The 57,671-nt window shown below is 55.7% G+C and carries 48 protein-coding genes, 2 tRNA genes and 1 pseudogene (2 of these 51 only partly in view); 18 read left to right on the forward strand and 33 right to left on the reverse strand.

What is annotated here, in order from left to right; genetic code table 11:
* The 4 genes from ABY734_RS10890 to ABY734_RS10905 all read left to right on the forward strand — a co-directional run.
* Positions 1–155, forward strand: the 3' end of a protein-coding gene (locus ABY734_RS10890) for an AraC family transcriptional regulator ligand-binding domain-containing protein (RefSeq protein ID WP_372779145.1). Its footprint begins 835 nt before the window's first position; only the last 155 of its 990 coding nucleotides appear in the window; its start codon lies off the left edge, out of view; the stop codon is at positions 153–155.
* 58 nt (positions 156–213) lie between these two features.
* Entirely contained in the window at positions 214–849 is a 636-nt protein-coding gene (locus ABY734_RS10895; protein WP_372779147.1) for a flavin reductase family protein, read from the forward strand.
* 73 nt (positions 850–922) lie between these two features.
* Positions 923–2,089 carry an acyl-CoA dehydrogenase family protein gene (locus tag ABY734_RS10900; RefSeq protein ID WP_372779149.1) on the forward strand — a complete coding sequence of 389 codons (1,167 nt, stop codon included), beginning with the start codon at positions 923–925 and terminating at the stop codon, positions 2,087–2,089.
* Positions 2,076–2,852 carry an alpha/beta hydrolase gene (locus ABY734_RS10905; RefSeq protein WP_372779151.1) on the forward strand — a complete coding sequence of 259 codons (777 nt, stop codon included), beginning with the start codon at positions 2,076–2,078 and terminating at the stop codon, positions 2,850–2,852. The genes ABY734_RS10900 and ABY734_RS10905 overlap by 14 nt, the downstream gene beginning before the upstream one ends.
* Here ABY734_RS10905 and ABY734_RS10910 read toward each other — a convergent pair whose 3' ends face one another.
* The 7 genes from ABY734_RS10910 to ABY734_RS10940 all read right to left on the reverse strand — a co-directional run bounded on the left by ABY734_RS10910 (position 2,853) and on the right by ABY734_RS10940 (position 11,740).
* Positions 2,853–3,761 (reverse strand): TIGR01777 family oxidoreductase, encoded by a 909-nt coding sequence (locus tag ABY734_RS10910; protein WP_372779152.1) that lies wholly within the window; start codon positions 3,759–3,761, stop codon positions 2,853–2,855. It lies immediately after the preceding gene.
* 168 nt (positions 3,762–3,929) lie between these two features.
* Positions 3,930–4,592 carry a DUF2894 domain-containing protein gene (locus ABY734_RS10915; protein WP_372779154.1) on the reverse strand — a complete coding sequence of 221 codons (663 nt, stop codon included), beginning with the start codon at positions 4,590–4,592 and terminating at the stop codon, positions 3,930–3,932.
* A complete protein-coding gene (locus ABY734_RS10920) occupies positions 4,585–5,223 on the reverse strand; it encodes an OmpA family protein (RefSeq protein WP_372779156.1) in 639 nt (212 codons plus the stop codon). Before ABY734_RS10920 ends, ABY734_RS10915 begins: the two co-directional genes overlap by 8 nt.
* Positions 5,223–7,313 carry a DUF802 domain-containing protein gene (locus ABY734_RS10925; protein WP_372779158.1) on the reverse strand — a complete coding sequence of 697 codons (2,091 nt, stop codon included), beginning with the start codon at positions 7,311–7,313 and terminating at the stop codon, positions 5,223–5,225. Before ABY734_RS10925 ends, ABY734_RS10920 begins: the two co-directional genes overlap by 1 nt.
* Complete coding sequence (locus ABY734_RS10930; protein ID WP_372779159.1) at positions 7,310–8,065, reverse strand: DUF3348 family protein; 756 nt, start codon at positions 8,063–8,065, stop codon at positions 7,310–7,312. The genes ABY734_RS10925 and ABY734_RS10930 overlap by 4 nt, the downstream gene beginning before the upstream one ends.
* A 198-nt stretch (positions 8,066–8,263) precedes the next feature.
* Entirely contained in the window at positions 8,264–10,597 is a 2,334-nt protein-coding gene (locus ABY734_RS10935) for a TonB-dependent receptor (protein ID WP_372779160.1), read from the reverse strand.
* Positions 10,598–10,660: 63 nt separating this feature from the next.
* Entirely contained in the window at positions 10,661–11,740 is a 1,080-nt protein-coding gene (locus ABY734_RS10940) for a DUF3089 domain-containing protein (protein WP_372779162.1), read from the reverse strand.
* Between the two features lie 230 nt (positions 11,741–11,970).
* Between ABY734_RS10940 and ABY734_RS10945 the strand changes: the two genes are divergently transcribed.
* The gene (locus ABY734_RS10945; RefSeq protein ID WP_372779164.1) at positions 11,971–14,340 is read left to right on the forward strand and encodes a TonB-dependent receptor; all 2,370 of its coding nucleotides are present in this window, start codon (positions 11,971–11,973) and stop codon (positions 14,338–14,340) included.
* Position 14,341: 1 nt separating this feature from the next.
* On the opposite strand, the gene ABY734_RS10950 is transcribed toward ABY734_RS10945, so the two are convergent.
* From ABY734_RS10950 to ABY734_RS10960, 3 genes are all read right to left on the reverse strand, one after another.
* A complete protein-coding gene (locus ABY734_RS10950) occupies positions 14,342–14,779 on the reverse strand; it encodes a DUF2784 domain-containing protein (protein ID WP_372779166.1) in 438 nt (145 codons plus the stop codon).
* Between the two features lie 17 nt (positions 14,780–14,796).
* Positions 14,797–15,333, reverse strand: a complete 537-nt coding sequence (locus tag ABY734_RS10955; RefSeq protein WP_372779168.1) for a cytochrome b — start codon at positions 15,331–15,333, stop codon at positions 14,797–14,799.
* An 86-nt stretch (positions 15,334–15,419) separates the two neighbouring features.
* Positions 15,420–16,553, reverse strand: coding sequence for a zinc-binding dehydrogenase (locus ABY734_RS10960; RefSeq protein ID WP_372779170.1), 1,134 nt, complete (start codon positions 16,551–16,553; stop codon positions 15,420–15,422).
* A gap of 200 nt (positions 16,554–16,753) precedes the next feature.
* Here ABY734_RS10960 and ABY734_RS10965 point away from each other — a divergent pair, with 200 nt between their 5' ends.
* Together ABY734_RS10965 and katG are read left to right on the forward strand one after the other, a co-directional pair.
* The gene (locus ABY734_RS10965) at positions 16,754–19,129 is read left to right on the forward strand and encodes a PEP/pyruvate-binding domain-containing protein (protein ID WP_372779171.1); all 2,376 of its coding nucleotides are present in this window, start codon (positions 16,754–16,756) and stop codon (positions 19,127–19,129) included.
* A 201-nt stretch (positions 19,130–19,330) separates the two neighbouring features.
* Positions 19,331–21,559 (forward strand): catalase/peroxidase HPI, encoded by a 2,229-nt coding sequence (katG, locus tag ABY734_RS10970; protein WP_372779173.1) that lies wholly within the window; start codon positions 19,331–19,333, stop codon positions 21,557–21,559.
* 131 nt (positions 21,560–21,690) lie between these two features.
* Here katG and ABY734_RS10975 read toward each other — a convergent pair whose 3' ends face one another.
* The 9 genes from ABY734_RS10975 to ABY734_RS11015 form a co-directional block, all read right to left on the reverse strand.
* Positions 21,691–22,347 carry an exopolysaccharide biosynthesis protein gene (locus tag ABY734_RS10975; RefSeq protein ID WP_372779174.1) on the reverse strand — a complete coding sequence of 219 codons (657 nt, stop codon included), beginning with the start codon at positions 22,345–22,347 and terminating at the stop codon, positions 21,691–21,693.
* A 107-nt stretch (positions 22,348–22,454) separates the two neighbouring features.
* Positions 22,455–23,858: a YihY/virulence factor BrkB family protein gene (locus tag ABY734_RS10980; protein ID WP_372779176.1), complete on the reverse strand. Its 1,404-nt coding sequence runs from the start codon at positions 23,856–23,858 to the stop codon at positions 22,455–22,457.
* A gap of 124 nt (positions 23,859–23,982) precedes the next feature.
* A complete protein-coding gene (locus ABY734_RS10985) occupies positions 23,983–24,411 on the reverse strand; it encodes a YqaA family protein (RefSeq protein WP_372779178.1) in 429 nt (142 codons plus the stop codon).
* Positions 24,408–25,091 (reverse strand): gamma-glutamyl-gamma-aminobutyrate hydrolase family protein, encoded by a 684-nt coding sequence (locus ABY734_RS10990; protein ID WP_372779180.1) that lies wholly within the window; start codon positions 25,089–25,091, stop codon positions 24,408–24,410. Before ABY734_RS10990 ends, ABY734_RS10985 begins: the two co-directional genes overlap by 4 nt.
* A 10-nt stretch (positions 25,092–25,101) precedes the next feature.
* Positions 25,102–26,121 (reverse strand): amidoligase family protein, encoded by a 1,020-nt coding sequence (locus tag ABY734_RS10995; protein ID WP_372779182.1) that lies wholly within the window; start codon positions 26,119–26,121, stop codon positions 25,102–25,104.
* On the reverse strand, positions 26,122–27,186 hold the full coding sequence (locus tag ABY734_RS11000; protein WP_372779183.1) for an AI-2E family transporter: 1,065 nt from the start codon (positions 27,184–27,186) through the stop codon (positions 26,122–26,124).
* The gene (locus ABY734_RS11005; protein WP_372779185.1) at positions 27,179–27,658 is read right to left on the reverse strand and encodes an MgtC/SapB family protein; all 480 of its coding nucleotides are present in this window, start codon (positions 27,656–27,658) and stop codon (positions 27,179–27,181) included. Before ABY734_RS11005 ends, ABY734_RS11000 begins: the two co-directional genes overlap by 8 nt.
* Positions 27,659–27,682: 24 nt before the next feature.
* Positions 27,683–27,871, reverse strand: a complete 189-nt coding sequence (locus tag ABY734_RS11010; RefSeq protein ID WP_372779187.1) for a PLD nuclease N-terminal domain-containing protein — start codon at positions 27,869–27,871, stop codon at positions 27,683–27,685.
* A gap of 212 nt (positions 27,872–28,083) precedes the next feature.
* The gene (locus ABY734_RS11015; RefSeq protein WP_372779189.1) at positions 28,084–28,998 is read right to left on the reverse strand and encodes a bile acid:sodium symporter family protein; all 915 of its coding nucleotides are present in this window, start codon (positions 28,996–28,998) and stop codon (positions 28,084–28,086) included.
* Positions 28,999–29,156: 158 nt separating this feature from the next.
* Between ABY734_RS11015 and ABY734_RS11020 the strand changes: the two genes are divergently transcribed.
* From ABY734_RS11020 to ABY734_RS11030, 3 genes are all read left to right on the forward strand, one after another.
* Entirely contained in the window at positions 29,157–30,290 is a 1,134-nt protein-coding gene (locus ABY734_RS11020; protein WP_372779191.1) for an aromatic ring-hydroxylating dioxygenase subunit alpha, read from the forward strand.
* A gap of 309 nt (positions 30,291–30,599) precedes the next feature.
* Positions 30,600–33,578, forward strand: coding sequence for a response regulator (locus ABY734_RS11025; RefSeq protein ID WP_372779192.1), 2,979 nt, complete (start codon positions 30,600–30,602; stop codon positions 33,576–33,578).
* Positions 33,579–34,119: 541 nt separating this feature from the next.
* Positions 34,120–35,367, forward strand: a complete 1,248-nt coding sequence (locus tag ABY734_RS11030) for an acetyl-CoA carboxylase biotin carboxylase subunit family protein (protein ID WP_372779245.1) — start codon at positions 34,120–34,122, stop codon at positions 35,365–35,367.
* A 63-nt stretch (positions 35,368–35,430) separates the two neighbouring features.
* On the opposite strand, the gene ABY734_RS11035 is transcribed toward ABY734_RS11030, so the two are convergent.
* Entirely contained in the window at positions 35,431–36,390 is a 960-nt protein-coding gene (locus ABY734_RS11035) for a patatin-like phospholipase family protein (RefSeq protein WP_372779194.1), read from the reverse strand.
* Positions 36,391–36,532: 142 nt separating this feature from the next.
* Positions 36,533–36,597 (reverse strand) — tRNA-OTHER (locus ABY734_RS11040).
* 902 nt (positions 36,598–37,499) lie between these two features.
* Here ABY734_RS11040 and ABY734_RS11045 point away from each other — a divergent pair.
* Positions 37,500–38,165, forward strand: a pseudogene (locus tag ABY734_RS11045) (MobA/MobL family protein); the annotation flags it as partial.
* Between the two features lie 124 nt (positions 38,166–38,289).
* Entirely contained in the window at positions 38,290–38,916 is a 627-nt protein-coding gene (locus ABY734_RS11050; protein WP_372779247.1) for a hypothetical protein, read from the forward strand.
* A 114-nt stretch (positions 38,917–39,030) separates the two neighbouring features.
* Here ABY734_RS11050 and ABY734_RS11055 read toward each other — a convergent pair whose 3' ends face one another.
* Entirely contained in the window at positions 39,031–41,805 is a 2,775-nt protein-coding gene (locus ABY734_RS11055; RefSeq protein WP_372779195.1) for a class I SAM-dependent DNA methyltransferase, read from the reverse strand.
* A 661-nt stretch (positions 41,806–42,466) separates the two neighbouring features.
* On the opposite strand from ABY734_RS11055, the gene ABY734_RS11060 reads away from it, so the two are divergent.
* Both ABY734_RS11060 and ABY734_RS11065 read left to right on the forward strand, forming a co-directional pair.
* Positions 42,467–42,691, forward strand: a complete 225-nt coding sequence (locus ABY734_RS11060; protein WP_372779196.1) for a DUF4224 domain-containing protein — start codon at positions 42,467–42,469, stop codon at positions 42,689–42,691.
* 2 nt (positions 42,692–42,693) lie between these two features.
* Positions 42,694–43,731 (forward strand): tyrosine-type recombinase/integrase, encoded by a 1,038-nt coding sequence (locus ABY734_RS11065; protein WP_372779197.1) that lies wholly within the window; start codon positions 42,694–42,696, stop codon positions 43,729–43,731.
* 70 nt (positions 43,732–43,801) lie between these two features.
* On the opposite strand, the gene ABY734_RS11070 is transcribed toward ABY734_RS11065, so the two are convergent.
* From ABY734_RS11070 to ABY734_RS11085, 4 genes are all read right to left on the reverse strand, one after another.
* Positions 43,802–43,877 (reverse strand) — tRNA-Phe (locus ABY734_RS11070).
* 83 nt (positions 43,878–43,960) lie between these two features.
* Positions 43,961–44,233, reverse strand: coding sequence for an oxidative damage protection protein (locus tag ABY734_RS11075; protein WP_372779198.1), 273 nt, complete (start codon positions 44,231–44,233; stop codon positions 43,961–43,963).
* Positions 44,234–44,237: 4 nt separating this feature from the next.
* Positions 44,238–45,290 carry an A/G-specific adenine glycosylase gene (gene mutY, locus ABY734_RS11080; protein WP_372779200.1) on the reverse strand — a complete coding sequence of 351 codons (1,053 nt, stop codon included), beginning with the start codon at positions 45,288–45,290 and terminating at the stop codon, positions 44,238–44,240.
* A complete protein-coding gene (locus tag ABY734_RS11085; protein WP_372779202.1) occupies positions 45,278–45,640 on the reverse strand; it encodes an acetyl-CoA sensor PanZ family protein in 363 nt (120 codons plus the stop codon). Before ABY734_RS11085 ends, mutY begins: the two co-directional genes overlap by 13 nt.
* A gap of 109 nt (positions 45,641–45,749) precedes the next feature.
* On the opposite strand from ABY734_RS11085, the gene hisB reads away from it, so the two are divergent.
* The 4 genes from hisB to hisF are packed head-to-tail and all read left to right on the forward strand — an operon-like array spanning position 45,750 to position 48,574.
* A complete protein-coding gene (gene hisB / locus ABY734_RS11090) occupies positions 45,750–46,343 on the forward strand; it encodes an imidazoleglycerol-phosphate dehydratase HisB (RefSeq protein ID WP_372779203.1) in 594 nt (197 codons plus the stop codon).
* A gap of 13 nt (positions 46,344–46,356) precedes the next feature.
* Positions 46,357–47,010 carry an imidazole glycerol phosphate synthase subunit HisH gene (hisH, locus tag ABY734_RS11095; protein ID WP_372779205.1) on the forward strand — a complete coding sequence of 218 codons (654 nt, stop codon included), beginning with the start codon at positions 46,357–46,359 and terminating at the stop codon, positions 47,008–47,010.
* A gap of 43 nt (positions 47,011–47,053) precedes the next feature.
* Positions 47,054–47,782: a 1-(5-phosphoribosyl)-5-[(5-phosphoribosylamino)methylideneamino]imidazole-4-carboxamide isomerase gene (hisA, locus tag ABY734_RS11100; protein ID WP_372779207.1), complete on the forward strand. Its 729-nt coding sequence runs from the start codon at positions 47,054–47,056 to the stop codon at positions 47,780–47,782.
* A gap of 15 nt (positions 47,783–47,797) precedes the next feature.
* Positions 47,798–48,574, forward strand: coding sequence for an imidazole glycerol phosphate synthase subunit HisF (hisF, locus tag ABY734_RS11105; RefSeq protein ID WP_372779209.1), 777 nt, complete (start codon positions 47,798–47,800; stop codon positions 48,572–48,574).
* Positions 48,575–48,599: 25 nt separating this feature from the next.
* Here the strand turns inward: hisF and ABY734_RS11110 are convergent, their stop codons facing one another.
* From ABY734_RS11110 to ABY734_RS11140, 7 genes are all read right to left on the reverse strand, one after another.
* Entirely contained in the window at positions 48,600–50,816 is a 2,217-nt protein-coding gene (locus ABY734_RS11110; protein WP_372779211.1) for a molybdopterin-dependent oxidoreductase, read from the reverse strand.
* A gap of 108 nt (positions 50,817–50,924) precedes the next feature.
* Positions 50,925–51,326, reverse strand: a complete 402-nt coding sequence (locus tag ABY734_RS11115) for a gamma-butyrobetaine hydroxylase-like domain-containing protein (protein WP_372779213.1) — start codon at positions 51,324–51,326, stop codon at positions 50,925–50,927.
* A gap of 11 nt (positions 51,327–51,337) precedes the next feature.
* Positions 51,338–52,654 (reverse strand): ATP-dependent protease ATPase subunit HslU, encoded by a 1,317-nt coding sequence (gene hslU / locus ABY734_RS11120; protein WP_372779215.1) that lies wholly within the window; start codon positions 52,652–52,654, stop codon positions 51,338–51,340.
* Between the two features lie 110 nt (positions 52,655–52,764).
* Entirely contained in the window at positions 52,765–53,304 is a 540-nt protein-coding gene (gene hslV, locus ABY734_RS11125; protein WP_372779217.1) for an ATP-dependent protease subunit HslV, read from the reverse strand.
* A 104-nt stretch (positions 53,305–53,408) separates the two neighbouring features.
* The gene (locus tag ABY734_RS11130; RefSeq protein WP_372779219.1) at positions 53,409–53,957 is read right to left on the reverse strand and encodes an SPOR domain-containing protein; all 549 of its coding nucleotides are present in this window, start codon (positions 53,955–53,957) and stop codon (positions 53,409–53,411) included.
* On the reverse strand, positions 53,958–55,640 hold the full coding sequence (gene argS, locus ABY734_RS11135; RefSeq protein WP_372779220.1) for an arginine--tRNA ligase: 1,683 nt from the start codon (positions 55,638–55,640) through the stop codon (positions 53,958–53,960).
* A 126-nt stretch (positions 55,641–55,766) separates the two neighbouring features.
* Positions 55,767–57,671, reverse strand: the 3' portion of a protein-coding gene (locus tag ABY734_RS11140) for a primosomal protein N' (protein WP_372779222.1). The gene runs 273 nt beyond the window's last position; the window shows 1,905 of its 2,178 coding nt (coding positions 274–2,178); the start codon falls outside the window, past its right edge; its stop codon occupies positions 55,767–55,769.

Genomic DNA, 57,671 nt, shown 5'->3' on the forward strand with positions numbered 1-57,671 from the left:
AATTCTTGCGCGCAGGTGAAACGGTCAGCCGTACTGCTGAAGCATTGGGATTTTCTGATGAGAGCGCCTTTGTAAAAGCGTTTAAGCGTTGGGCGGGAACCACGCCTGCCCAATATCGACTTAGTTACGATGCGCAGCAGGCGGGCGAAGACTAAGGCATCTGCCCGGTCGTTTTTTGCGTAGACGCTACTTCACGAATTTTTGGGTGTATTTATGCTGGTTGATGCAGAGCAGATCGCCAATTGGGAGTCGCGCTATCGCGCTGCTTTCGTCAATTCTCTTACCGGGTACAAATCCGCCAACCTGGTGGGCACGCGCGACTTGGAAGGCCGCGAAAATCTGGCGATCATGAGTTCGGCGGTGCATCTGGGATCTCACCCGCCGCTGATCATGTTGATCGTGCGGCCCGACGAGTCACCACGCCATACTCTAGAAAACATTCTCGCCAGCGAAGTCTATACTCTCAATCATGTGACCCCGGCGATAGTGCCCGCGGCGCATCAGACTGCTGCACGCTACCCCAGAGATGTGTCAGAGTTTTCTGCCTGCGGTTTGACGCCGGGCTACCAACCCGGCTTTGCGGCGCCCTATGTCCGCGAAGCGGCGGTCAGTATGGGGCTCTATTTGCGCGAGCACAGAGAGCTGTCCATCAACGGAACCCATATGGTGATTGGTGAGGTGGTATGGGCAGCGCTGCCCGATGCGGCGCTGCGTGAGGATGGATCACTGGCGCTTGAGGCGACGCAAACCGTCGCGCTCTCGGGGCTGGATACCTATCACACCACGCAGACCCTGAAGCGCATGGCCTATGCCAAGCCCGACAAGCCGCCGAGCGAAGTTGAGGGCTGAATTGGCGACCGTGGCGAATCTGTTTTGGTGTCTACAACGTAAATGTCTTCATATGAAAGACAAGGATTAAGCCATGAACACAGAGATTCAGGCGCGGGCAGACGGCCTGCTGGACAAGGTTCATACACTGCTCCCCCGTATTCGCGAGCGCACCGAGGAGTGCAAGGCGGGGCGCCGGGTTCCCGCAGAGACCGTTTCCGAATTACAGGATGCCGGCTTCTTTCTGGCCCTGCAGCCTGCCCGCTATGGCGGTCTGGAGCTGATGCCGCAGCATTTCTTTAGGGCACAGATGATGTTGGCCGAGGCCTGTATGTCCACCGCCTGGGCCTGCGGCATCGTCGCGGTTCACGCCTATCAACTGGCGCTGATGGATGATCGCGCCCAACAGGATGTCTGGGGTGATTCAATTCATACCCGCGTGTCCTCAAGCTACGCCCCGATGGGTAAAGTCGAAAAGGTCGAGGGCGGGTTTCGTTTCAGTGGTCGCTGGGGTTGGTCCAGTGGTTGCGATCACTGCAGCTGGGTGCTGCTGGGCGGGATTGTGCCCGATGAAGGCTACCGGACTTTTCTGATTCCCCGCGAGGACTACGACATTGAAGATACCTGGCAGGTGATGGGCCTGCAGGGTACGGGCAGTAACGATATCGTGGTGAAAGATGCGTTTGTGCCCGACTATCGCACCCACAAGCAGATGGATGGTTTTCTCGGCACCAACCCCGGCAAGGCGGTGAACCCGCAGGTGCAATTCCAGTTCCCCTGGGCCCAGCTCTTTATTCGCACCGTATCGTCGCCGGCTATCGGCGCCTGCCGGGCGGCCTTGCGACTTGCGATCAAGGGCGCCAATGGCAAGGCCAGCAATGATCCCACCAAACTGGCCGGTGACACTGCAACACTGGAACGTCTGGCTCAGGCAGATTGCACCATCGACGAGCTCGAAGCGCTGCTGTATCGCAACTTTGATCATATGCAGGCTCGTCTTGAGCGAAACGAATCCATTCCGCTGTCCGAGCGTGCACGTTACCGCTTGCAGGCAGGTCAGGTGATCGAGCGATGCATGTGTGTAGTCGATAGCCTGTTTTCGTCGGCGGGTGGCCGGTCGGTGTTTCTCGACAGTGAGATTCAGCAACGGTTTATGGATATTCATACGGCGCGCGCCCACGTGGCCAACAACCCGACACCCTTCCTGCGCAACCACGGTGGCCTATTGTTGGGGCTAGAGAACAGCGATGTCTTTATCTGAACGCCCCCGCGAGGGACGGCCGAGTGCTTACGCCATAGCCTCTGAACCATTGCGCGCCTCGCTGGAAGTCGCAGCGCTGCCCTGGAAATTGCCACGTGCGCTTCGTGCTTTGCCACGCGGCGACGGTCATCCGGTATTGACCTTGCCGGGCTACGGCGGTGCCGATGGATCGATGGCGGTCATGCGGGCGGCGTTGAAGCGACAGGGTTATTGCAGTCACGGCCTCGAATTGGGGCGCAATCTGGATCGCGGTGAGGACCGCATTCAATCGGTAGATGACGCGCTGCGCTTCCGCCGGAAAATGGTGGGGCTGATCGAGCAGCGTCTTGAACAACTCCATGAGCAGTATCAGCAGCCGGTGAGTCTGGTGGGCTGGTCGCTTGGTGGCGTGTATGCCATTGATGTGGCCCAGTCGATGCCTGACAAAGTGCGTCAGGTGATTACCCTCGGTTCACCCTTTGGCGATCCGCGCGGTACCACACTGTTTAATGTCATGCGTCGGATCAGCGGCAGTCAGGTCCCGCTAGAGGGGCAGGATTATGCGGGCTGGTGTGCGGGAGCCGAATGGCGGACGCCGTCGGTGCCAGTCACCGTCATTTACAGCGAACGCGACGGGATCGTGTCCACCTCCATAGCCCGGCTTCAAAACGACAAAGCAATCCGCTACCGCAAGGTTAACGCCAGTCATATCGGGTTTTCTCACAACACCCGTGCGATCACCCTGGTTGCTGAGGTATTAGCCACTGAGTGCGCAGCGCAGTAGCTATTCTGGTTGCGCGAGAATTTCTGACAGGGCATCGTCGATGGTAGGAAAACGAAACTGAAAGTCCTCCTGCAGTGCCGCTTCCGGAATCACAAACTGGCCGGTGGTCAGTAGTGCAGAGACTTCCCCCAGTATCAGTCGCAGGGCCAGAGGCGGCATGGGAATAATCGCAGGTCGATGCAGCGTCCTGCCGAGCGCCTTGGCAAAATCCCGATTACTGACTGGTTGCGGTGCGGTGGCATTGATAACCTCGGCCTTGATCTCGCCGCGCAGGCAAGCCAGGAAAAGGGCAACCAGATCGTCGATGTGAATCCAGCTGAAGCCCTGTTTGCCGAAGCCAATCGGGCCTCCGAGACCCAGCTGGAAGGGCGGTAGCAGGTTGTTAAGTGCGCCGCCCCGGCCAAGCACAACACCAATGCGCAGGCATTGCACAGTGGTGGCGTCCTCAGCCTGTCGCGCGCAGGCTTCCCAGTCCCGGCAAAGATGCGCTGCGAAATCCTCTCCCGGCGGTGCACTTTCATTGAGAGCGGGCGAATCGCTGGCCCCGTAGTAGCCAATGGCTGACGCCGAAAGCAAACGCTTGATATTCGAGTTGGCCCTAATGCCATCAACCAGTTGGTTGGTGAGCTGCAGCCGGCTTTCCCGCAGGCGTTGTTTCTGTTTATCCGTCCAGCGTCGGGCAAAGAGGTTTTCGCCTGCGAGATTGATGATGGCTTCGAACGGCCAGGGCTGATCGGGCGGTGGTAGCGCCTCTATATAACGTAAGGCTTCGCTGTCCTTGTATTTTTTGCGCTTTTTACGCGTCAGTATTGTGACGCGGTAGCCCTGATCAATCAGGGCGCTTGTCAGGTGGCTGCCGACAAAACCGGTGCCCCCGGTAAGCAGTATCTGTGGTCCAGAATCCGACACTTCGTCACCTCTTTATTGGCTCAGTCTACTGCGTTTTTCTGCGCTTTTACGCACACGTTCAATTATCTCACTATAGTACGCAAAGCAGGGGCTGTCCCGATTCGATTCATGGTGCGGTGGCTGTGCTGTGCCCTGGTTGGGCTGGCGAGGGATATATAGGATGCGCGCTTATTTGCGGCTTTTGTTGCGCCCGGTCTTCTTCTTTTTCTTTTCCCGGTTGTGCTGCAGCACATTGAGTGCGTCCATATAGCTGACGAGCCGATCGAGATAGGCGGGAGAAACCGCCTGAATTTCGTTCAGGATTTTTACGGCGAGCATATGAGGGTTCAGGGGTCCGGGGTTTTCCGGTTTCTGCTCCAGCGCAATGCGCACTTTTCGGTGTTTTGCGTTCATTAGCTTGAACTGTTGAAACTTGCTTGCAGCGCGCAAACCGTCCGCTTCGTTTGTTGTTTCCTGCATCTGACAGACAGCCATTTCAGGCTCGCCAAAGAGCTTCCTGTTCTGTTCCTGCAGTTGCCTATCCAGTTTGCTGAGTGGTGCGGCTTGGGGCTGTGAGCTGTTGCTGCGCAGCGTTTTGATTAGCTGGCTCAGCGGCGAAGGCTTTTGCTCTTCAGCGGCTCGCTGTGCCGGCGGCTTGCTCGGCAGGGCTTGCTGCAGGCATTTATCCACTTTGTGATAGAGCCTCTGGGCGACTGCTTCGCGCTCGCCTTCCGCACGCGCCAGCAGGTTTTCAGCGAGCAGCAGAGATAGCGGCGGGCTTGAGGTGTCAGCCTGCTCTCGCCACTGAGCGAGTTTTTCTTTCAGTTGCGCGGGGTCGGGTTGGTCAGTCATTGTCTTCGCGATTGCCTGCGCGCGGTACCGGGGCCATTTCCACGCGCCGATTGCGGGCGCGGCCCTCGGCATCGGCGTTGGAGGCGACCGGTTGCTGGGCGCCGAAGGCGGCGGCAAACACCAGTTCGGCGGGCATGCCGGCGTCGATCAGGGCGCGGGTGACGGTCAGCGCCCGCTGTGCGGACAGCTCCCAGTTGTCATTGAAATTAAGATTGCCCTCCTGAATCGGCAGGTCATCGGTAAAACCGCTGACCATCAGGATCTGGTCGTGCTCACTCAGGTAAAACTGCAGGGGTTGGAGCAGGCTTTCCAGCAGGGCACGACCTTCGTCCTGCAATTCAGCGGAATTGAGTTCAAACAGAACGCTGCCGCTGATGCCGATGCGGCCCTGTTCAAAAGTAATACGACCTTGGGACAGTGGTGCGGCAAGGGCTTGTTCCAGAGCCTGACGCCGGGATTGTTCCGCTTCGCGCTTGGCGACTTCCTGCTTGAGAGACTGCGAAAGTTCCAGTTGAAAGCCCAGCGCCCATACCAGCAGCAAGACAAACACGCCGACCAGACCGGTCATCAGGTCGCCGAATACGGCCCAGATGGGGGGCTCCTGCTCGAGACTGTTGTCGAGATCCGCCATTAAGCGTCACCGTTGTTTGCGGTAGTTTCAGACTGCAGCCTGGCTAGCAGTTCCTGATGGGTCAGCAGGTTGTGGTCGATGATTTCACGGGCCTGATTCAGGTAGTACTCCATTTGCTCGTCGCTGCGCTGTCCGGTAGAGGCCAATACCTCTTCCATTTTTTCCAGTCGCGACATGAGATTGCCGTTTGCTTCGCCAAACTGCTGAACCGCAGCCGTGAAGACCTCGCCGAGGGCGGTGAGTTCTGCTGTGCTGGCCGAGAAGTGCGCAATCTGCTCGCTGAGAGCCTCGCTTTCACTGGCAACTTTCTGTTCGAAGGCTTCGGCGACGCTGCCGAGTTTTTCGTTCGAGCCTTCCAACATGGATTGCACCGCTTCGCGCTGCAAGCGGGCGTTTTCTTCGAGGCTGGCGGAAAGGCTCTCCAGCTTGCTGAGAGTATCGCGGCGCTCTTCGAGCAGACTGTTGTCGCGCTCGATATTTTTACTGATTTCGCCGCGCAATTGGGCAATCACTTCGGCCGCCGCACGGGGCGCCTCCGAGGCGGTTTCGATCAGCTGGGACATGGGCGTTTCCAGTGCGGCGCCCAACTTGGCCAGTTGTTGTGCGCTGCTTTCCTGCAGGGCTGCCAATTGAGCGGCGGCGGCTTCTCCGCGCTGCTTTTCTTCGTCGCGCAGTTTCTGCAGTTGTTCGCTGGCACTGTTGATCAGGGCCTGCAGGTGCTGCGAGGCCTGTTGCTGCCACTGGTCGTCGCGTTCCTGTTGCGCCTGGAGCAGCGCGCTGCTTTGCTCCAGCAGCTGATTGATCTTTTCCTGATAGGCGTTGCTGTTGTCGCGAGCTTTGTCTGCCAGCTCAGTGCTGGCCTGCGCCAGCCGGTGCGCGCTGCTTTCAATCTGGGTTTGCCAGTGCTGCAAACGATCCTGCTCGGCCTGCTGGCTCTTTTCGAGCCAGTCGCTGTTGGTGTTTTGCAGGCCTTTGAACAGCGCTTCGCTGCTTTGGGTGAACTGAGCCTGTGCCTGTTGAATCTGCTGGTTGATCTGCTCGATCAGCTCATTGCTGCCCTGCTGGTGTTGCTGCAGGATTTGCTGCCAGTGTTCCTGCTGCGCCCCGGTAGATTTCTCAAGCTCACCGCTGATGGCAGAAAGCTGCTGGGCGACGGCGTTCGCGACCTGTTCCTGTGTTGCTTTGCTTTCCCGGCCAAGCGTTTGAATGAAATCCTGCAGAATAGGCTGGGCACTTTCCGCGGCGAGTTTGCCGGTGTCGCGAAAGCCGGCACTCAGGGCATCGCTGACATTCTGATTCAGCTCGCGCTGCTGCGCCGACAGGCTGTCCTGCAGCGCTTTGTGGCTGTCGGAGAGCTTATCCGCCAGTTGTTGAAAGCGGGCATCGAATTGCTCGGCCAGCTGGCCTAGCTGGGCGGCGGCTGCAGGCAGGGCGGTGGCCTGGGCCTGCAGTACTTCGTAGGTTTGGCGGCGCTGATAGCTCAGTGAATGGCTTTTGAAAGCATCGGCCATTTCTGAGTCAAGTTGGCGCGAGGCCAGCAGTCGCTCGCGGCGGCTGAGGGTGGAGATCAACCCAAGCATGGCCGAGGCAGTAACACCGGCGACGGAGGTGGCAAAGGCCAGGCTCAGGCCCTCGATGGGGGCAGCCAGCCCTTCGCGCACGGCTTCCAGCTCGCTGCTGCCCTGCAAGGCGCCCACAGCACCCTGAAGGGTTTCCACCATGCCGAGAAAGGTTCCCAGCAGACCAAGCATGACCAGCAAGCCGACCAGATAGGGGGTCAGCAGCGGTGCGGGCAAGCCTGTGGCTTCGCCGTAAATCCGCTGGCGCACTGAAAAGCGCAGCGAGGGCGGCAGGGGGCGCAGCCATTCGCTGAGGTCAGTCACCGGGTGTTCGGCGCTATTGAGGGCGTGCTGCAGCTTGCCGGTTTCGCTCTGGTAGCGCAGCAGCTCGACAAAGCCGGTGGTATAGGCGGCGGCGATCAATACGCTGACCAGCAGGGCCAGCATACTGCTGGTAACAAAGCTGGAGCCCATCCACAGCACCACGACGGCGCCGAGGGAAAAGAGAATAATGGAAACGGTTCGTGTCATGACTTGTCCTGTGTTTCCAGGGCATCCAGCAGGGCGCGGGCGGGCAGCAGGCGAAGGTCAAGTTCCGCCAGCAGCATTTGCTGCATGTCCTGTTGAAAACCGTGAATCCAGCCACCTTCGGTCGTCCAGGCGGCGGGGTCGGTAAGTTGCTCGGCATCGGCCGAATCTAGAAAAGCTTGTCTGTGGGTTGAGAAATGCTCACCCAGCAGGCGAGTCACGCCGCCCAGCACATGGCGACCGTATTCGCCAAAGGTGTCGTCGACAATCCGATCCAGAGCCGCGAGCCGGGAGCGCGGTGGCCCGTCCAGGGCCAGCGAACCGCGCAGGGACTTGCGCAGTTTGCTGACTCGGTGATCCATCTCGCTCTGGTGAAGCGAATAAAAGCGCAGGTAGGGTTTTACGCCTTCCGCCGGGTCATCCAGCGTTGCTCGGTTGGTCGCGGGCACCATAAAAGGCACGTTGGTTTCGCCGGGCTCAAAGCTGCGCAGGATAAAGCGGATCATACCACCACGGGCGTTGAGAAACTGTCGCTGCGGGCGTTCCAGCGACACATTGTCGCCGAGTTTTACCTTGTCCAGAGACATCAGTGCTCTGGCCAGCGAGATCGAGTCTGACAGATTGATCTGATCGCCGAGACGTTCGGCTAAGTTGTAGTTTGGCGTTGGACCGCCTTCCAGCAGCTTCAGGCTGGTCAGCGTATGCAGGAGTGCGGGCTGGCTTTTGCTGTCGGGGGCGGCTGAGGCCTGGCTCATAAAAGTCCGGATCTTCGGGAAACTGGTGGGCGAAAGTGCCTGAACGGCGGCCCGGTTCGCTTTTTTTGGTGGGTCATTATCGCCATTTTGACGGTGGCATCAAGTTGGCGGCAGCCCGCGCTCTACAGGGATTTGCGGTGCTGACTCGTGCTTGAAATTTTGTTTTGCGAAAACAGGAGCTTAGCTGCCCTTAGCCCGCTACCAGTTGGCTTCAACCACCAGCCCGACCGTGCGCGGCGGCTGCGGCGCAATCAGCGAATAGTTGCCGGGGTCGGGTTGGGAGAAATGGTGGGTAAAGATATCGTCGTGATTTTCCAGATTCTCGACGAAAACTCCGACCTGGTAGGTGTCAGCCGGGCTGTTCCAGTTCAGGCGGATATCGGTTTTGTGGTGCGCATCGACCGTATCGATGGGATTGTCGTAGGGGCGGCGCTGATAGTCGTCTGACCAGCTGAACTTGAGCAGCCCGGTCAGTCGGCCCCAGGCGTCCAGTGGGTAGGTGTAGCGCAGCAGGGCGCCGAAGGTAAATTCGGGGGCATCGCTCATGCGGGCGCCTTCGAAATTGTGGGGTTGGTCTGCGTCGCAGCCGGGCTGGGTGGCCTGGTTTTCCAGCTCATCGTCGCGGCCGCAGAATTCCTCAAATTTTGCATCCAGCCAGCCGAAGGAGAAATGTGCGAGAAAGTTGGGCAGTGGCGCCCATTGCAGCTCGGCTTCAAGCCCGCGAATGGAGGCGGCGCCAGCGTTGTTTAATTCAATGCCAGTGACCACGATTTTCGAGACCTGCAGGTCTTCGTAGGAGTAATCAAAGGCCGACAGGTTAAGTGTCAATGAGCGGTTGTCGAATAGGGCGGTTTTCCAACCGATCTCGATCATATTGAGAAATTCCGGGTCGACCTGATTCAGTGCCCCGCTGGTCAGTATCTGGGCCGTGCCGGGCTTGTAGCCGGTAGCATATTTGCCGTAGACCATGCCCTCTTCGCTGTAGAACCATTTGCCGCCAATCTCGCCGGTGCGAGCGGTGGATTCACCTGGCGCGTCAAAGGACTGGTCGGACACCACAAAGGGTGGGTTGGGTTGGCCGGTCTGGGCGTCTTGGGCTGAGGCGGTGTCGCGCTCGACCAACAGGCGGTATTCATCGCGGTTGTAACGGATTCCGGCGAACAATTCGATTTCCGGCAGGGTGGATACCCTATCCCGCAGATTGGCGCGGACATTGAAAAACGCCGCTTCGTTTTTCGTGTTCTGGTTCAGGTCTTTGGTAACGACATAGGCGTCGAAGATGCGATCTGCCAGACCGCCGGGCAAATTGATGGGCGAAAAAAACAGCTGTCCCAGATTCTGTTGGGTGCGGGCGACGACGAAACGATCCTGATGGTCGTCATCCCGGTACCAGAACAATCCGAATATCCAGTCAATGCCACTGCCGTTCTGCGAGGTAAAGCGCAGTTCTGCGTTGCGGCCTACGCCGCTGAAATAATTGTCAGTTTCAACGATTTGAACTTCAGTGCCGTCAAGGTCGTTGTAGCGGTGTTCGCGCCTCCGCTCGACGCCTCCAATAAAGTCGATATCAATACTGCCCAGTAGCCACAGGTCTTCAAGGCTCCAGGTAAGGTCGGTTACGATGCGGCTGCTTTTGTCGTCGGCCGGGCCGAAATCCTGATACTGCTGGGAACGCACTTTGAGCAAATCGAGCGGCATGGGTTTGACGCCAAAACTTTCGTAGCGCTCGCTCTGACGGGTGGAAATGGAAGGGCTGGCGACCATATGCGCGTTGGTGGTTTTGTTGTACTTGATGGCGTGCAGGGCAAGGCGCAGGTTTTCGCTGACATATCCCTCAATGATGCCGCGGTACAAATATTGAGAAAAACTTTCAGGCTCTTCGTCGCCAGAGGCCAGTTCGTTATCGAGGTAGCCGGTGCGTTCTTCATAAAGGGCGGCAAAGCGAGTATTAATGCCTTCAGCAACTGGCGCGTTGATAAAACTGCGCACCCGACGGTTGTCGTAGGGCGCTATCTGTAAGTCGCCACCCATTTCCCAGTGGTCAACCGGTCGCTGCCATTTCACATCAACCGCGCCGGCGGTAGCGTTTCTGCCATAGACCGTACCGGAGGGGCCGCGAATGACTTCAATGGTCTGAACGTCGTAAAAGGGTTCGGTCGAGTCTACGAAGAAACCGTTGATGTGGTAGGCCACCGGTGAGGTGCCACCGAAGGCTTTGCCTATGCCGCGAATGCTGATGTCGTTGCCTTCGCGATCGTTGCGCGCTACCAGGCCGGGGGTGATATCGGCCAGCTGGGTAAAGCCATCGATGTTGTTTGATTTGATCAGCTCGTTGGAAAAGGCGGAAACGGCAGCCGAAACTTCCTGAATGGATTCGGTGCGTTTGCTGGCGGTAACAAAGACCTCTTCAATCATGGCGGCGGGTTTCCCCTCGCCAGGCTGTTCCTGTGCTTGTTCCTGGGCTTGGGCCAGGGTCGTAAGTGAAAAGGCTGTCAGCAGGCTGGCAGCAACGCGGCAGTGTGATGTTGTCATCCGGGAGTGCTCGATTTTATAGTTATTTGCGGAATAGTATGTTTCGCAGTGCTGCCAAGTCAATCAAGGAGGGACGCTGTCTGACAGGTAGGCTTTGCTGCGCTCTTCAAGGTTGGCGCGTAGATTCATCCAGAATAAATTGTAGTCGTAGGCGTGGTAGCCCTTGCCCGGAAACAGCGCGAGACCGTAGCCGCGGGCCTCGGGTTCATCAATCCAGAGAATACCGTCTTCGCAGTGAGCCCCGGTCTGCCCAGAATGGGGGGCATCAAGAAAATAGGGCCCGGTAAGTGGCAGTGAGCCGAGGTTGTATTCCTTGCCTATGCGCTCCCCGTCGCGGCGCCAGGACAGTGGGTTCACACAGACCGGCTCGCCCTTGTTCTGCCAGTGGCTGCCATCACCACCTTTCGCCACCGCATTCCAGCTTATATAACAGCCGGTTGCGGTGGGCGAGTCGCATACCGGCAGCAGGTGCTGCAGCGAGGCTTCTACCACCGTATTGCCAATCAGGTAACCCGCCACCAGGCGACGCGCATCGAGAGGTCTCTGGGTAAACAGGTATTGCAGCAATGGTACGGCGTGGGTCGTGCCCTGACTGTGGCTGCCAATCAAAAAGGGGCGGCCGCGATTGTAGTGAGCCAGGAAATAATCAAAGGCGCGGCGCACGTCGCTGAATGCCAATTGCCGCGCTTTTTCAAGATCGGCCTGAGACGTCGGCTTCATCTGTGCGCCTTGTGACATTTGCCGGTAGCGCGGGGCATAGACTTTGCCAATGCCGTTATAGACCGCAGCTTGCTGCGGCAACATGCCAAAGTCGGTAATCAATCGGGCATGCCAACTTGAGGTGCTGCTGTTCCAGTTGCCTCCCAGCAAGTAGCTGGTGGGGTGGATATAGAAAATATCGATCGGTGCCGTGGCCTGACGGTCTTTGAGCCCTGCGCCCTTGGGGACCAGGTCAGCGTTATCTTTTCGCTCCGGCAGTGCCGCCCAGTTTTGTGGATCGCGATAATCCGGCGTCGGTGGGCTTTGGGCTATGTCGAATGGACTGGAGGGGTAGAGTAAGCCATCAAACACATTCAGCGCGCTGGCGGGAGCGGCGTTACTCAGTAACAGTAGGCCGATAACAACAATAGGGATAACGCGCATAAGGAGCCTGCTTTGGTTTTTTAATAGACACTACCACATTTTTTCAGTGGTGCATTCTATTCACGTAACCCGGTGCCGGCCTGTGTTGCGGGTTCCGTTCCGTTAGCCCTCTGTTGTGCGCTCTGACCTGTTTTTCCGGCTTTTTATGGTTTTGTCTGAGCGCTGAATAGGGTAGCCTGAGTTTCGCAGCTGTAAGTAATAACGATAACAATATAGAGGCGGGGCTATTTGTGGCTAAAAACTTCTGGTGCGTAAAGCGCTGTTTGGTTTTTCCGGTAATTGCGGCCAGCATTGTGATTTCCGGACACGGTTGGGCGGCAGAAACGCGGGTTATTGAAGAGGTTCTGGTTACCGCCAACAAGCGACTCGAAAGTTCGCAAGATGTACCGCTGTCGATATCGGTGGTGAATGGCGATTTTGTGCGCGAGTCGGGTATCACCGATGTGGGTGAAATCACCCGCTATATTCCTAACGTTAATTTTGATGCTTCGCTGGCGCTCTACACGACGGTTACCATTCGCGGATTTGGCACGCCCCCGCTTGGGGTTGGTTTTGAGCCCTCTATTGGTCTGGTGATTGACGATGTGCCGTTTGGGCGCTCCACCTTTACTCAGGATGCAGTGTTTGATCTGGAGCGGCTGGAAGTGCTGCGCGGTTCGCAAGGCACCCTGTTCGGAAAGAATACACTGGGTGGGGTCTTTAACTTTCACACGGCTTCGCCCACGGATTCTCCCGAGGGTTACATCAGTTACAACAGGGTCGAAGATGTCACCACCGAGAGCGTGGAGCTCGCGGTTTCGGGGCCCTTGATCGGCGACAATCTGCTGGGCCGCATCGCCTACCGCTACAGCGACGGCGACACGCTGGAATACAACAGCACCCGTGACGAACAGCAGACCCAGCGCGATGAAGGGCTGCGGGTAAAACTGTTGTGGGATATCAGCGATACGCTGACGGGCAAGGTTAATCTGCTGCGTGCCGAGTCTATCACCAAGGGTTATACCCAATCGCTCTTCATTGCCAGTGAGCGTAGTTTGCGGGTCTTTCGCGAATACGATCCGGAGACAGAAGCCGATCCCTATGATCAGAATACCTCCACCGACGGTTTAACCCTGTCTGACCGGGAAACGGCGGCAGCCTCGCTGCAATTGCTGTGGCAGACACCAACCTTTTTGGGTTTGCAAAACACGCAACTGACATCGATTCTGGCCTGGTCTCAGGTCAAAACCCCCTACGCTCTGGACGTGGATTACTCGCCGGTGAATCTGGTGGTGTTTAACGGGCCACCGCGGGGCAATCCCTATTCTTCGCGCTCGGTCGAATTTCGCTTTGATGCCACAGCGCCGTCCTTTTTCGGTTTTGGCGATGAGGTGGATTTTGTGGTGGGCCTGTTTGGTCAGCGCTCAAAAGTGAATGTTTTCCAGGATATTGATGTTGACCTCAATGGTCTGTTTGCCTTTGCCCGCGCTGGTGCCATTGTTCAAAATCAACAGCTTCCTTTCGATCCGTTCCTGCTTGGCCTGCCGGTGGATTCCAGTGGTTTGATTATCGCCGGCGAGCGCGAGCGATTTATTTCCGGAACCTCGGCAGAAACGGTGTCCTATGCCGTTTTTTCCCAGCTGAACTGGGCGGCCACCGAGCGGCTGAGTGTGACTCTAGGTTTGCGTTATGGCGAGGACGAGTCAACCGGACGATCATTTTCTGCGGTCGCCGAAGGCAACAGTTTTTCGGCGGGCTCTCTGCAGCAGGAAAGCTTTAACGCGCCGGATCTCGAACGCAGCGAATCCAATGTGTCGCCCAAGCTGGCGCTGAACTACGAAGTGCTGCCCGACATCAATGTTTATGCGACAGCGGTGAAAGGCTTTAAGGCGGGCGGTTTTGATTTCGCGCCGCTAAACCCGAACTCACTTGAGTACGGTGCAGAGTCTGCGGTGACCTACGAAGTTGGTTTGAAATCGCGCCTGCTGGGCGGCTCGCTGGTGTTGAACATGGCCGCCTTTGATTCGGAAGTGGAAGATCTGCAGATACGTACCTTTAATGGCGTTACGCTGGTAACGGACAATGCGCCGGAATCGGAGAGCCGTGGCGCGGAGCTGGATTTCTTCTGGCTGCCGCCGCTGCAGGGTTTGAGTATCGCTGGCAGCGTCGGTTATCTGGATGCGATTTATAAAGAATTTCCCGATGGCCCCCCGATTTTTACCTCGGGTCAGGATGAGGGTCAGGACCTTGCCGGTAAGCCGCTGCCATACGCCTCGGAATGGAATGCAACCTTGTCGCCGCGCTATGAGTTCGCGTTTTTCGGTATTGATAGTCTTCGCGCCAGCGTCCGCCTCAATGTGAGTTACAACAACGGCCGGTTTCTGGATTCGGACATCGACCCAAACACATATCAGGAAGGTACAACGCGCATCGATGCAGGCTTCGGTCTGCGCTCGGAAACTGGCGGCTGGTCAATAAATTTTAACGCCAAAAATCTGACCCGAGAAAAGGATTCACTGCTGATTCTCGACCAGCCATTGCTGCCTGGCAATTACACCATGACGCCCTACCCGGACCAGACCATCTATCAGCTTGGCCTGCGCTGGGATATGGGAAGGTGAGCTATTTAATCCGAGGTGCCTTAAAAGGGCGCGGCCTGACCCAAAACCAACTCCACAACACCAGCAGGCCAAAGCCTGAGTAAAGGCTGATAAATACCCAGGGCGGTGCGCGGTAGTACAGCAGCTGCTCCAGCCAGTGGGCGATAAAACTGCCCGCGTATACGGCGTCGCCGGCTTTTTCGCGCAGCGCCATTTCCCAGCTGGTTAGCGGGCAAAGGACACCGAGCCAGGCCTGTGCGACCACGATACCAATGACGCCTAGGTGTCCCCAGCGAAACCAGGGGTTGCGCACCCAGTGCCAGTCACGCCACTTGCCGAGCACAATAAAGCTCTGCCCCAGAACAATAAATGCCACTACCAGCACATGAATCAGTAGCAGAGTGTCAGCGGCGATGGCATAGAAAACGTCCATACGGTTATGCGTTATCACCATCGCCATATTGCGGCGCGACGCCCTTAGGGCAGCATGCGTTTCAGAGTGTCGTCTTTATCTATCAACGTGTGCCAGAGCGTACCGGCAATATGCAGCAGGATCAGTGTCGCAAAGGCGGGCGCTGCGACGTGCTTGTGCACTTCCAGCACCTGTTTGGCCAGTTCTTCATTTTCGGCAATAAAGGGTGGGATGGTAATAAAGCCATAGAGCACCACATCGTAGCCGCTCAGCAGCGTTGCGCTGACACCGGCAATGGGCATGGCAATGACCAGGATTGCCATGCCCCAATGAGTTATACGGGCCAGCATAATCTGCCAGGGGGCGCCGCTGCGTTGTGGTCGGCCCTGTTTTGCCAGCACGATCAGCCAGGCGATCATCAGCACCATCGCACTGATACCTACGCTTAAGTGAGTGCGCATCCACCAGAGTTTTTCCGGGTCGCCGCGTTCGTAGGTTTCAGCAATATTGACGGCGACAAAAGCCGCAATCACAAAAGCAAAAAGCAGCCAGTGTAAAAGCTTGCTGGCACCACTCCACTCACGGGATTGTTCTACTGACATGGCGAGCCCTCGACGGCAGTAAGGTTTAAATTGCGTTAGCGCTTGCCAATAACGCTAGCGCAAAGCCGTCGAGGGTGCAAAGGGTGCTACAAGGAAGGATTAATCAGGAACTTTTTGCCGGTAGCCTGTTTGCTGTACTCAGCGACAATGTCTGCCTGCAGCGCATCGGTCAGAGAGATCTCATCGCTGTAATGGCTGGCAAAGGTGGTGGTCAGTTCGTTGGCCACGCGCTTTTGCAGCTCCTGGGTTTTTTCCGGCCCCACTTTCTGGATGAAGGGCGTCAGTAGCCAGGCATTGATGCCCCAGCTGAAGCCGAAGTTGCGATTGATTACGGTAGGGGACATGTCCAGGCTGCCGTAAATATAAAGCTGCTTAAAGATGTTTGAACCGTAGGGGCCGGGCAGCTCAGTATCTTTCAACGCCGCCTTTTCCATGCAGGTAAGAATGCGGCTGCCTAGATCACCACCGCCGGTGGCGTCAAAGGCGACGTAGGCTTCCGTGGCTTCAATGGCGGCGGTGAGGTCGCGCATGAAATTATCGTCGCTGGAATTGAGCACGTATTTAGCACCCTGTGATTTCAGCAGTTCAACCTGTTCGGGTTTGCGCACGATATTGACCAGATCAATGCCGTCGTTCAGGCAAATGCGGTTCAGCATCTGGCCCAGGTTGGATGCGGCGGCGGTGTGCACAATCGCCTTGAAGCCCTCCGCGCGCATGGTTTCAACAAAGCCCAGCGCGGTCAGCGGGTTGACAAAGGAAGAGGCGGCTTCGCGAGCGGTGGTGCCTTCGTTCAGGGGCATGCACTGCATCACATTGACCTTGCGGTACTGGCAGTAAAGCGCGCCATCCATCACTGCAACGGTTTTTCCGAGCAGGGCCTGTGCGGCTTTGCTGGAACCGGCTTTAACCACGGTGCCAGCGCCTTCGTTTCCTGCCGGCAGTGGCTTGCCGATGCGCGGTTTTACCCGGCTTTCTACGCCGGCTTTGAGTTTGGCGCTGTACACAGTGTCAGCGCCGCTGCCGCTGGTCTTGCCGGTTGTGACATCGGCAGGAAAGATCAGGGTTGCCTGGTCTGAGGGGTTGATGGGGGTGGCTTCAATACGCACTACCACTTCGTCATCACCCGGCTCCGGAACAGGCGCTTCTTTCAGGATCAGTTGCAGGTGACCGTCGTCGGTGACCAGTGAGCGAAGGTTAAGTCCGGTATCTGGGCTTTGCATGCATTTCTCCGTCTAGTTGGCGCTATTGAATCAGCGAGACGTAGGGTATCACTACCTTGTGGCCTGCGCAGGCGAACCAACGCAGAAGGAGGGCCGCCTTTGTGCGTTTACGCAGGGAGGTGCCTTAACAAAATATAAGAAACTAATGGCTGTTAGTCCTTACACTGGGCAGCACGTGATTTATGAGCATCAGGTTTTCTATGGACAACAATAAAATCCTTACCCTGCCCCAGATTACCGATCAGGACGTAGGCGGCAAGGCCTCTGGCCTGGCGGCGTTGGAACGACTAGGGCTGAATGTGCCGCCAGCGTTTGTGATAGTCGGCGCCAGCGAGTCGCAGATGCCCTTCGATCTGGAAGCCCAGTATCAGGCGCTTGGCGGTGGCCCGGTTGCCGTGCGCTCTTCAGCCCTGGGTGAGGACGGTGAGGACAGCTCGTTCGCCGGTCAGTATGAAACCATACTGGATGTGGAGGGGATGGATGCTCTGAAGGATGCCATTGCCCAGTGTGTGCGTTCTCTGGCCAGTGAGCGCGCCACCGCCTATCAGGCGGCGCAGGCTGCACCGCTTGAGGTTTCCATGTGTGTGGTGGTGCAGCGCATGGTCAAGGCCAGATCTGCCGGCGTGTTATTTACCGCAGACCCGGTGACAGGCCGTCACGACCGCTTGGTTATTGATGCTGTGGAGGGCTTGGGCGAGGCGCTGGTCAGCGGTGAGCAGACCCCGGATCACTATGTGCTGGATACCGGCAATCAGCTGGTTCAGCAGGAGTTGGTAGGCGAGAGTCCGATTCTGGCCGAGCCTGAGATCAAGGCGCTGGCGGAAGGTGCTCGTGACGCTGCCGCCAAGATGGATAGCTTGCTCGATATGGAGTGGGCTATTGATGAGAGCGGTGAGCTGTTCTGGTTGCAAGCGCGTCCTATCACAACCCTCGGTTCTGACCTGAACGAGCTGGATACCCCGATTCCTGATGATCATGTGATTACCCGCTGCAATGTGGGAGAAATGATGCCAGGCGCTGTTTGTCCGCTGACCTTCTCGGTACAGGGGCGGGCAATAGAACACGGCATGCAGCACATGCACACGCAATACGGTAATCGCCCGGCGATTACCAACGAGTGGACTCAGATTAACCTGTTCTATGGCCACATGTTTATCAACATGACCGGCGGCATGGAATCCTCACGCTTTGTTTCCATTAATACCGCCGATTCGATGGGGCAGAGCCTCTGCGGTCGCCCTGTGCCCGAGCTCAAAACACCAGACAACCTGGCCCCGGTGTGGCGACGTTGGTACGGCACCTACAAATTTGTACGCTACGTTTTTCGCGCCCAAAAGGAGCTGACCGAGTTCGAAAACCGTTTCCGCCACGCCTACATTCCTTACACCGACAGCAGTGTGTCGATGTTTGAGGAAATCGATCGCTACATGCCCTGGATTTGTGAGACCAACGAAGTGCACCTGCGCTCATCGGCCCTCTCCGGTGTGATGGAGGGCGTGGTGCAGGGCATGGTGACCGGAGGCAGTCAGCCTGCCGACGGAGATCAGCAGGCCGAAGCCGCGCGACTGCTGGCTGGCGCGAGTGACGTGGAAAGTGCGGTGATGGTAGACCGGCTCGACAATGTGCTCGATGCCATTGCTGAGCACCCGGATGCTGTGAGCGCCTTTCAGAAAGTAGAAGCCGCCGCTGCTCTGGATTGGCTGCAGAGTGAGCGTGCCGGTGCGGCTGCGCTGCGGTTTCGAGATTTTCTGGCCCTACACGGCCATCGTTCCATTCGCGAGCTCTGCCTGCGCGAAGCGGGCTGGGTGGATGAGCCGGAAAAACTGATTGTGACGATGCAGGCTTCGGTTGCAGCTCGCCTGCAGGGGAGCTACAAGCCGCGCTCCGTCGAGCGGGTGGATATCAAAAGTCTGTCTCGCGGTTTGCGATTTATGCTGCCGCTGGCCCACAGCGCGATTCGCCGGCGCGAGCACACTAAGTCACTGCTGGTGCTGGTAACGCACCGCCTGAAACGGGCCTACCGCCATCTGGCCGACCTGTTGGTCAAGGAAGGGCACCTGCCGGAGCCCGACCTCATCTTTTTCTTCACCCACGACGAGCTGCGCGACTTTGTCGCCGCGCCCTTTGCGGGTTGGGTGACGCGCGCGCAACAGCGACGTCAGGCGCTTTCTTTTCAGGAGCGCTTGGAATTCAGCGACGTTTATGTCGGTAAGCCCGAGCCATTGGTATGGGAGCCGCCGACAGATCAGAAAGAAGGTGAACTCAGCGGTCGTCCGGTCAGCCGTGGCGTGGTGGAAGGCACTGCCCGGGTGGCGCTGACGATTCAACAGGCTGCAGCCCTGCAGCCTGGCGAAATTCTGATTGCGCCAATCACTGACATTGGCTGGACACCTTACTTCAGCCTGATCGCCGGTCTGGCGACTGATGTCGGCTCGGCGGTATCCCACGGCGCAGTTATCGCGCGCGAATATGGCCTCCCGGCCGTCGTCAACCTGCGGCAGGCTACCAAGACCTTTCAAACCGGTGACCGGGTGCGGCTCGATGCCGATCGCGGCGTGCTTCTCAAAATAGGGTAAAACTACCAAACTCGGCCTGCATCCCCTGCAGGCCCCGTTTCTTCTGGTTTATCGATAAAACCTATCGCTTTGTTAAAAAAATACTATTTCCTCTATCGACGGTGAGGGTCTATAACTATTTCAGAGCCTGACCAGGCGTGGTGATGTGGCGCCGTGATCTGCTGTCCGGCGCTCGCCCCATTGGTGAATAAGGAGAAAACCATGTTCAAGTCCGCGATACCGCAGATGGCGGCGCTGGCCGTTGCTGCGACACTGGCTTTGCCCGCCGCAGCCGGCAGTCCGGCAAAAGAAGGAACTACCAACAAATTCTGGTGGCCCGACTTGCTCGACCTTCAGCCGCTGCGTCAACACGACAATGAATCCAACCCCCTTGGCGACAATTTTGATTACGCCGAGGAATTTAAAAAGCTCGACCTCGCCGCCCTCAAGAAAGACCTCGAAGCCCTGATGACCGACTCCCAAGACTGGTGGCCGTCTGACTACGGGCACTACGGGCCGTTCTTTATCCGCATGGCCTGGCACAGTGCGGGCACCTACCGTGTATTTGATGGACGCGGCGGTGCCGGTGGTGGCCAGCAGCGCTTTGAGCCGCTGAACAGCTGGCCCGACAACGTTAACCTCGACCGCGCGCGTCGTCTGCTGTGGCCGATCAAGCAAAAGTATGGCAACCAGATTTCCTGGGCCGACCTGATGGTGCTGACCGGCAACGTCGCACTGGAATCCATGGGTTTTAAAACCTACGGTTTTGCCGGTGGTCGTGAAGACGACTGGGAGCCTGACCACGTCTACTGGGGCAGCGAGAAAAAGTGGCTGGCTGGGGACAAGCGCTACCACGGTAAGCGCAAACTGGAAAAACCGCTGGCCGCTGTGCAAATGGGCCTGATTTACGTCAACCCGGAAGGCCCCAACGGCAAACCGGACCCGCTGGCCGCCGCCAAGGATATTCGTGAGACCTTCGGCCGCATGGCGATGAATGACGAAGAAACCGTTGCCCTGATCGCCGGCGGTCACACCTTCGGTAAAGCGCACGGTGCGCACAAGCCAGACGAGTGTGTGGGCGCAGATCCCTCTGCCGCTCCGGTAGAACAGCAAGGTCTGGGCTGGAAGAACAAATGTGGCAAGGGCAATGCCGAGGACACCATTACCAGTGGCCTGGAAGGTGCCTGGACATCCACGCCGACCCAGTGGACCACCCAGTACCTGACTAACCTGTTTGCCTTTGAGTGGGAGCAGACCCGCAGCCCGGCTGGTGCTATCCAGTGGGTGCCGAAAGATGGTCAGGCCGCCAACCTGGTGCCGGATGCCCACGTCGAGGGCAAACGCCACGCGCCGATCATGTTCACTACCGACCTGTCTTTGAAGATGGATCCGGCCTACCGAGAGATTTCCCTGCGCTTCAAGGAAAACCCGGAAGAGTTTGAAAAAGCCTTCGCCCGCGCCTGGTTCAAGTTGACCCACCGCGATATGGGGCCGAAAGCTCGCTACATTGCCGGTGACCTGCCCGCCGAAGACCTGCTCTGGCAGGACCCTGTGCCGGAGGCGGACTACAAGCTGATTGGTGGCGGCGACGTGAAAGAGCTCAAGGGCAAGATTCTTGAGTCGGGCTTGACCGTGCCGGAGCTGGTGCGCACCGCCTGGGCGGCGGCTGCCTCCTACCGTGGAACCGATATGCGTGGTGGCGCCAACGGCGGCCGACTGGCGCTGGAGCCTCAGAAAAGCTGGGCAGTTAACAATCCGGACGAAGTGGCCAAAGTTATCGCTAAGCTTGAAGAAATCCGCAAGGACTTCAATGATTCCGCGTGGTTCAACAAGCAGGTATCGCTGGCCGACATGATCGTCTTGGGTGGTGCTGCGGCGATTGAAAAGGCTGCCAAAGCCGCTGGCCACGATATCAAGGTGCCGTTCAAGCCGGGTCGTACCGATGCCACGCAGGAGCAGACCGACGTTGAGGCCTTTGCAGTGCTTGAGCCGAAAGCCGATCCGTTCCGCAACTACTACACCCGTGAAGCCCGTTACACACCAACTGAAGCCATGGTCGATCGCGCCAGCCTGCTGGAGCTGACGGTTCCTGAAATGACCGTCCTGGTCGGCGGCATGCGCGCACTTAATGCCAATACCGGCGGCAGCAAACACGGTGTGTTTACCGATCAGCCGGGAACCCTGAGTAATGATTTCTTTGTGAACCTGCTCGATATGTCCACCGAGTGGTCCAAGTCGAAGGGAAGCAAAGGCATCTACGAAGGTCGCGACCGCAAGACCGGTGAGCTGAAATGGACCGCCACCCCGGTCGACCTGATCTTCGGGTCTAACTCAGAACTTAGGGCAGTGGCCGAGGTCTATGCTGTCAACGGTTCTGAAAAGCGCTTTGTGCAGGACTTTGTCGACGCCTGGGTCAAAGTGATGCAGCTGGATCGATTTGATCTGCGCTAATTGAAACAGGTTTTATCTGAATTGGCTCGCCATTCAGGTCTCGTGTAGGGCTCCTTCGGGAGCCCTTTTTTGTAAGCGCAATCTACTGCCGTGGCTTTGCCGGATTCCGATGGGATTGGTTTCTCAGCCCTTCACAGAAAGTTGTAAACCAGTATTCCTATCAACAGCGCAATCATCCCTATGGCAGCGAGCGCGAAAACGCCATCGTTGGCGATAAGAGCCAGGGCTAGCACAATCAGTACTGCACCGGCTGTTGTGGCCAGAAAGGGGAGGATCTCCATTGGCGGAACGGAAAGGGCCACAAGAATGCCCGCGACCGCGATGACGACAGTGCCCAGACCTTCGGTGAGCAGGGTCAGGCGAGGCTTGAGAAAACGATCAATAAAACCTGCGACCGGATAGCACCAGCGCAGCAGAGCTTCCAGCTTTTGACGGGAGATGGACCGCCGTTCGATTGCGCTCGGCAGCCAGAAGTGGTTGCGGCCCAAAAGCATTTGGGAGGCTATCAGCAGTACCAGAATGGCTGCGGTAGTTGGCAGCCCCGGAATACCGCTGAGCGGCGAAAACATGATGAGGCCAGCCACCAGCAGCGCAGGGGCGAAGGAACGAGAGCCCGCAGCATCCAGCAGGGTCTTGATGGACACGGTTTCCCGGTCTCCTACACCGTCGCGCAGGGTATCGAGCATCTGTTCCAGGTTAGCAGGTTCCTCGTTCTGCTTGGAGGTCGACTGATTATTCTCACTCTGGTGCTGCCACCGGTAGTGTTTGTCTGAGTCACCGCTCGTCATTGCTCCTCCTGCTGTTGAACGGGGTCTATTGCTTTAAGGGCTTAAACGCACCGAGCTAAATGCGCTAGCCCTGCCCGCGGTAAAGAGTGAGCCTACCTTTTTGGCGCTCATAGAGCACTGTCAGTATTGCCATTTGTCGAGGTTTGTTCCTGGGCTTCATAATTCGCGCAGTTTGCTGCTTGTTCAATGGCCATGTCTCTCACGCTGATATCAGCCAGGGCTTCGTCCAGAGCCCGATCAATGGTATCGCGCACTTCGCTTACGCCTTTTACCGGTTTTGCTGGAGTCTTCAGTGCGAGCGGAGGCGTTGCGCAATCATTCCGCACGGTGTCCAGTACCTGCTTGAGTGAGGTTTTTTCCAGTGGAACATTGGGCAGATAGCGCGGCGGATCCTCACTGTTTTTGGTGATCAGCCCGGCCCGGCTCAGGGCCGCCAGTATCTGCGTTACACCTTGAATAGGTGTTCGTAGGCGCAATACAAAATCGGTGGCGCTGAAGGGTCGGCGGGATTCGTAGTAGCGCTGGGCTATGATTGCCATCACCTGTAGTGTCAGTGTTTCCTGCTGGCGGATACTGAGCATGCCGCTGCGATGATGGGGCAATACATATTCCGGGTGCTGAACGTAAAAGGCGATACTGCTGCCCACCAGCAAGGTCAGCCAGCTGATGTACATCCAGATCATAAACAGAATGATAACGGCAAAACCGGAATATATCGCATAGGTTCCGCTGTCACTCGCCGACACAACCACACTGCCGAAGCCCCAGCCGAGGCTTTGAAACAGGAAGCCGGAGACTACACCGGCAATCAAGGCGGCTTTGAATTTAACTCGAGTATTGGGGATAAACATGTAAAAGAAGGTGAAGGCGCCAATGATCATCACGTAGGGTGTGGCAGCCGTGAGAAATGCCAACAGTTCCTGCACAAAGGGCACGTAATTGCTGATTCGCTGTGCCAGCCCGCCACTGAGCACACTGGCGGAAAGACCTAGGGCGGAAAACACCAGCAGTGGCCCGATCAGCATCACGCTGCCGTAGTCGGCAAAACGCCTGCCTATACTGCGATGCTGGTCGAGACGCCAGATGTAGTTAAAGGTGCCTTCAACTTTCTGAATCAGAGATATAGCGGTATAAAAAAGCAGCGCTATGCCAAAGGTGCCTAGTACGCCGATCTTCACATTGTCGATAAAGCCAATGATCTGTGCGGTAATCTGGGTACCTTGTTCGCCCAGGGGCGCTAAAAACTGCAACAGCACTGGCTCAAGCTGCTTGTTATGCATGCCGAATGCTTTGAGCACTGAAAAGCTCACGGCCATCAGCGGCACCAGTGACAGCAGGGTGGTGTAAACCAGACTCATGGCGCGCAGCGTTAGCTCGCCCCGGGCCAGATCGTCCAGTACCACGTAGGCATAGCGCAGGCCGCTGAACAGCGCGCGCTGCCAGGCGGGTTTCTGTTCAAGTTTTTCGGACCAGAGATACTCTGCTGCTGCGCGATTGAGGGTCTTGTCCATTAGCAAAGTCCGTCACAGATTGATCACAGCACAGGATGGATAAAAAAACGGTGTAAGTCGAGGAAGTATGCCTGGTCGCGAATAGTTTAGGCGCCGATTATCGCAGCAGCGTGGTGTTTCCGGATCAGGAGAAAAAACTCGACAGCCCGGCGATAACTACGGCGTAACGCATGCCCTTACCGATGGCTACCAGCAGCATAAACAGGCCAAATCGCACCCGCATCACCCCGGCGACAAAGGTCAGCGCATCGCCGCCTATGGGCATCCATGACAAAAGAAGGGTCCAGACCCCGTATTTCTGAAACCATGCCTGCGCGTGGTGTAAATGCTTTGCTTTAAAGGGAAACCAGCGCCGATCGGAATAGTGTGTCAGGTGGCGGCCAATCAACCAGTTGATCAGAGCGCCCAGGGTATTGCCGGTGGTTGCCGCCAGCCACAGACCAAAGGGATCCAGTCCGCGGTTGTAAAGCGCTATCAGTAGGAACTCCGAGTAAAAGGGGAGGATGGTCGCGGCGCCCAGCGCCGTCCAGAATAGTGCTAGATAAGCGCTCATTGTCGTTGCTTTGCCGCCTGACACAGCGCCTTGAAAATGCCGCGCTGGGAAGAAAAGTAGGGCAGGTATTCCGGGTGCCACTGCACCCCCATAATAAAGCGCTCGCCGGGTTGCTCGACGGCCTGCACAATGCCGTCGAGGTCGCGGCCACTGACGATGAGCCCTTCTCCCAGTTCAGAAATCGCCTGGTGGTGCAGACTGTTGATACGCATGCGGGGCTTGTCCATCAGATCCGCCAGCCGCGTATCGGGTTCCACCAGCAGAGTTTTGCGTGGCAGGGGGGTGCGACGGTTTGAGGTGTGTTGGCGAATGCGGCGCAAATCCGTATGCAGCGAACCGCCGAGTACGACGTTCAGAAGCTGAGCGCCTCGGCAAATGCCCAGCACCGGCAGACCCCCGTCCAGAACGCGCTTCAGGATGTCTATTTCCATCTGGTCGCGGGCGGCATCCATAGGTGCGGTTTCCGGTGCATCGGGTAGGTAAAGGCTTGGGTCGATATCGTCACCGCCGCTGACCACTATGCCGTCGAGCGCCGCAGGTGGGTCTGGGTTTCGGGGCGTCAAATGGCAGACTTGCACACCGCAGCGCTGCAGTGCCCAGCGGATAAACCACCAGGCTATGGGTAGGCGGCTATCACCACCGGTCACACCGATAAGAGGTTTACTGTTGGCGTTAGTCATAACAGCAAGCTTATAGTAGCTCGGGCAGCAGCCAGCGCGTTGAGGCGGTGGCCCAATCTTCAAACAAAGCGCCCGCCGGGTTTTGCAGATACTTGCGGTAGCTTTTGCATACCTCATTAAGGCGGCTGCCGTCACAGGCCAGGGCCTCGATCTGCAACCAGTCGCGCCATGGACGAATCAGTCCCCACTCAGGCTCATCAATCTGACAGTTGGGTAAGCGGTAGTGTAGTGTTGGCCGCGACTTTATCCGGTCGTCAGTTACTGCGGCGCGAACGCTATCCTGATCAATATGAGCAAACAACGGAAGCATATCCAACGCTCGATTTCGGGTGGGGTTGTATTTCAGATAATCGTCAATCAGTTGATCCATATCCGGGGCGTAGTCATCAGCCATGATGAGTTTGATGTAGTCTTTCTCAAAGGGGTCGATGTAGGGCGTTACCCGCCGTATCAGGTCGATTTTGCTCCGGGCTCGCAACCATTCAAACATCGCCAAAAAAGCTCGCAGATAAGCCAGTATCGTCTCTGCCTTCAGGTCTGGCATTTCAGGATTGAATTGCAGACCAAATGCATAGGCTATCGCATGCTTGGTGCCTTTCGCACCGATGCGGCGCAAGTCGGTGATAAGCGACTCCAGGCGCCAGACCTCATTCATGGGCAGTGGCGGACTCACGATTTCGCAGGGTACCAGTCGCTTGGCGACGAGGGCGAGTACCCCTTCCGTAAGGTTGTCCAGATCATCGACTTCAAGGTCGGGATCTTTTTCCCGGCCCAGTTTTTTCAAATAGGCGAAATCGAGCTCAACGCCGAAATCGCCGAGCGGTGTGTTGCGGACAAAACTCTCGTAGTCTGAGACCTTGTCAATTTCGCCACCAAAGTGCTCCTGAATAAGCTCCGCTATCTGCGTGATTTCCAAACCGGCAAATTCTATCTCCACGCCCAGCCGTCGCATTTTCCGCTTCTGTGTTTGGGTGTGCAATGGCATCGGCCAGAGCGCTGCGCGGTAGGACTGAATCGGGTCTTTACTCAATCAGCTATCTCCTATTATGTGGGCAAGCGGTGACAACGTAGAGGAATGCTGGCAAATCACCTGAAACAACGTTAATAAGGGTACCGCCAGTAACACGCCGGGCGCCCCCCAAAGCCAGCCCCAAAAGAATATCCAGAGAAACACCACAATGGGATTCAGTTGAAAACGGTAGCCATGCACTAATGGATCGACGACCTGGCCGACAAATGAGGCGAAAAGCAGATAACCCAGCGGCGCGGCGGCTATATACCAGAGGCTTTCAAAGCTCACCGCACCGACCACCGTCAGCAAAACTACCGTCGAGGAAACCCCGAGGTAAGGGACAAATCGCAGCGCTGCGGCACTCACTCCCCACAGGGCTGGATCAGGGAATCCCATCGCCCAAAGCGACAGAGCGGTTATCAAGCCCATAGCGCAGTTAACGGCAGTCACGGTCACCAGATAGCGCGACATTTGTTCGTGAGCATGCCGCGTCAGATGCACAGCCTTTTTTTTGTCCTCCAACCTCGGCAGGGTTTCGATCGCGCGGCGCAGCAGCGATTCACCCGATGACAGCAAAAAGAACAACAACATGATGCTCAGCGCGCCAAACATGAAAAAATTTCTCAGGCCTATCCACAACTCTGTGCGCAAGCCGGGCTCGGTTATGACAACTTTGTTGGCATCGTTGGCTGATGACATGCCAACTTGATCGGTAAGGGATTCAATATTTCGGGTTGCAGAATCAACCTCTTTAACTTCTCTCTGCACATCGACCAGATGGTGCTTTAAGGATTCAGCCGCTTCGGGCAGCTTTAGCAGCCACTCCATTGCAGATGATGACAGCAGGTATATACCAGTGCCAAACACAATAAGCCCGGTGCCGATCAATAACACAGAGCTCAGCGCCCGAGGAATGCGGAAGGCTTCGAGTTGCTTTACCAGAGGGGCCAGCAGCAGCGCGAAGATAATGGCGAGCGTGATGGGTAAGAGTACTTCGCGGGCAATATGCACTGTGTAAAGCACAGCCAATACGGCCAGTACAAGAATGGCCACGCGAGCAGAGTGTGTGCTGGTGTCACTCATTGTTTGGCGAGCTCTGTGGTGACAATGAATTGGTCTCCCTGCTAGCAAAGCGTTTTAATGGTTTGGTAAATCGCAAGGTGAAATAAGTGACAAGACTCAACGAAATAGCGATTTCATAACGCTGAAATGCCACCGCTGTTCCAATTGCGCCAGTGGACCAGATGGCTGCCGCTGTCGCGGTGCCGCTAACGTTTCTGTCTGTTTTCAGTATTGCGCCACCACCGATAAAGCCAATGCCGCTCATCAAACCGTACATTAGCCTTGCGTAGGCTTCGGAACCGCTCAATACTTCGAGGCCAATGAGCAAATAGCCGCAACACCCTGCGGCCACCAGCGGAAACGTTCGCAAACCCACACCGCGCGAGCCGGCTTCACGATCCCAGCCGATCGGTAGAGCAAGAATATAAGCCACTGCTAATTGCAGCAGATGATAGTAGACCAGCGTCCAGCGGATGTCGGGGAGTTCACTCATAGTGAGTCAGCAGTACGGGCAATACTATGCCCGTCCCTCCCTGGGACCAGCCAACCACCAGATGATTAGCCCGATGACGGGCAATACGAGTATCAGCACAATCCAGATCAGCTTGTTGATGGTTTCAACGCGAGACTGTGCAATGTTCAAAATCGCCCAGATGTCTGCAATCAGAATCAATAAACCAAGTATGCCGCCGGCATAAATATCCACGCTGAACCCCTCCGTCTAACTCCATATAGTTGTTGCAAAAAATGACTTTTCCAATGTCGGGACCGCTATTAGTGCGCTCACTACAGTAAGACAGCATTGAATGAATCTCCAATGCAGCGAGTGGTAAGTTTCACGAATAGTACTCGTTATCGAATCGATAACGAGCCAAGACGCTCGTCAGAGCGCCATACAGTGGGCCTGCTTTAGGTCTGCTAGGGGGATCTTTGGGGAGTAAGGGATCGCTTATCCAGTATGCGATTGCCAACAATTAAAATCACCGCGGGCAGCATCATCAGTGCGCCGTAGGCCAGTGCAGTGAACAGGGCCATGCTACCGAGCCCCGCCACATCGGAATTGCTGGCGGGAAACAGTGAAGCAATGATCAATACAGCCAGGTTCACATTGCGCACCGATACCTCCATATTGATGGCGACAATATCCTGCCGTGATAGGCCCAGCAGGCGGGGAGCGACTAGCCCCATACACATCAGCAGCAGCGTGAACCCAACCAGAATCATGGCATTGGTACTACCAAAGGCGTTCCAGTCCAAACGGCCGGAGCTCGCGGCGCCGAGAACAATCACCACAATAATCGTTAAGCTGATGCGTATCGACCACTTGGCAATTTGCATATTGTAGCGCGGCAGTTGGACGTAGATCACCATGCCGAGCGCGAGCGGAATAAGAATGGCAGTCAGCGTCTCTCTCGCAATCTTTCCCACAGGCAAACTGAAATCTGGCGGCACGTACTCACTGATCAATAAACGCAGTACCAGTGGCACCGTTATGAGACACGCCACAGTGGTTATGGCGGTAATCGCTATCGACAGGGCAATATGACCCTTGGCAAAAAAGGTGTAGATATTCGAGGTTGTGCCGCCGGGAATCGCCGCTATTATCGCCAAACCAATCGCTACTCCGGGGTTGATATCCAGACTGACTAGAATAAGAAACGCAGCCAGCGGCACCAGCACGATCTGAATGCCAAGCCCGCTAAGCATCGCCTTAGGCGCCTTGCTGACGGCAACGAAATCCTTGACCCGAAGCGTCGCCCCCATACCCAGCATGGCAAGAAATAGCTGAGTGAACGCCAGCCAGTATTCGTGTTTAAGATAAAACTCGCCCATTGATTTTGACCTTATTTGAAGAGTTATGGTGGTAAATCAGTCGGTTGGCTTATTCCCAGTGGTGCGAAACAGGAGTTTCAGGCTTTCGGTTTTGGGGTTACTCTACCCGGAAAAATGGCCGCGTTATAGCGAGCCTGTCGTTCAATCAGGGGTTAGCCATGACGCCAGAAGAAAACCATCGGCTCATAAAGCGCATGTTACAACATCTCACTGCCGGCACAACTGACCTTGCTCCGCAGTCGATGGTGATACCGGCAGAGGAATTTTTGTCCACCGAAAGATTTCAACAGGAGCGTGAGCAGCTCTTTCTGGACACCCCCCAGGTGATTGCCTTTTCTGGCGAACTTCCCGGCCCGAATACCTATATCACTGCAACGGTGCTACATATACCGGTGCTGGTTACACGGCTCGAGGATGGTTCATTGCGGGCCTTCCTGAATGCCTGCGCCCATCGCGGCGCGCCGGTCGCAGCGGGCTGTGGGGAGGCTAAGCGTTTGACCTGTAAATTCCACGGCTGGAGCTATGGGCTGAATGGCTGCCTTGCAGGCCGTCGTTCGGAATCTTCGTTCGACGATGTAACGGCAAGCACTGACTTGGTGTCTTTGCCGGTCGCCGAGCGCTGCGGGCTGATTATTGTCGGTGCGAGAACAGGTGTATCGCAGCACGATGTTGATACGGCATTGGCAGATATCGAGCCTGTGATGGCCGGGTTTGATTTGGCAAAGGCTGTACCAGTGGGTAGTTATCGCTATGAAGCAAAGGCTAACTGGAAGCTGGTAGCCGGGCTGAGCCATGAAGCCTACCATTTTGCTTCAGTCCATCGGGATTCACTTGCGTCCTTGATGTATGACAAGGCCGTTGTGGACACATTTGGCCGACATACTCGCTGGGCCTTTGCCTTCCGTGGAGCCGATAAGCTAGCTGACACAGACCCTGAGCTGTGGCCGAATCACTTTCCCGGGGCCATGAATCACACTCTGTTTCCCGGAACGGTGATTGTCGTGAACAACGACGACGCTGAAATGATTCGGGTAGAGCCCGGCTGTTCTCCAGGTGAAACTGTCGTTTACTACTCAGGCGTATCGCGGCGCCCGGATAAGCTTGAAGCCTGTCGTAAAGCCTTTGAATTTGGCGGAAAGCTCTTTAACGAAGAAGACTTGCCCGCTGCTGAAGCCAGTCAGCGGGGCTTGGCAGCAGGGCTGTCGTCCGTGATTGTCGGGCGCAACGAACCCGTGGTTCAGTTTTGGCATCGGCTCTGGAATCAGCAGCTGCAGGGCAGTGAAGCAGTGTAGTAAGAACTAAATGAAAGGCGTTACCATCAATGGTTCTTTCTGGATATCGTGAATTTCCCCCTTCGGTGAAACCTGAAAAGGATCAGGCAGCTGGTATGTTAGGGTTTTTGGTGCCTTAGAAACCGAATTGGCAGCCTGGCTGTCTTGGGGTTTATGGGTATTTCGGGTGTGCCAGTGCGGATAATCACAGCTTGCGCCTGGCATGTTACCCTGTCTATTCTCTACTACTCGTAACCGACCAGAAAACGGAAGTTCAGCCTCCCCTCCGGCTGAGTGCAGTATGGTCACACAGGGAGTCCGACCGCGACCATGCAAGAGGCTACGCCTACTCCAAACGAAAAGCAGAGGCTTGAGGCTTTATACAGGCTGGGAATTCTTGATACTCCCAGCGAAGAGCGCTTTGACCGCGTCACCCGTATTGCCCGACAGTTGTTCTCCGTGCCGATAGCTCTGGTCAGTTTAGTTGATAGAGAGCGGCAGTGGTTTAAATCAAAGCAAGGTCTAGACGCCTGTGAGACCGGCCGTGATATCTCTTTTTGCGGACATGCCATAAAAAGTGAAGAGCTGTTTGTCATTGAGGACACGCTGCAGGATGAGCGTTTTAGTGATAATCCCTTGGTTATTGGAGCGCCTCACATACGATTTTACGCTGGGTGTCCAATCAAGGCGCCGGGCGGCGAGGTAATCGGTACGCTCTGCTTGATCGATACCAGGCCGCGCAGCTTGTCGGATCGGGAGTATGAATGCCTTCGTGATCTCGGTATGCAGGTTGAATCTGAGTTACGTATAAACTCGGAACCGACCGGTATTTTCCTGCTGGACCGCTTTCCCAATCTGGTGTCCAGTCCTGTTGCGTCAGCGATTATCTCGGTGCTTTTATTTTCCTTTATGGCATGGGGCATTGTTCAGTACGACCGCACGTATCTGGAAGCATTGCGTGCCGAAGACGAGAAAGAAGTTGTCAGCAAATTGTCACTGGTGCGCGGCAACCTGGAATCAGCACTGAACGCCAAGCTGGCGCTTGTCAACGGCCCTGCGGGCATGATTCATGCGACGGGGGTGGCTAACCAGGAAGCATTTTCCCGTTTTGCAGCGCAGATAGGCCGGAATGTCTCCGGCGTGAGCAGTTTGCAGCTAGCTCCGGACGGTATTGTGACGTATGTGTGGCCGCTGGAAACCAATAAGGCGGCTATAGGCCACAATCTGCTTGGCGACCCGGATCGCGCGGAGGCAGCCAGGCGCGCGATTGAGAGTCGAAGTACATGGATTGCAGGTCCTCTCGATCTGATTCAGGGCGGGACAGCACTAATTGCCCGGCAGCCGATCTTTTTGCCAGAACCGTCTGGCGGAGATCGATTCTGGGGCTTTTCAACGCTCTTGCTTGATCTTGATTTACTATACGAAGAAGCGGGTCTGAATGAGGCTGGCGGGGATATTCAGCTGGCGATACGCGGTAAGGATGCCAAAGGTTCTCGCGGTGAAAAATTCTATGGCGCTGACGACTTCGAATGGAATAAGGCAGTGATGGCAGAAGTCTCATTGCCCTCAGGGTCGTGGCAAATGGCGGCGATGCCTCGCGGCGGGTGGGCTGCTCATTATAAAGAGCGGCAGCGCTTGATTGCTGTCTTGGGTTTCACTTCACTGCTCTTGGCGTGTCTGTTCTATATTATCCTACGAATGCCACAAAGCATGCGCCGAATGATTCGTTCAGCTAATGCTGCTCTTGAGCGCAGCGAAACGCGTTTCAGAGATGCTATCGAAGCGGCGCCCTCTGGTTTTGTGGTATTTGACCAGCATGGTCAGTTAGCTTTTAACAATCAAAATTTTGATAGTTTGTATCGTTCTGCTTCGCGGTCGATCACGCCGGGTATCCATTATCGCGCTTTTGTTGAAGAGACTATAGCGGCTGGAATATACCGTGAGGCGCCTGAAAGCAGCGATTCTCTGGCGGAAGACCTGTATAGCCTGCTGGGGGAGGCGCACACAAGCCTTGAAATCCAGTTGGCTGATGGTAAGTGGATAAACATTCTCTATCATCCTATGCGCGACGGCGGCTGGGTCGGTTTTCATCGGGATATTACAGAACTGCGCGATAATCAGACCCAGTTGGTCCGTGAAAAAATCCGCGCAGAGGAGGCCAGTAAGACGAAAACAGATTTTCTGGCAACCGTTAGCCATGAGGTCAGAACGCCGCTAAACGGTGTGCTTGGCATGCTGGGCGTTCTGCAGGAAAGCTCTGGCCTCTCGGAAGAGCAGGACAACTACATTCGCACGGCGTACAGATCCGCACAGCATCTGCTTACAATCCTCAATGAAATCCTTGATATCAGCAAAATCGAGGCAGGCAAACTGTTGCTTGAGCCTGAAGTTTTCAATGTGGCTGAAATACTGTCGGAGACCAGCGAGCTTTTGGCGGCTAACGCGCAAGAGAAGGGTCTTGCCTTGCGTCTAGACTGTGCGGAAGACTTGGAATCTTTGGTGGTATCTGCTGATCAAGGCCGTTTGCGTCAGGTCATTCTGAACCTGCTGTCGAACGCTATTAAATTTACCAGTGAAGGCTCAGTAATTCTGAGTGCCGAGTCCAGTCATAGTGGAGATCGCGAAGTCTCGCTAACTATTAAGGTAAGCGATACCGGTGTTGGTTTTTCTGACGCGGATATTGAAAAGTTGTTCGAACCGTTCACGCAGTTGCAAACCAGAGCGGACCGGCAATACGGTGGAACTGGTATTGGCCTGCCTATCTGTCGTCGGATCATCGAAGCTATGGGAGGGTCGCTCACTGCGCACGGTGAGTCGGGCAAGGGGGCCTGCTTTACGGTCAATGTTAATCTTCCTATCGCAGAGTTGGCTTCACCTAGCAACAACAGGTCGGAGGGTGATCTGCCGCTGCTACCAAAAGACAGAGGCACGACCCTGCGCCTATTGCTTGCAGAGGATGGTGAAACCAATCGGATCGTCGTTCAGGCGATGCTCAAAGACAGTGGCTACCAGATTGATGTGGCGCATGATGGTCAGGAGGCCGTTGATGCGGTGTCGAGGTTTCCTTACGACGTTGTTTTGATGGATGTCTATATGCCGAATATGGACGGTCTGGAAGCCACCCGTCGTATACGCGCTCTTGAGCGCGGTAAGGATATTCCGATTATTGCGTTAACGGCTAACGCGATGGACGGCGATCGGGAAAAGTTCATAGATACGGGAATGACTGATTATCTACCCAAGCCGGTTAAGAAAAATGATCTCCTGGCGGCGCTGGCTCGCGCAACAGTTACTCTGAATTCACTATAGCCTGCAATCCAGGTGGGCTTTGCTCCCACTTTCGTACCGATTGCCCGATAAGATTTCCATCGCGCTACCGTCTTCGAGAAAGCGGTGGCGAATCTATACCGCCGCCCGGACATCGCAGGCAACTTCGAGGCCTTGGGCTTTGTTTTGTCGGAAATGCGCCGACCCTTATATGAACTCCTAGGCCTAGCCGGATGCGGGTTGATGTAGCCACTGCTTTCGTAATGCGAATCAATCCCATCAGTTGATTTGGAGGGCTATTGGACATGGGGCTCTTTTAGCTATCCGAGTCTGCAAAAAAGAAACTGGCATTAGTGCAGGATTGGTTGCGTTGGAGCGCATGGGGGCGTTAGAGTGAGTTATACCCAGTATCTCATCCAACCCATAGTAGCGCAGAACCAGTTTCGCGTTAGGGTGGTCTATTGCTTGGTGCATTGAACTGTCAATGTTCTGGGCTGGCACTACGAATACAAGGAGCTCGATAATGTCGATTAAACCAGAGTCAAAAATGTCTCAAGACGTCTTGGCCTGGCGCGATCCTGAGATGGATTCCGTTAAGGGAACCGAAACGCCCAAAGATCCAAATAAGGGTTATATCGCGCTGCTTGGTTGGAGTGTTAACGCGATCAAAGCGGCTCAGAAATTTAACCGCCGCTATGTCGTAGTTGCGCCTGAATGGGCAGAGGATTTTTGTACAGCAAATAATATCCCGTACATTTCCTGGAATTTTGAGCGGCTGAACGACCGCTCGATGGAGATTGCGCAGCGTCTGAAAGCAGAGGGCGTGGATGTCGCTGTCCCTCTGTTCGAGGAAACGGTCGAGTGGTCCGGTGCGATCAATTCTGTTCTGCTGGATAACCCGCGCATGTATGGGCAGTCCATACTGTTCCGCGACAAGGCGTTGATGAAGCGTCGAGCCCAGCTTGGCGGTATTCGCGTTGGCATCTTCGAAGAGGCCCACGAAAAAGAAGACGTGGTACGTTTTATGAAGCGCGTCAACCAGACTCTGCTTAAGCTCGATGGTGATCCGGATGATCCGATTCACGTTAAAGCTTTTGATAAGGCGGGCTGTCTGGGGCACCGTATGATCCGGACGATCGAAGAAGTTGATGGTATTCCCGACGAAGAATACCCGTTGCTGATGGAGAGCCATCTGGACGGTTGGGAGTTTGCGGTTGAGGCCTGGATTCACGATGGCAAGATCCAGTTTCTGAATATATCCGAGTATGTGACGCTAGGTTACTCGGTCTTTGTACCGGCCACGCATGAGTTGGAAAGCTGGCGCCCTGCGATTACCAAGCAGATTGAGTTGCTGATCAAAACCTTTGATATTCAGTTCGGTTTGATTCACCCCGAGTACTTTGTGACTAGTGATGGCACCATGTACTTTGGCGAGGTTGCCTACCGTCCGCCGGGCTTCAAGGCCTTTGAGTTGATAGAACGGGCCTATGGTTTCAGTGCTTATCAGGCCTCGATGCTGGTGTTTGACCCGAAGAGCACGAAAGAAGAGGTCGAAGCCTTCTTTCCGAAAGAGGTGGAAGATGCGAAGGGCTACGCCGGCTGCTTTGGTGTCTACCCAAGACGACGCGTGATCAGCAAGCTGGAAATGCCCAAGGAGTGTGTGGAGCACCCCTACTTTGAGTCGCACGAGCTGGTGCCGCCGGCAGAGGAAACGGTGCCCGACCGCAATGCCTTTGGTACTCACTGGGGCCTCGTTTTCTTCTTTGGCGACGATCCGATCAAGATGCGAGACTTGCTCAAAGCTCAGGAAGAGCTGGACTTTTACGTTTAGTTTATCGAGCGAGTATGGGGCAAGGCCGGGCGGGACCGGTTGCAGAATGCCGCACGTTTCCGGTCATGTGCCAGGGTTAGCTGGTAGTTCGTCGCTGTCCCTATGTCTGTGCTGCTGCGGCAACCCCTCGTCACTCGCTTTTCGTTTTTGGGAAAGTCGACTTGAAATCGCCTTGAGAGCCTCAGGCATCTTTAAGGGCATTAAGCTCCAGGCAGTCTGAAGAACGCTTATAAAAAGGTGCATGCGCTTGTACCAGAGGACCCGGCGGATCTTTTTCTTCATGGGGTTATAGCCTTCCAGGTAAAGCTCCTCAATGCAGTCTGTGTTGTTGGTAAGGCTATAGCTGCTGAGGTCCAGCATGAGTGGTATGTCGGCTTTTTTGAGCTGCTTGCGCGTGTTGAAGTCGATTCCAATGTTGATGGCGTTGGTGATGACATCGAAAGTGTTTTCAACCTTCGGATATCGGCTGACATGGCTGAGGTCCACCGCGACAGTAATGCCTGCGCCCATTTTCTCCAGCGGGGAAATGGGCACGTTTTCCACCAGCCCGCCGTCGACCAGCACGCGTCCATCTATCTCCACTGGAACAAACAGGCCGGGCACGGCCATTGAGGCACAAACAGCATCCGCCAGGTTGCCTCGGCGAAAAATCAGCTGCTCACCGGTTTCGATATCCGTAGCGCAAATGGCTAGTGGGATGTCTGCGTCCTCGATCTGAACATCCCCCAGATCACGAAGGATCATCTCGCGAATGGTGTCGGTACTGAACAGGCCGCCGCGTTCGAAGGTAAAGTTGAGGATCTTAGAGAGGTTCAATGTCGAACCGACGGAGAGTATGGATTCTGCAGGGCGGCCAAAGGCGAAGTAACTGGCGATAAGCGCGCCTGCGCTGGTGCCGGCGACACAATGGACTTTGATTTGGTCTTCCTCAAGGGCCTTCAGAACGCCAATGTGAGCGATGCCTTTGGCCGCGCCGCCGCCCAAGGCTAGGCCGATGCGGGTGTTAAAGGGCTTGAGGTTCATGTTGGTAAGCCTGCGAGAATTTTCGAGTGGGTGCCGGATGCTGTGCCCGTGTAGGGAGGGGAGTCTAACTGGGATGCCACGAAAGGCATAGTGAGGCAGACGCCTACTTTGCGTTTGGTTATGGGTTATGACTAGGTAATGGTGGTGCCCAGAGGCGGAATCGAACCACCGACACGGGGATTTTCAATCCCTTGGCCATTCTTCTATAAGTATCTGATTTAAAACAACCTTCCTTGTTTTCACTTCTAAAAAAACTCGCCATAACTGGCGGGTAAACAATTGATTTTCGTAGTTCTAAAACCGGGTTTTAGAACGTGCACGCAATCAAAATTTTCACCTGCCGGGAAAACAAAAAACCCCCGAAAGTTAATTGTCTTGGCGGACGACTTTCGAGGGTTCCCGGCTCACTGAGTGAGCGCATTTCCATAGGGATGGTAGTCCTGTTGGAACAAATGCGCAAGCAACTCAGGGGCCGCGCTCGGCCCAGAGATTGTGAAAACAAACCTGCTGCCGAGCTCGGCGGCAGGTTTGTACGTCCGAGGAGCAGAAGCACAGGTCGCGCTGTAGCTTCTGCTCTGGCCTCGCTGGGCTTGCCGTTGTATCAGCCCCTCCCGGCGTAACAACCGGGCAACCCTTAACGTGGTTTAGCAGGCTGCGTTTTGGGACCGTACAGAGGATCTCAGGGGGTCGCGTGGGATTATGCCCGGCTAACTATTGCGGCAGCCGGGTTGCCGGAGCGCGGAGCACAGCTTGACTGGAGAGTGCGCAGGGTACCGATAGGTGTCACTGACTGCCTACAAGGCATCATCTAGGCGCTGTGAAAATACCGGCAGGCTGTTTGCCGAAGTGGGCGCAGTCTTTCGCCTGCCGATGCAGATCCACGGCTTTAAAGTGGGTGTGCGGAGGTAGGGGAAAGACTGGCCAGCCAGCGGCTGGACCGAGCGGGAGAACAGCTTCAGGAAGCTTTATGCATAGAAAGTCTGTGGGCGTGAAAAGCACAGGGCGCACTTACCGGTTTCTGAAACACGAAACCGGTAGCAGGGGGAAACCCCCTGCACCCCGGGGGGCATTGCCCCCGCTGTTCGCTCCCCCAACATCGAGAGCGATTTATGGCAATTTACCATTTGAGCGCGGGTACGCTCAGTAAAATAAAATCGTCCTCACGGCTGCGTGGGCATAGCGCAACGGCCAGCTTCAATTATCAAAATCGGGAGGGAAAGTATTCCAGGAAAAATCTAGATAAAGTTCTCTACAAGGCGTCAGGCCACATGCCTGAATTTGCAGTTGAGGAGCCTAAAAAATTCTGGTTCGCTGCAGATAGATGTGAGCGAAAGAATGGTCGGCTCTGCAAAAAAATTACTTTTGCCTTGCCCAGGGAGCTGACGCTGAAGCAACAGATAGTTCTGGCAGCCTATTTTTCTAGAAAGGTTGCTCAGGATAATAAGGGTGGGCCTCTGCCATATAGCCTTGCGATCCATGCGGGGAAAGGAACGAACCCTCACTGCCACTTGATGGTGTCTGAACGGGTTAATGACCGGATTAAGCGTCGTACTCAAAAAGCTTATTTTGCTAGGGCGAATACGAAGAATCCAGAAAATGGTGGATTTAGAAAGACAGAAGACCTGAAGCCGAAATCCTGGTTACTAAGGACAAGGGCAGAGTGGGCCCATTTGGTAAATAGGGCATTAGAGTCGATAGGAAGCACTGAGCGGGTCGATCATCGCAGTCATAAGGATGCCGGTATAGACCGTCCGCCGAGTACTCACATTGGCCCGCATTGGGCGAATAGTGAACACGTGCCGCAGAGAGTTGCTAAAAAGAAAAAAGTTGCTCGCGTGGTGAAGTACATTTTGGTTAATGCGAAAAACGGCGTGTTTGAACATAAGGGGGTTACCGTAGATGCAAGAAGGACTGGGAATATCTCTAGGTATATCCAAGGAGACAATAGACGAAGCAATAGGGGCGGTCGGGTATTTGGGGGGGCACGCAACGCCGCTCGGCCTTTTGCGACGAATGAAAGTAGCCGAGGGCCTGGAGTTAGACACGAAATTAGCAACAACGATGATCGAGCCGGAGGCGGAGGGTATGCTCCTCGAATTGGTGAGGCGACAGGAATTCATCCTCTGGATGGCATATATAACGGCAGTGGAGACGAATATTCACTTTCCGAGCAGGTTTCGCCTCGAGCTCTGGGAGAGCATACAGAGCAAAGACCTTCTAGAGAGGCTCATTTACTTCATAGGACGAAGTCTAGGGTTAGACGTAAGAGTAACCATAACGACCGGCGCAGGCGTGCCGCGGCGATCAAAAGAGCCAAAGGAAAGAAGCCTCAAGAAAGTCCAAGAAAAGCAAGGTGATTTTCTCAGGTTTTCGCCAGTTTCAGATTTGATGCCCGACTTACCAGAAGGTTGCTGGCTTTGCGGACCGAATAGTAAGTTTCTTGTTCAGGTCGAAAGTCGTGAGAAAGGCGTCTTTATGCCAGAGTTCCCTCACCTTCTAGCAGAGTTGCACTTTCCCCTATGTTGAATTGAGAAGAAATTTTTACGCCTATTAACAGTGAGCGCTTTCGACAAGCCCATTAGCTCGAAAAGCGTGCACCTAAGGGACCATTTGTGATCCCGCAAGAATCACAAGTGGTTGTTATTGTTTCCTAGAACGCTTCGGCTTTTTCTCCGGAGCAGGGAGAAGAGAGGTTATCTTTTGGTAGAGCTCGAAAAGGAAGGCCACTCGCTCCGCTTCGGTTGCCCAGGTGCGTTTTCCACCGCTTGGTACATAAGCAGCATCAACCGCCCTGTCAAGTTTTTGGTGTGCCTTAACGAGCGCTGGCGGCATGTTTAGAGGGTCATAGAGATCAGCCAATGTCGCTTCGGGGAACTGCGCTCTGGCATCCAGTACGCTCTGAGCTGCAGCAGAGACTGACTCCCGCTGCTTGTCATTGGAGTCCATCGGCCAAGGGTAGTTGTTGTAGACGATTTCGTTGGTATATCGGTAGTCGCTCTTAATGCGGCCACACACGGTTCGTACCCACGCCATGTGCATTGCTGATGAAAACACTCCAAAATGGAATAGGTTTGCGTCTGGGATGACCAAATTGGCGTCGCCAGCAATTAAATCGGGTGACATGAAGCCCACCGGAATGTACGCCCTTCGCTCTGACGAATGGCGAGGCACCAATAAGTAATCAGATTCGGGCTGCCGAATCTCACCGAATGATGCCGGTATCGCAGCAAGCTTTCTTGTGGCTGCCCGTTTGCTGGCAAGCCGGTATTGTCTAACAGCATCGACCCGGGAGCGAACTTGCGGCATCTTTGCCAGTGCTCCTGGAGGCAAATCCTTCAACCATAAGCACCAGCGCGACAATCCGTTTAAGAATTCTCTCGCTCCCAGGAACTTTCGAACCCAAGCAGAGGCACTTGGTTCGGCGGCAATCAAAGCATTACGCTCGTCATCGTTGAGAAGTAGGTTGCCTCCGTCATTTGGCATCGAGCCAAACACGATCGGTGGGACAGGCGAAATCGGTGTTCTGCGGCTTCCTATCAATACATCCGGAGCATCGACAAGATAAGCATTGATCCGCTTGACTGCGGACTTTTGGGGTTCTCCAGAGATGTCTTGGTAGTCAAAGATCGCCGGAGATGCAGGCTTACACTTTCCAAAACCAATAATTACGCAATGGACCGCAGCTACGCCTTTAGCCTCATTGCTCCACCGAAAAGTTCGATGAGCAAAGTGGATATGTAGCCCGTAGCTTTGTAGCTGGCTCCACATAAGACCGACCTGTTCGCCTTGCGCAATCGAGTTGGTAGAAACGAACGCGCATTTGGTGGTCTCGCAGGCGTATCGTGCTGCTTTCACATACCACGCCGCCACGAGATCAAGTTCCTTTGCTCCTTTGGTGTCGCCATACAGCGATGCAAGGTCTGCCTTCTGTTGCTCTGATTGGTGCTGCTTGCCGAGAAACGGGGGATTACCGAAAACAAACGAACATTGGTCCGCAGAAACGACTGCCTCCCAATCCAATCTCAACGCATTACCATGCACAACATTGGCAGATTTCACTAAAGGAATTCTAACTGCCGCCTGGCCGAACGTTTCACCCACCAATAGGTTCATCTGATGGTCAATCAGCCACATCGCAACACGTGCGATCTGAGCTGGCCACTCCTCGATCTCAATGCCGTGGAACTGGTCAACATCAACTTTTATATACTGATCTATAACATTCATTGAGAGCTGTTGCTGATCTTTGCCATAAAGACGTTTGATTACCGCCAGCTCCAACAAACGAATTTCACGGTAGCTGATAACCAGAAAGTTTCCGCACCCACAGGCCGGATCAAAGAAATGCAGTGATCCCAACTTTTCATGGAATGCCTGAAGTTTCTTAGTTTGGGTTTTAATCTTTTCAAATTCTTCCCACAGCTCATCCATGAACAGCGGCCCGATTACCTTCAGGATATTTTGTTCGCTGGTGTAGTGTGCTCCGAGGTTTCGGCGCATATCGGCATTCATGATGCCTTGGAAGAGCGAGCCAAATATAGCTGGGCTTATCGCCCCCCAATCCAGCTCACAACATTCTAGTAGAGTTTCCCGCATAGCCCTGTCGAAGCCGGCTTGGGGTAGGATTTCTTCAAACAGCTTGCCATTCACATAGGGGAAAGCCGCGATTTGTTCATCGAGGTTCTTCAGGCGCCTTTCAAGTGGTGTATTAAGCGTTTGGAATATCTGGTTAATACGTGGAGCAAGGTCGGAGCCATCTTCTGATGTGCGGACTCTGATGAAGTCCTCGAAGGCACTTCGTGGCATGAAAATGCCAGTGTCATCGGCGAATAGGCAGAAAAGTATCCGCACCAGGTAGACTTCAAGTTCATGCCCTTCGTAGCCGACATCCTTTAGAGCGTCGTGGAGCTGCGCCAGCTTCTCCGCTGCTTTGGTGTTAACCGGGTCTTGTTCTTTGTATTCCCGCGCCTCATAGCCGGCGACAAAACCGAAAAGGGCCAGATTTTTGGTCAAATCCTTGAGAGGGAATTCGACGCTTTCGCCGGTATCGAGGTTCCTGATACGGAACCGGGCAAAGTCCGACACGATGATGTATCTGGGTAACTCTTTGTCGCTGAGCCCAGGGAAATAATCCGTGGCCTGGTCATAGGCAGAGTCGAGATCTTTTCCTCGAGACTTGTGCTCGGCCAGCAACATCCCTGGCCAAAAGAGGTCAATGAAGCCGTCTTTGCCATCGGCCTTTTTGACATGCTTTTCGAAGGCCGCCAGCCGCCTCCGGCTGACCCCAAAAACCTGGAAGAACTCGTCCCAGAAAGTCTTGGCCTCGGCGTGTTCCGATGACTCGTCTTCCCATTCGCGCACAAAAGTAACCGCACGATCCCTGATCTCATTCCATGACAGTGGCTTTGCTTGCATTGCTTCCCCTAAGATTAATTGTCTGAGGCCAAATAAAATCCATTCTCAGCGGTATGGCCTAACTCTCCGTGTTCACGTCCGGTTTTTTATCTGCGAAATCAGAGCGCTAAACAGCAGTGTCAGCTCAGGTCTAACACTTTCCTTCTTTTCACTGCGCCCTGAATTCGGGGCTACTGGCTTAGCCCGTTTCCTGACCAGCTTTTCGACCTGCAGGATGTATCGGTTATCAGTGCATACCTAGGAGGCCGCCCCCCGGCCCAAGCGGGCGTATGAGTAATCGAAAATAGGTGTGTTTAGTATTAGATGGCTTTTATATTCTGTTTGCCATGCTGTTGATTGTTCTGGGCTGGTTTTTGCTAAACCACCGGAAAATAAGGAAAAACCCGCCATTTGACAAGTGAAAAATTTTCACTTGTCAAGTAAGTCATTGAAATATATAGAAAAAATGTTGACCGCTGGTCAGTGTTTGGCTATGTTTATTTAGGTTGGAGGGGGAAATATCAATGATTTCGGCGTTGTGGCTTGTTTTGAGTAGTCACGAATGCTGGGTCATTTGGTGGGTTGGCCCGGGACGTAATTGGTCAGTCAAATAAAGGGGATGGACCTGAAAATCGTGGTGGGCTGTCTGTTGTGTTGGATAACTTAGAGTAAGTGGCTAGTTATGTTGCTGACGGAAGAAGAAATCGTCGAATTGACCGGCTATTGCAAGCCTGCTTTACAGCGAAAGCAGCTTGAGAAAATGGAAATTCCTTTCCGGGTAGGGCGCAATGGCCGCCCTAAGATTCTAAAGCGGTCACTGTATGATCAGTTTGCGACAGAGCCAATGAAGAATAGCGGTAGGCGAGTCGGACCTAATTTTAATGCGCTGGAGCAAACGGAGGCTTGAGGATGGGGCGACCCCGAAAAAAAGACCGACATTTGCCGCCATACATGTACCAAAAAGGCGCTAGTTATTACTTTTGTCGAGGCGCGGATTACGTCAATTTGGGCGCATCTTTGCGTGAAGCTTTAGTTGCTTACGTTGCGGCGGCCGGAATTGACCGTAACATTGTGACGATTAATGACCTAATAGATGATTTCTTGGTTGAGCTGGAAGCCAAGCAGCATCCTGATTATAGGGGGCTGTCATCGCATACAGTGAAAGACTATAAGAAGCACTTTAATCGATTTCGACTTGTGTTTGGCCCTATGCGCCCAGGTGATCTGAAGCGGACGGATGTTTATGGGTATAGGGATAAGCGCCGAGACGCGCCGGTGCAGGCAAATCGAGAGCTTTCTTCTTTACTGAAGCTCATGGAGCACGCGGTACTCAAGGGTTTGATTGAGGAAAACCCAGTACGAAATGTGAGGCGTTATCCGGAATCTCCGCGCAATCGTCTCCCCAGTCAAGGAGATCTTGATGCCGTGATGGGGGTTGGGGATAAGAAGATTGCGGGCTATGTAAGGTTGAAGAATTTAATCGGTTTGAGGCAGGGAGACATGTTGGCGCTTCGTTGGGCGAATCAGCTCGATGAAGGTTTGCTGGCCTATATCAGTAAGGCTCAGAAGTGGGTGATATTTGGTTGGAATGCCGATCTCAGGGCAGCTCTGCAAGAGCTTAGAGATATCCAGAATGAAGAATCAACTACTTCAGAGTTTATAATCTGCAATAAATGGGGCAGGAAATATAGTCAGGACGGGTTTCGTTCGCGTTGGTCCCGAGCTCGTAAAAAGGCGCTAGAGTCTGGGAAGCTTGCAGAGACTTTTACTGAACATGATATTCGCGCAAAAGTAGCGACTGACATTTCTAGTGCATTAGGGTTGGAGGAGGCATCTAAGGTCTTGGTGCATGCTTCATTAAAAACAACAGGTCGGTATGTAAGAGATATACCTGTGCTGGAAATTAATGGTAGTCTTAAAAGTCCTAACGATTTGGAGGAGTTTTAGAAAAGCGCGAGTTTTTTAGAAGGACTAAAAAACGGCTAGGCTTTTAAATCGTTGTCTTTATAGAAGAAAATGGTGCCCAGAGGCGGAATCGAACCACCGACACGGGGATTTTCAATCCCCTGCTCTACCGACTGAGCTATCTGGGCGTATCGCTGAGAAGTTCTTGTTGGCTTGCTGAACTTGCGAAGGCGCGTATTAAACCGTTTCAGATTGCCGGAGTCAAGGGAGCTTACTCACTTGGCGGCACATATCCTTCGGCTTTGTCGAAATCTTCGCCGGAGAAGAACTTTTCCATCTCGGTTTGCAGGTATTTGCGGGATTCCGGATCCATCATCGACAGCTGCTTTTCGTTGATCAGCATGGTCTGGTGGGCCTGCCATTCGTCCCAGGCTTTCTTTGAGACGTTATCGAATATGTCCTGACCGCGTGCGCCGGGGAAGGGCGGGTTGGGCAGGCCGTCGAGTTCTTGCTGGTACTTTCGGCAGAATACTTTGCGCGTCATGGGGTCACTTTTTGATCAGTTGCTTGAGCAGTTTCTGAACCGGGGCGGCGAGGCCGACCTCGGGAGCTGAGGGGCTGTTATACCAGAGCAATTGGTCGCCTTCCATGATTTGGCCGGGAATGCTGTCTAGGGTGATGTGTACCGGGTGGATATCCAGGTGGTAGTGGCTAAAGGTGTGGCGCAGTACGGGCAGGGTTTTGCTGCTGCCGCTCAGGCCGAAACGCTGGATGGCGGCTTCTTCTGCGGCTTCTTCTACAGCCACTTCCGGCAGGCTCCAAAGGCCACCCCAGATACCCTGTGCAGGGCGTTGTTCCAGCAGGATCTGTTGCTCTGGCGCTTCGATAATCATCATCTGTACAGCTTTGACCGGCAGGGCTTTCTTGGGCTTCTTGCCGGGGTAGTTGGCCTGTGTGCCATCGCGGTAGGCAATGCAGTCTGCATTTACCGGACAGTTGTCGCAGTCCGGTTTGCTGCGGGTGCAGAGTGTAGCCCCGAGATCCATAATGGCCTGACTGTAGGCGGCAGGGCGTTTTTTCGGGGTGGTGGCTTCGCTCGCCGCCCAGAGCGCCTTCAGGGTGGCGGCTTCGCCGGGCCAGCCGGCGATGGCCTGATGCCGGGCCAGTACCCGTTTGACGTTGCCGTCCAGTATCGGGGCGCGTTTTTTGTAGGCGATGGAGACGATGGCGCCGGCGGTGGAGCGGCCCACACCGGGTAATTGTTCCATTTCTTCGACAGTGTCGGGAAATTCACCCCCCAGCTCATTGACTACATGCTGGGCGGCTTTGTGCAGGTTGCGGGCGCGGGCGTAGTAGCCCAGTCCGGCCCAGTGATGGAGCACCGTGTCGATGGGCGCGCGGGCCAGCCGTTGCACGGTGGGGAAGCTCTTCATAAAGGCCAGATAATACGGTACGACGGTGTTGACCTGGGTTTGCTGCAGCATGATCTCGGACACCCACACCCGATAGGGGGAAATGTCCTGCTGCCAGGGCAGGTCTTTGCGCCCGTGCTTGTCGAACCACGTTAGCAGGCGGTCGGCAAAGGGCTTCAGGGCTGCCATTGATAGGTCGTTTCGTTTGTAGCCGCAAAGCCCAGTTCGGTGAAGAGATCGGTAAGTTCAGGGTGCTCACTCAGGTCCGCGTGGATGGGGCGATTGAAGCCGAGAGTCTTCAGGGCGCTGTTGAGGGTCTGGCGCGCAACCCCCCGACGGCGGGTGATTTCACGTACCTGCAGCTTTTCCAGCTTCCAGTGATCGGCGGCATGGCGAAGCACAAAGGCACAAACCAGACGGTCGTTGAAACGCCCGGCAACGACCATATCGTCGCCAGCGACGGCTTTTTGCAGCCAGTCATCCTGGTTTTCGTAGGTTTTTTTCAGGTCAATCAGGTCCTGAGCGCTGGGCTCAGACACTATTTCGGCAACGACAGGCATAGTAAGTGGTTACTGTTCCAGTATTTAGTGGCTGTAATGGTGGCGGGGATTTTCTATAATACCGCGTTTTCACACAAGAGCAGGATAAATGGCGGATCGCAAGGCGACAATCACCCGCAATACGCTGGAGACCCAGATTACCGTTAGCGTCAATCTGGACGGCACTGGTGCGGCCAAATTCGAGACGGGCGTTCCCTTTCTGGACCACATGATGGATCAGATTGCCCGCCACGGCTTGATCGACCTGGATATCAAGGCCGAGGGCGACCTGCACATCGATGCTCACCACACGGTGGAAGATATCGGCATTACCCTCGGTCAGGCCTTCACTCAGGCGGTGGGCGACAAGAAGGGTATCAATCGTTACGGCCACGCCTATGTGCCGTTGGACGAGGCTCTGTCACGGGTGGTGATCGATTTCTCCGGCCGCCCCGGCCTTGAATTTCACGTACCTTTCACCCGCGCCAGCGTGGGCGGTTTCGATGTGGACCTGTTTATCGAGTTCTTCCAGGGCTTTGTCAATCACGCCAAGGTGACCCTGCATGTGGACAATATTCGTGGCCACAACACCCACCACCAGGCTGAGACGGTGTTCAAGGCCTTCGGTCGCGCCCTGCGTATGGCGCTGACCGCTGACGAGCGCATGGCCGGCATTACCCCGTCCACCAAGGGCAGCCTGTAACTTAGGGACGTTTATGACTACGCCTTCTGTTGCCGTAATCGACTACGGCATGGGTAATCTTCATTCTGTGGCGAGTGCGCTGGCGAAAGTGGGCGGTGACCTGGATATCCGTGTCACCGATGACCGCGCGCAGATTATCAGTGCCGACCGGATTATTTTCCCCGGTGTGGGCGCCATTCGCGACTGTATGGGCGAGATTCGCCGGCTCAAACTGGATGATGTGGTCAGCCATTGTATTGCTGCCGGCAAGCCTGTGTTGGCGGTGTGTGTTGGCATGCAGGCGCTGATGAGCCACAGCGAGGAAAACGGCGGCGTGGATTGCATTGATTCCATTGCCGGCAATGTGTGTTTTTTTGGTGAAAACCACAAAGACGCCGATGGCAACAAGCTGAAAGTGCCCCACATGGGCTGGAACAATGTGTTCCAGAAAAAAGCTCACCCGCTGTGGAAGGGCATTGCCGACGGCAGCCGCTTTTACTTTGTGCACAGCTATTTTGTGCAGGCTGAAGATCAGAGTCTGGTGACCGGTGTAAGCGATTACGGTCGTGAATTTCACTCGGTACTGTCGCGCGACAATGTGTTTGCGGCCCAGTTTCACCCGGAAAAAAGTGGTGAGGCAGGTTTGCAGCTTTTGCAGAACTTTTTAGGTTGGGACGGAAGTCCCTGATACGTTCGCGAGCCACGCTTGCGAAGACACACAGGTTGTTGAAATGCTGATTATCCCCGCAATTGATTTAAAAGACGGCCAGTGCGTGCGCCTGAAGCAAGGCGTTATGGATGATTCCACCGTCTATGGTAACGATCCGGTCGAAATGGCCGCTCGTTGGGTGGAAACCGGCTGTCGCCGTTTGCATCTGGTTGATCTCAACGGCGCTTTTGACGGCGAGCCGGTGAATGGCGAGGCGGTCACCAGCATCGCCAGGGCCTACCCGAATCTGCCTATTCAGATCGGTGGCGGTATTCGTTCACTGCACACTATCGAGAAATACCTTGAGGCCGGCGTCAGCTACGTGATCATCGGCACCAAGGCCGTTAAAGATCCGAAATTTGTGACCGAAGCCTGCCGTGAGTTTGAAGGCCATGTGATTGTCGGTCTGGATGCCAAAGACGGTCGTGTGGCTACCGATGGTTGGGCCGAGGTGTCCGACGTGCTGGCCACCGAGCTGGCCAAACGCTTTGAACAGGACGGCGTGTCCTCCATCGTGTATACCGACATTGCCCGCGACGGCATGATGCAGGGTGTGAATGTAGAGCAGACCGTCGCTATGGCGCAGGCTTCTTCCATTCCCGTTATTGCCTCAGGCGGCATTACCAATATGGACGACATTCGCGCTCTGAAGGACGTTGCGGACAAAGGCATTCTCGGCGCCATCACCGGTCGTGCGATCTACGAAGGCACGCTGGATGTGGCGGAAGCCCAACAGTATTGCGATCAATAACGCAGCAGGATAGTTATGGCACTGGCAAAACGCATTATTCCCTGTCTGGATGTAGACAACGGTCGCGTCGTTAAAGGCGTGAACTTTGTTGATATCCGCGATGCCGGTGACCCGGTAGAGATTGCGCGCCGCTACAACGATCAGGGCGCCGACGAAATTACCTTTCTCGATATCACCGCCACCCACGAAGGGCGTGATACCACCGTGCATACGGTCGAACAGATCGCCAGTGAGGTTTTTATTCCGCTAACGGTGGGCGGTGGCATTCGCGAGCTGAAAGATATCCGCAATATGCTTAATGCCGGCGCTGACAAAGTCGGTATCAACTCTGCGGCCATCAAGAACCCGGAATTTGTCAAAGCTGCCGCCGACAAGTTTGGCTCGCAGTGCATTGTGATCGCCATTGACGCTAAACAGGTGGAGCCTAACGCTGACGGTACACCGCGCTGGGAGATCTTTACCCACGGCGGGCGCCGCGCGACCGGCATCGATGCCATCGACTGGGCGGTGCGCATGGTGAATTACGGTGCCGGAGAGATTTTGCTAACCAGTATGGATCGCGATGGCACCAAGAACGGTTTTGATAACGACCTGACCTCACGCATTTCAAAAGCGGTGCCCGTGCCGGTTATTGCCTCCGGTGGTGTGGGCAATCTCGATCACCTGGTGGAAGGTGTCACCAAAGGTCTGGCCGACGCCGTGCTGGCGGCCAGCATTTTCCACTTTGGTGAATACACCGTTCCCGAGGCCAAGCGGTACATGGCCGAGCGCGGCATCGAGATGCGTTTATAGCAGCGAAGTGAGTCGCTAAACCGGCTCAACCCGCTGCGCAGACCTCCACTTGCGCACCATTAACCACACTGGTGCCAGAGGGTACATCCAGTACCGTCCAGTCAATCAGATCGTTGCAGCTCACGCCGGGCAATTTTTCTTTCGCGATGCTTTGCCCGGTATCGCTGAATCGGTGTCCGAAACCGTGAGGTAAGCTCACCACTCCGGGCATCACACTGTCGCTGATCTCGACTTCAACGGTAGCACTGCGCCCGGCGCCTTTTACCAGCGCCTTACCACCCTGCATCAGCCCCAGCTTATCGGCATCGGTTGGGTTGACCAGCAGCGTGCAGCGATTCTTGCCGCGTACATACTGGTTAATATTGTGCAACCAGGAGTTCATATCACGAATATGACGGCGGCCAATCAACCTGAAGCCGGTGTTGGCTTCTGTCATGGCTGACCGCAAGCGGCTGACGTCTTCGGCGATTAAATCGGGGGCGAGGTTGAGGCGCTTTTGCGGCGTCTGCAGCGCGTCGGGAAGGCGGGGTGAGAGGGGCCCAAAGTCGACGCCGTGGTGGGCGTCTTTGATACGCTGAAGGTTCCAACCCTCGCGCTGGCCAAAGTGATCCCCGTGGGGGCCGGCGCGCAGCATCATATCCAGCAGTCTTTCGGGCCCGCTGTGTGCTTCAGTTGTGGTTTTTACGGTGTCTGCATCAAGGGAGCCCAGCGCCGGTGATGCGGCAAGCTGTGAGGCCAGCCCTTCTACCATCATGGCGTGCAAATCGTCGGCCTGCATACCGTTTATTCTGGCTACCAGCTCGGTCATGATTTCGTACTGATCGAGCGAGCCCGGCTCGGGTTCAAAGATTTTCGGCGAGTAGCGGGCAAAATTCCGGACCGCTGTGGTCTGAAACAGAAAGTCATAGTTGCTGTGTTCCAGCTGCGAAGTGGACGGCAGAATATAGTCGGCCAGGCTGGTGGTTTCGTTGATATAGAAATCCAGCGCAACGATCAGTTCAAGCTTCTCCATCGCCTCGCGGATCGCCTCGCCGTTGGGCACCGACAGCACCGGGTTGCCGGCCACCGTAATCAGGGCGCGGGCCCTGTCCTCTCCGTCATAGGCCAGCTCTTCGGCCATCAGCGAGGCGGGCATCATGCCCATATATTCGGGAAAGTTGCGCACACGGGTTTTGAAACGATCGCGGCCCAGTTCATTGATAACCGGTTCCGGCGGCGGTGGAAGTTCTGTGGCGGCCTGAGGGAACATGGCGCCGCCCGGTTCATCGAGCCGCCCCTGCAGAATGTTCACGATATCCACCAGCCAGCTGGCCAGGGTGCCAAATTCCTGTGTGCACAGGCCTATGCGGCCATAAAGTACCGGCGCCTGTGCCTGCTTAAACGCTTTGATCAAGGCGCGCAGTTCGCTGGCGGGTACACCGGTAATGTCGGCAGTGTTTTCCGGCGTAAAGGGGGCGGCCAGTGCGCGCAGGGTATCAATGCCATCGATGTGGGTGCCTAGACGACCCAGATCAATATGGTTTTCGCTAAAGAGCACGTTTACCCAGGCAAACAGCAGGTAGGCATCGGTACCGGGTTTGATGAATAGATGCTGATCAGCAATGGCGGCGGTTTCGCTGCGCCGGGGGTCGATAACCCAAACCTCACCGCCGCGCTGGCGTATGGCGTTCAGTTGGGCTTCGGCGTTGGGTGCTGACATCAGCGAACCTTGCGAAACCAGTGGGTTGCCACCCATGCAGACAAAAAAGTCGCTGCGCTGGATATCGGGGATGGGGAACATCCAGGCATTGCCGTAAAGCAGTTCGCAGCTGAGGTTTTTCGGTTGCTGGTCAACCGAGCCCGCCGAGAAAAAACGCTCGGTATTGAGCATCTGCGTGAACAGCTCGGTGTATACCATGCTGCTGAAGTTGTGGCCGTTGGGATTGCCGTAGTACATGGCAATGCTGTCTTTACCGTGCTCCTGACGCAGTGCGCTCAGCTTGTCGCCGACTTCAGTCAGCGCTTGTTGCCAGCTGATTTCCTGCCATTCGCCGTTGACCTTTTTTACCGGGCGGCGCAGGCGCTCGGGGTCTTCATAGACATAGCGAAAGGCCTGGGATTTTGCGCAGACGTAGCCCTGTGAGCGTTCGTCGTTCGGGTCGCCTTTGATGGAAAGCACCTGTTTGGTGTCGCGATCGACCTCCAAGACCAGCCCGCAGCTGGCTTCGCAGGTAGGGCAGCTTCGATACAGGGTTTCTGGCATGGCGGCCTCCCGTCAGCTTATTATCGTAATGCTTACGACTTTAGCCTATCGACGGGGGCGGCGCATGACAAGGCTGTCATTTTTTGGCGTGGGATGCCCAGCCAGGGCTTATTCTTTCGAGGCGTCGAAAAATTTAACAACCTGAACATCCGGGTCGCGACTGGCGCCGGCTTCGTGCAGCTTGTTCAGATAATCTTCCCAGTATTGTTCGCGATTATCGATAAGGTCGCGCAGGTAATTCCAGGAAAAGATACCACTGTCGTGGCCGTCGCTGAATTTGAGCTGGATGGCGTAATTCCCAACCGGAACAATATCGGTGATGGCGACATTGATTTTGCCGGTCTGCAGGGTTTCCTGACCGGCCCCGTGGCCGCGCACTTCTGCCGAGGGTGACAGCACCCGCAGCAGTTCGCAGCTGAGCCGGTGGCGTTCGCCATTGGCATACACCAGTTCCAGTTCCCGGGATTTCTGGTGTAGCTCAATACCAACCGGCGTTACGTTGTCGCTCATGGTGTTCGCTCTTAAAGAATGAAACGACTGAGGTCTTCGTTTTTGGCCAGCGCGCCGAGCTGGGCATCTACGTAGGCCTCATCGACGATCAGTTTGTCTTCGCTGGCATCGGTTGCGGCATAGGAGGCCTCTTCGAGAAGACGTTCCAGCACTGTGTGCAGACGTCGGGCGCCGATATTCTCGGTGCGCTCGTTCACTTCCCAGGCGGTCTCGGCAATGCGGCGAATTCCGTCTTTGGTGAATTCGATGGTCATGCCTTCCGTTGCCAGCAGGGCGATGTACTGCTCTGTCAGTGAGGCGCTGGGCTCGGTGAGAATGCGCTCGAAATCATCGGGTGTGAGCGCTTCGAGTTCCACTCGCGTTGGCAGGCGACCCTGCAGTTCCGGAATCAGGTCGGAAGGTTTGCTCAGGTGGAAAGCACCGGAGGCAATAAACAGAATGTGGTCGGTTTTCACCATGCCGTGCTTGGTGCTGACGGTGCAACCTTCGATTAGCGGGAGCAAGTCGCGCTGCACTCCTTCTCGGGACACGTCGGCGCCACCGGTTTCCTGACGCTTGGCAACTTTGTCGATTTCATCGAGAAATACAATGCCATTCTGTTCAACCGCGGCGATCGCCTGTGCCTTGGTTTCTTCCTCATTGACCAGTTTGGCGGCTTCCTCGTCGGTCAATTGTTTCAGGGCTGACTTTACATCCATGCGTCGTCTTTTTTTGCCCTTGCTACCCATGCTGGAAAACATGTTCTGCAACTGGTTGGTCATTTCTTCCATGCCGGGCGGAGCCATGATTTCTACACCCATCGGTGAGGCGCTGACTTCGATGTCGATTTCCTTGTCGTCCAGTTCGCCCTCACGCAGTTTTTTGCGAAACAGTTGCCGCGTAGAGCTTTCTTTGTCGACTTCCTCACCCTGGCCGGTCGGCAGCAGAATATCGAGTATGCGCTCTTCGGCGGCGTCGGCGGCGCGGTGGCGCACTTTGTTCATTTCGGCTTCGCGGTGCATTTTGATGGAGGCGTCCACCAGATCGCGAATGATGGATTCAACATCCCGGCCCACATAGCCCACCTCGGTAAACTTGGTGGCTTCCACTTTCAGGAAGGGCGCGTTGGCGAGTTTGGCCAGACGGCGGGCAATTTCGGTTTTGCCAACGCCGGTGGGGCCAATCATCAGGATATTTTTTGGGGTGATTTCAGCGCGCAGGTCTTCGTCGAGCTGCATGCGGCGCCAGCGGTTGCGCAGGGCAATGGCAACGGCGCGTTTGGCCTTGTCCTGGCCGATGATAAAGCGGTTGAGTTCGTGAACGATTTCACGGGGTGTCATTTGTGACATGTTTGTTCCTCGATTGGTCGGACGTCGGATGTCTGACGTCGGACGCGATTCGGGCAATATGATGATAGCTTTGGCGTCAGACGTCCGACATCAGACATCCGGTCACTCCGCTAATACTCCAGCGTTTCAATCACTCGATTGTGATTGGTATAAATGCAAATATCGGCCGCAATCTTCAGACCTTGCTCGACAATGTCTCGGGCGCCCAGTTCGGTATTATCCAGCAGGGCACGAGCTGCGGACTGGGCAAAGGGACCGCCGGAGCCAATGGCAATCAGGTTGTCTTCGGGCTCAATTACATCGCCGTTACCGGTAATTACCAGCGAGGTTTCCTTGTCGGCTACGGCCAGCAGGGCTTCCAGTCGGCGCAGGGCGCGTTCGGTGCGCCACAGCTTGGCCAGCTCTACCGCTGCGCGGGTCAGGTGGCCTTGATACTTTTCCAGCTGGGCTTCAAACAATTCAAATAAAGTAAAGGCGTCAGCGGTACCGCCGGCAAAACCGGCCAGAACCTTGTCGCCGTAAAGGCGGCGTACCTTGCGGGCATTGCCCTTCATCACGGTATTGCCCATAGACACCTGGCCATCGCCACCGATGACGACCTGGCCGTTGCGGCGCACGGAAAGTATGGTTGTGCCTCGGTATTGTTCCACGCGGGACCTCAATTGTTGGCGGGTATCAGGAGGATATGGGGCAGCAAAGGGCGAAATTCAACCCTTGCGGTTTTTTCGTCGGGCGTCACACATCCGACGTGTAATCAGCCAGCAATTTTGCGCTTGAGCAGCAGCGTCTCAATCCCTTCCGAAATCAACGTGGTACGTGCTTTCGACAGTTTGGAGCGCGAGGTAAAGGGGCCAACGTAAACCCGGTGCCAGGTGTCGCCATTGGCCTCTACCGCTTCAATCTTGGCTTCCAGGCCGAGCAGCAGCAGTTCGGCGCGTCGGCGATCCGCATCAGCGTTGGTCTTGAAGGACCCTGCCTGCAAGATGAACTGGTACTGCTCCTGACTGGCGGCGCTCTGTTCCTGAGGATGCTGCTCTTCAGGCACAATCACTTCGCGCTCGGGCAGCAGCGTAAAGAAATCGAACTGGGTTTCTGTGGTCTGCTTGGCAGGTTTTGCCGGTTGCGGCGTGGTTTTACTGGCGACTTCTGGCTTGCTGTCACCGGTGCCGACACTGCCCAGAAACACCAGAAAGGTGAGGAATCCGCCACACAGGGCGCCGGCGCAGAAGATTACCCAGGCCGGTATGCCGCCGTTGGCTTCGCGGGTGGCGCCCCGGCTGCGTTTGCGATTATTGGTCGCCACTTACATTTCCTCCGGCGCAGATACGCCCAGCAAATTCAGGCCGTTGGCAATAACCTGACGCACGGCAACAGAAAGCGCAAGCCGCGCATTGCGCAGGGCTTCATCGCTTTCCAGTACCTTGTTGCTGTTGTAGTAGCTGTGAAACTCACCGGCCAGTTCGCGCAGATAGTTGGCGATGGTGTGAGGCTCGAAATTGGCAGCGGCGCTGCTGACCACATCCGGGTAAGCGGAGAGGCGCTTCATCAGTGCCAGTTCGGCGTCTTCACTCAATCGATCGAGGAAATTGCAGCCGCTCTCCACTGACCAGCTCCAGCCCTGTTCGGCCAGCTTGCGGATCACGCTGCACACCCGGGCGTGGGCGTATTGAATGTAGTACACCGGGTTTTCGTTGCTTTGGGAAATGGCCAGATCAATGTCAAAGGTGAGCTGGGAGCTCGGTGCGCGGGCGACCAGGAAATAGCGCGTGGCATCGCGCCCCACTTCGTCGATCAGGTCGCGCAAGGTAACGTAACTGCCGGCGCGCTTGGAGATTTTCACCTCTTCACCGCCGCGCATTACCATTACCATCTGGTGCAATACGTAGTCGGGCCAGTCTTTGGGGATGCCGGCGTTCAGCGCCTGCAGGCCGGCGCGAACGCGGGTGATGGTGCTGTGATGGTCGGCGCCCTGTTCATTGATTACGGTGCTGAAGCCGCGCTGCCATTTGTTCAGGTGGTAGGCCACGTCGGGCACAAAATAGGTGTAGCCGCCTTCACGCTTGCGCATTACACGATCTTTGTCATCGCCGAAGTCGGTGGTTTTCAGCCACAGCGCGTCATCTTTTTCGTAGGTAAAGCCGTTGTCGATCAGCGTCTGTACGGCTTCTTCAACCTTGCCTTCCGAGTAGAGGGACGACTCCAGGAAGTAGACATCGAAATCCACGCCAAAGGCTTTCAGGTCGAGATCCTGCTCCCTGCGAAGATAGGCCACAGCAAAGTCGCGAATGGCTTCAAGGTTGTCAGCATCAGCCGCGCCGGTGACCTGCTTGTCTTCGGCTTCGACCGTGTCGCCCTTCATGTAGGAGGTGGCGACGTCGACAATATACTGGCCGCGGTAGCCATCTTCCGGCCATTCGGCGCTGTCCGGCCCAAGGCCCTTGCAGCGGGCCTGAACGCTTTTGGCCAGATTGTCTATTTGGGCGCCGGCGTCGTTGTAGTAAAACTCGCGGGTCACCGCATGGCCGGTAGCTTCCAGCAGGCGGCACAGGGCATCGCCGACTGCGGCGCCGCGGCCGTGGCCAACATGCAGCGGCCCGGTCGGGTTGGCGGAGACAAATTCCACCTGCACTTTTTTGCCTTTTGCGGCGTCGCTGCGGCCAAAGTTTTCACCGGCCGCCAGCACGGTATTGATAATGCCGGTGGCGGCATCGGCATTCAGAAAAAAGTTAATAAAACCCGGCCCGGCGATTTCGGTTTTGCTCACCAGATCGTTGTCGGGCAGGGCGTCTATCAGTTGCTGGGCAATCGCGCGAGGATTGCTGCGCAGGGGCTTGGCCAGCGTCATCGCCACGTTGCTGGCAAAGTCACCGTGGCTTTTGTCGCGGGTCTGCTCCACCTGCACCTTGGTTTCGAGGTCTGCTGGCCAGTCGCCTTGTTTCATGGCGGCGATGGCTTGCTCGATCAGGGTGACGATCTCTTCCTTCATGGCGGGTGGACAACTCCTGCTGGGTAAAAAGTTCGGTGTATATAAAAGGGCGGCTATTATCCCTGTTTCGTCCCGAGCCTGCCAGCGCGGGGAAGCGGAGGGCGTCACACACGGCTCAACCCGGTGCTAGAACCACTCCAACGGATCGACATCAATGGTCCAGCGCAGAGCAAAACCGGGTTTGAGCGGCTCGGCGGCGCGGCGCGCGCGGTTGAGCAAGCTGTGCAGCTGTTTTCTGTCCTGGGCAATCAGAATCAGCGAGCAGCGATAGCGGTTGGCCTTGCGGGTGATCGGTGCAGGCAAAGGGCCGAGGAACTGATTGCCGTTACCGGGCATGCCGGTGCCTCGGCGCACCGCATGCAGAAATTTATCGCAGGCGTCCAGAGAATTGGCTTCGGCGCGAATAACGGCGCTGTAGCTGGAGGGAGGCAGGCCCAGCTGCCGGCGCTCTGCCAGCAGCCGCTCGGCGAAGGGGCTGTAATCCTGACGTAACAGGGTTGCCAGTATCGGGTGATCCGGCGCGTGGGTTTGAATCAGCACTGTGCCCGGGCGTTCGGCTCGGCCGGCCCGCCCGGCAACTTGGGTGAGCAGCTGACCGGCGCGCTCGGCACCGCGAAAATCCGGGCTGAACAGGCCGCCGTCGATATCCAGCATCACGACCAGCGTGACAAGCGGGAAGTGGTGGCCTTTGGCCAGCATCTGGGTGCCGACCAATACGCAGGGTTTGCCCTCATTGACGGTGCTGACCATCTCGCTCATGGCGCTTTTGCCGCCGGTGGTATCGCGATCGATCCGAATGACTTGTGTGTCCGGAAAGGCGCCCTTAAGGGTTTGTTCCAGCCTTTCCGTGCCTGGCCCTTTGAAGGTCAGGCTGTCGTTTTCGCAGTCGGGACAGACCTCGGGCAGTGGTTTGTAGGCATCGCAGTGGTGGCAGCGCAACTGGCGGCGACCAAAGTGAACGGTCAGGCTTACGTCACAGTGATCGCACTGGCCCAGCCAGCCGCAGGCGTGGCATTGCAGCAGCGGTGAGAAACCGCGCCGGTTGAGAAAGACCAGGGCCTGCTCGCCCTTGGCCAGCGTGTCGCCAATGGCGGCGAGGCTTTGCGGCGCCAGCCCATTGTTCAGCTCGCAGTTGCGAATATCCATCAGTTTGATGGTCGGTGGCTGGGCGCCGCCAGCCCGCTCGTTGAGCAGCAGGTGACGGTATTTGCCTTGCTGCACATTGTGCAGGCTTTCCAGGCTCGGCGTGGCGCTGCCCAATATCACCGGGCAGGTGTGGTCCGCGGCGCGCTTCACTGCAATATCCCGGGCTGAGTAGCGAAAGCCGTCCTGCTGCTTATAGGAGGGGTCGTGTTCCTCGTCGATGATGATCAGACCCAGTTCTTTGAAGGGGGTAAACACCGCCGAACGGGTGCCGATCATCACCGCGCAGTCACCCCGCCCGGCGCGCTGCCAGTCTGACAGGCGCTCGCCGTCGGCGAGACCTGAGTGCAACACACTGATCTGATTCGGGAAGCGCGCTTCAAATCGGCGCAGAGTCTGAGGCGTAAGGCCAATCTCGGGCACCAGTACCAGCGCCTGCTTGCCCTGTTTTACGCAGTGCTCAATGGCCTGCAGATAGACCTCGGTTTTGCCGCTGCCGGTTACGCCCTGCAGCAGAAAGGGCTGAAAATTGCCGGCCTGAGCGTCGACGCTGGACACCGCGTGCTGTTGTTCCGGGTTTAGGCTTTTGCCTTCGGCAATGGCAACCGGGCGCGTTGGAGCGGTCCCCCTTTCCAGAAAACCCTTGTCCAGCAGAGCTTTGATCTGGGGATATTCGAAGCCGTTTTGTTTCAACGTATTGCGGCTTGCGGTCTGCTGGTGGCTGAGCCAGTCGAGCAGTTCGGCTTGCTTGGGGGCCCGCGACAGGCTGTTTGCGGCGAGGGCCTCGCGACCGGCGTCGGTCACCCGGTAGTAGGGTTCGGTCTGATCGCGTGCGGGGTTTTCCTTGCGCAGGCGCACCGGCAACATCTGCTGCAGGACTTCGCCGAT

Origin of the sequence: Litorivivens sp., assembly GCF_041624475.1 — a bacterium.
GTDB lineage: Bacteria > Pseudomonadota > Gammaproteobacteria > Pseudomonadales > Spongiibacteraceae > Litorivivens.

Coding starts and splice junctions, on each gene's coding strand:
- ABY734_RS10905 (WP_372779151.1), top strand. CDS start 2,076: ATGTCTTTATCTGAACGCCCCCGCGAGGGACGGCCGAGTGCTTACGCC.
- ABY734_RS11075 (WP_372779198.1), bottom strand. CDS start 44,233: ATGACGCGCAAAGTATTCTGCCGAAAGTACCAGCAAGAACTCGACGGC.
- ABY734_RS10915 (WP_372779154.1), bottom strand. CDS start 4,592: ATGACTGACCAACCCGACCCCGCGCAACTGAAAGAAAAACTCGCTCAG.
- ABY734_RS11060 (WP_372779196.1), top strand. CDS start 42,467: ATGTTGCTGACGGAAGAAGAAATCGTCGAATTGACCGGCTATTGCAAG.
- ABY734_RS11050 (WP_372779247.1), top strand. CDS start 38,290: ATGCAAGAAGGACTGGGAATATCTCTAGGTATATCCAAGGAGACAATA.
- ABY734_RS11035 (WP_372779194.1), bottom strand. CDS start 36,390: ATGAACCTCAAGCCCTTTAACACCCGCATCGGCCTAGCCTTGGGCGGC.
- ABY734_RS10985 (WP_372779178.1), bottom strand. CDS start 24,411: ATGAGCGCTTATCTAGCACTATTCTGGACGGCGCTGGGCGCCGCGACC.
- ABY734_RS11025 (WP_372779192.1), top strand. CDS start 30,600: ATGCAAGAGGCTACGCCTACTCCAAACGAAAAGCAGAGGCTTGAGGCT.
- ABY734_RS10925 (WP_372779158.1), bottom strand. CDS start 7,313: ATGACACGAACCGTTTCCATTATTCTCTTTTCCCTCGGCGCCGTCGTG.
- ABY734_RS11115 (WP_372779213.1), bottom strand. CDS start 51,326: ATGAGCGACAACGTAACGCCGGTTGGTATTGAGCTACACCAGAAATCC.
- ABY734_RS10930 (WP_372779159.1), bottom strand. CDS start 8,065: ATGAGCCAGGCCTCAGCCGCCCCCGACAGCAAAAGCCAGCCCGCACTC.
- ABY734_RS10960 (WP_372779170.1), bottom strand. CDS start 16,553: ATGCAAAGCCCAGATACCGGACTTAACCTTCGCTCACTGGTCACCGAC.
- ABY734_RS11000 (WP_372779183.1), bottom strand. CDS start 27,186: ATGAGTGACACCAGCACACACTCTGCTCGCGTGGCCATTCTTGTACTG.
- ABY734_RS10900 (WP_372779149.1), top strand. CDS start 923: ATGAACACAGAGATTCAGGCGCGGGCAGACGGCCTGCTGGACAAGGTT.
- hisF (WP_372779209.1), top strand. CDS start 47,798: ATGGCACTGGCAAAACGCATTATTCCCTGTCTGGATGTAGACAACGGT.
- ABY734_RS11065 (WP_372779197.1), top strand. CDS start 42,694: ATGGGGCGACCCCGAAAAAAAGACCGACATTTGCCGCCATACATGTAC.
- ABY734_RS11015 (WP_372779189.1), bottom strand. CDS start 28,998: ATGGGCGAGTTTTATCTTAAACACGAATACTGGCTGGCGTTCACTCAG.
- ABY734_RS10965 (WP_372779171.1), top strand. CDS start 16,754: ATGGACAACAATAAAATCCTTACCCTGCCCCAGATTACCGATCAGGAC.
- hslU (WP_372779215.1), bottom strand. CDS start 52,654: ATGTCACAAATGACACCCCGTGAAATCGTTCACGAACTCAACCGCTTT.
- hisA (WP_372779207.1), top strand. CDS start 47,054: ATGCTGATTATCCCCGCAATTGATTTAAAAGACGGCCAGTGCGTGCGC.
- ABY734_RS10920 (WP_372779156.1), bottom strand. CDS start 5,223: ATGGCGGATCTCGACAACAGTCTCGAGCAGGAGCCCCCCATCTGGGCC.
- ABY734_RS10990 (WP_372779180.1), bottom strand. CDS start 25,091: ATGACTAACGCCAACAGTAAACCTCTTATCGGTGTGACCGGTGGTGAT.
- ABY734_RS10895 (WP_372779147.1), top strand. CDS start 214: ATGCTGGTTGATGCAGAGCAGATCGCCAATTGGGAGTCGCGCTATCGC.
- ABY734_RS10975 (WP_372779174.1), bottom strand. CDS start 22,347: ATGACGAGCGGTGACTCAGACAAACACTACCGGTGGCAGCACCAGAGT.
- ABY734_RS10950 (WP_372779166.1), bottom strand. CDS start 14,779: ATGGCGATGGTGATAACGCATAACCGTATGGACGTTTTCTATGCCATC.
- ABY734_RS10955 (WP_372779168.1), bottom strand. CDS start 15,333: ATGTCAGTAGAACAATCCCGTGAGTGGAGTGGTGCCAGCAAGCTTTTA.
- ABY734_RS11005 (WP_372779185.1), bottom strand. CDS start 27,658: ATGAGTGAACTCCCCGACATCCGCTGGACGCTGGTCTACTATCATCTG.
- hisH (WP_372779205.1), top strand. CDS start 46,357: ATGACTACGCCTTCTGTTGCCGTAATCGACTACGGCATGGGTAATCTT.
- mutY (WP_372779200.1), bottom strand. CDS start 45,290: ATGGCAGCCCTGAAGCCCTTTGCCGACCGCCTGCTAACGTGGTTCGAC.
- ABY734_RS11055 (WP_372779195.1), bottom strand. CDS start 41,805: ATGCAAGCAAAGCCACTGTCATGGAATGAGATCAGGGATCGTGCGGTT.
- ABY734_RS10940 (WP_372779162.1), bottom strand. CDS start 11,740: ATGCGCGTTATCCCTATTGTTGTTATCGGCCTACTGTTACTGAGTAAC.
- ABY734_RS11110 (WP_372779211.1), bottom strand. CDS start 50,816: ATGCCAGAAACCCTGTATCGAAGCTGCCCTACCTGCGAAGCCAGCTGC.
- ABY734_RS11020 (WP_372779191.1), top strand. CDS start 29,157: ATGACGCCAGAAGAAAACCATCGGCTCATAAAGCGCATGTTACAACAT.
- ABY734_RS10980 (WP_372779176.1), bottom strand. CDS start 23,858: ATGGACAAGACCCTCAATCGCGCAGCAGCAGAGTATCTCTGGTCCGAA.
- ABY734_RS10935 (WP_372779160.1), bottom strand. CDS start 10,597: ATGACAACATCACACTGCCGCGTTGCTGCCAGCCTGCTGACAGCCTTT.
- katG (WP_372779173.1), top strand. CDS start 19,331: ATGTTCAAGTCCGCGATACCGCAGATGGCGGCGCTGGCCGTTGCTGCG.
- hisB (WP_372779203.1), top strand. CDS start 45,750: ATGGCGGATCGCAAGGCGACAATCACCCGCAATACGCTGGAGACCCAG.
- ABY734_RS11030 (WP_372779245.1), top strand. CDS start 34,120: ATGGATTCCGTTAAGGGAACCGAAACGCCCAAAGATCCAAATAAGGGT.
- argS (WP_372779220.1), bottom strand. CDS start 55,640: ATGAAGGAAGAGATCGTCACCCTGATCGAGCAAGCCATCGCCGCCATG.